At 72.3% G+C, this 53,880-nt stretch carries 57 protein-coding genes; 30 read left to right on the top strand and 27 right to left on the bottom strand.

Translation table 11 applies throughout. The features are described 5' to 3' along the window. Both ACFW2Y_RS10505 and ACFW2Y_RS10500 read right to left on the bottom strand, forming a co-directional pair. Positions 1 to 269 (bottom strand): hypothetical protein (locus tag ACFW2Y_RS10505; RefSeq protein WP_384876260.1); only part of this gene is annotated, 269 nt, incomplete at its 3' end. 11 nt (positions 270 to 280) lie between these two features. Continuing rightward, entirely contained in the window at positions 281 to 943 is a 663-nt protein-coding gene (locus ACFW2Y_RS10500) for a DUF6629 family protein (protein WP_384876258.1), read from the bottom strand. Between the two features lie 119 nt (positions 944 to 1,062). Between ACFW2Y_RS10500 and ACFW2Y_RS10495 the strand changes: the two genes are divergently transcribed. Next, complete coding sequence (locus tag ACFW2Y_RS10495) at positions 1,063 to 1,584, top strand: hypothetical protein (RefSeq protein WP_384876256.1); 522 nt, start codon at positions 1,063 to 1,065, stop codon at positions 1,582 to 1,584. A gap of 40 nt (positions 1,585 to 1,624) precedes the next feature. Here the strand turns inward: ACFW2Y_RS10495 and ACFW2Y_RS10490 are convergent, their stop codons facing one another. The 3 genes from ACFW2Y_RS10490 to ACFW2Y_RS10480 form a co-directional block, all read right to left on the bottom strand. Continuing rightward, entirely contained in the window at positions 1,625 to 2,128 is a 504-nt protein-coding gene (locus ACFW2Y_RS10490) for an NUDIX domain-containing protein (protein WP_384876254.1), read from the bottom strand. A gap of 182 nt (positions 2,129 to 2,310) precedes the next feature. Then, positions 2,311 to 3,180, bottom strand: coding sequence for a YhjD/YihY/BrkB family envelope integrity protein (locus ACFW2Y_RS10485; RefSeq protein ID WP_384876252.1), 870 nt, complete (start codon positions 3,178 to 3,180; stop codon positions 2,311 to 2,313). A gap of 85 nt (positions 3,181 to 3,265) precedes the next feature. Then, entirely contained in the window at positions 3,266 to 3,742 is a 477-nt protein-coding gene (locus ACFW2Y_RS10480; RefSeq protein ID WP_384876250.1) for a winged helix-turn-helix transcriptional regulator, read from the bottom strand. Positions 3,743 to 3,840: 98 nt separating this feature from the next. On the opposite strand from ACFW2Y_RS10480, the gene ACFW2Y_RS10475 reads away from it, so the two are divergent. Then, entirely contained in the window at positions 3,841 to 4,332 is a 492-nt protein-coding gene (locus ACFW2Y_RS10475) for a PaaI family thioesterase (protein WP_384876248.1), read from the top strand. A gap of 49 nt (positions 4,333 to 4,381) precedes the next feature. On the opposite strand, the gene ACFW2Y_RS10470 is transcribed toward ACFW2Y_RS10475, so the two are convergent. Both ACFW2Y_RS10470 and ACFW2Y_RS10465 read right to left on the bottom strand, forming a co-directional pair. Further along, complete coding sequence (locus ACFW2Y_RS10470; protein WP_384876246.1) at positions 4,382 to 4,747, bottom strand: luciferase family protein; 366 nt, start codon at positions 4,745 to 4,747, stop codon at positions 4,382 to 4,384. 136 nt (positions 4,748 to 4,883) lie between these two features. Continuing rightward, the gene (locus tag ACFW2Y_RS10465; RefSeq protein WP_384876244.1) at positions 4,884 to 6,053 is read right to left on the bottom strand and encodes a PP2C family protein-serine/threonine phosphatase; all 1,170 of its coding nucleotides are present in this window, start codon (positions 6,051 to 6,053) and stop codon (positions 4,884 to 4,886) included. A 175-nt stretch (positions 6,054 to 6,228) separates the two neighbouring features. Here ACFW2Y_RS10465 and ACFW2Y_RS10460 point away from each other — a divergent pair, with 175 nt between their 5' ends. The 3 genes from ACFW2Y_RS10460 to ACFW2Y_RS10450 all read left to right on the top strand — a co-directional run bounded on the left by ACFW2Y_RS10460 (position 6,229) and on the right by ACFW2Y_RS10450 (position 9,232). Then, on the top strand, positions 6,229 to 7,116 hold the full coding sequence (locus ACFW2Y_RS10460) for an AAA family ATPase (protein ID WP_384876242.1): 888 nt from the start codon (positions 6,229 to 6,231) through the stop codon (positions 7,114 to 7,116). Between the two features lie 80 nt (positions 7,117 to 7,196). Next, positions 7,197 to 8,546: a VWA domain-containing protein gene (locus ACFW2Y_RS10455; protein WP_384876240.1), complete on the top strand. Its 1,350-nt coding sequence runs from the start codon at positions 7,197 to 7,199 to the stop codon at positions 8,544 to 8,546. A gap of 101 nt (positions 8,547 to 8,647) precedes the next feature. Beyond that, positions 8,648 to 9,232 (top strand): nucleosidase, encoded by a 585-nt coding sequence (locus ACFW2Y_RS10450; protein ID WP_384876238.1) that lies wholly within the window; start codon positions 8,648 to 8,650, stop codon positions 9,230 to 9,232. 191 nt (positions 9,233 to 9,423) lie between these two features. On the opposite strand, the gene ACFW2Y_RS10445 is transcribed toward ACFW2Y_RS10450, so the two are convergent. The 4 genes from ACFW2Y_RS10445 to ACFW2Y_RS10430 all read right to left on the bottom strand — a co-directional run bounded on the left by ACFW2Y_RS10445 (position 9,424) and on the right by ACFW2Y_RS10430 (position 13,999). Continuing rightward, positions 9,424 to 11,322, bottom strand: coding sequence for an alpha/beta fold hydrolase (locus ACFW2Y_RS10445; protein ID WP_384876236.1), 1,899 nt, complete (start codon positions 11,320 to 11,322; stop codon positions 9,424 to 9,426). Between the two features lie 234 nt (positions 11,323 to 11,556). Then, on the bottom strand, positions 11,557 to 12,693 hold the full coding sequence (locus ACFW2Y_RS10440; RefSeq protein WP_384876234.1) for a PP2C family protein-serine/threonine phosphatase: 1,137 nt from the start codon (positions 12,691 to 12,693) through the stop codon (positions 11,557 to 11,559). A gap of 413 nt (positions 12,694 to 13,106) precedes the next feature. Next, positions 13,107 to 13,388 carry a hypothetical protein gene (locus ACFW2Y_RS10435; protein ID WP_384876232.1) on the bottom strand — a complete coding sequence of 94 codons (282 nt, stop codon included), beginning with the start codon at positions 13,386 to 13,388 and terminating at the stop codon, positions 13,107 to 13,109. Further along, the gene (locus ACFW2Y_RS10430) at positions 13,385 to 13,999 is read right to left on the bottom strand and encodes a TetR/AcrR family transcriptional regulator (protein ID WP_384876230.1); all 615 of its coding nucleotides are present in this window, start codon (positions 13,997 to 13,999) and stop codon (positions 13,385 to 13,387) included. The genes ACFW2Y_RS10435 and ACFW2Y_RS10430 overlap by 4 nt, the downstream gene beginning before the upstream one ends. A gap of 296 nt (positions 14,000 to 14,295) precedes the next feature. On the opposite strand from ACFW2Y_RS10430, the gene ACFW2Y_RS10425 reads away from it, so the two are divergent. The 4 genes from ACFW2Y_RS10425 (at position 14,296) to ACFW2Y_RS10410 (ending at position 18,702) form a co-directional block, all read left to right on the top strand. Continuing rightward, entirely contained in the window at positions 14,296 to 14,880 is a 585-nt protein-coding gene (locus ACFW2Y_RS10425) for a TMEM165/GDT1 family protein (protein ID WP_384876228.1), read from the top strand. Positions 14,881 to 15,037: 157 nt separating this feature from the next. Further along, a complete protein-coding gene (locus ACFW2Y_RS10420) occupies positions 15,038 to 15,655 on the top strand; it encodes a TetR/AcrR family transcriptional regulator (RefSeq protein WP_384876227.1) in 618 nt (205 codons plus the stop codon). After that, positions 15,639 to 17,294, top strand: a complete 1,656-nt coding sequence (locus ACFW2Y_RS10415; protein ID WP_384876225.1) for an acyl-CoA dehydrogenase family protein — start codon at positions 15,639 to 15,641, stop codon at positions 17,292 to 17,294. The genes ACFW2Y_RS10420 and ACFW2Y_RS10415 overlap by 17 nt, the downstream gene beginning before the upstream one ends. 112 nt (positions 17,295 to 17,406) lie before the next feature. Then, positions 17,407 to 18,702, top strand: a complete 1,296-nt coding sequence (locus ACFW2Y_RS10410) for an amidohydrolase (protein ID WP_384876223.1) — start codon at positions 17,407 to 17,409, stop codon at positions 18,700 to 18,702. A gap of 19 nt (positions 18,703 to 18,721) precedes the next feature. Here ACFW2Y_RS10410 and ACFW2Y_RS10405 read toward each other — a convergent pair whose 3' ends face one another. Beyond that, entirely contained in the window at positions 18,722 to 19,678 is a 957-nt protein-coding gene (locus tag ACFW2Y_RS10405; RefSeq protein ID WP_384876221.1) for a LysR family transcriptional regulator, read from the bottom strand. A gap of 72 nt (positions 19,679 to 19,750) precedes the next feature. On the opposite strand from ACFW2Y_RS10405, the gene ACFW2Y_RS10400 reads away from it, so the two are divergent. The 3 genes from ACFW2Y_RS10400 (at position 19,751) to ACFW2Y_RS10390 (ending at position 22,020) form a co-directional block, all read left to right on the top strand. Next, positions 19,751 to 21,007: an MFS transporter gene (locus ACFW2Y_RS10400; protein ID WP_384876219.1), complete on the top strand. Its 1,257-nt coding sequence runs from the start codon at positions 19,751 to 19,753 to the stop codon at positions 21,005 to 21,007. Beyond that, entirely contained in the window at positions 21,007 to 21,324 is a 318-nt protein-coding gene (locus tag ACFW2Y_RS10395; RefSeq protein ID WP_384876262.1) for a cupin, read from the top strand. The genes ACFW2Y_RS10400 and ACFW2Y_RS10395 overlap by 1 nt, the downstream gene beginning before the upstream one ends. Positions 21,325 to 21,396: 72 nt before the next feature. Continuing rightward, positions 21,397 to 22,020: a TOPRIM nucleotidyl transferase/hydrolase domain-containing protein gene (locus tag ACFW2Y_RS10390; protein ID WP_384876217.1), complete on the top strand. Its 624-nt coding sequence runs from the start codon at positions 21,397 to 21,399 to the stop codon at positions 22,018 to 22,020. 51 nt (positions 22,021 to 22,071) lie between these two features. On the opposite strand, the gene ACFW2Y_RS10385 is transcribed toward ACFW2Y_RS10390, so the two are convergent. From ACFW2Y_RS10385 to ACFW2Y_RS10375, 3 genes are all read right to left on the bottom strand, one after another. Further along, a complete protein-coding gene (locus ACFW2Y_RS10385; protein WP_384876215.1) occupies positions 22,072 to 23,472 on the bottom strand; it encodes a VanZ family protein in 1,401 nt (466 codons plus the stop codon). Between the two features lie 152 nt (positions 23,473 to 23,624). Continuing rightward, a complete protein-coding gene (locus tag ACFW2Y_RS10380) occupies positions 23,625 to 24,449 on the bottom strand; it encodes a cache domain-containing protein (protein WP_384876213.1) in 825 nt (274 codons plus the stop codon). After that, complete coding sequence (locus ACFW2Y_RS10375; RefSeq protein ID WP_384876211.1) at positions 24,412 to 25,251, bottom strand: FadR/GntR family transcriptional regulator; 840 nt, start codon at positions 25,249 to 25,251, stop codon at positions 24,412 to 24,414. The genes ACFW2Y_RS10380 and ACFW2Y_RS10375 overlap by 38 nt, the downstream gene beginning before the upstream one ends. A 131-nt stretch (positions 25,252 to 25,382) precedes the next feature. Here ACFW2Y_RS10375 and ACFW2Y_RS10370 point away from each other — a divergent pair, with 131 nt between their 5' ends. The 5 genes from ACFW2Y_RS10370 to ACFW2Y_RS10350 all read left to right on the top strand — a co-directional run bounded on the left by ACFW2Y_RS10370 (position 25,383) and on the right by ACFW2Y_RS10350 (position 29,620). Beyond that, positions 25,383 to 26,420 (top strand): ABC transporter ATP-binding protein, encoded by a 1,038-nt coding sequence (locus ACFW2Y_RS10370; RefSeq protein WP_384876209.1) that lies wholly within the window; start codon positions 25,383 to 25,385, stop codon positions 26,418 to 26,420. Positions 26,421 to 26,482: 62 nt separating this feature from the next. Continuing rightward, positions 26,483 to 27,682, top strand: coding sequence for an ABC transporter substrate-binding protein (locus ACFW2Y_RS10365; RefSeq protein ID WP_384876207.1), 1,200 nt, complete (start codon positions 26,483 to 26,485; stop codon positions 27,680 to 27,682). A gap of 10 nt (positions 27,683 to 27,692) precedes the next feature. Then, positions 27,693 to 28,616, top strand: a complete 924-nt coding sequence (locus ACFW2Y_RS10360; protein WP_384876205.1) for an ABC transporter permease — start codon at positions 27,693 to 27,695, stop codon at positions 28,614 to 28,616. Positions 28,617 to 28,638: 22 nt separating this feature from the next. After that, a complete protein-coding gene (locus tag ACFW2Y_RS10355; protein ID WP_384876203.1) occupies positions 28,639 to 29,454 on the top strand; it encodes an ABC transporter permease in 816 nt (271 codons plus the stop codon). A gap of 13 nt (positions 29,455 to 29,467) precedes the next feature. Further along, positions 29,468 to 29,620 (top strand): hypothetical protein, encoded by a 153-nt coding sequence (locus ACFW2Y_RS10350; protein WP_384876201.1) that lies wholly within the window; start codon positions 29,468 to 29,470, stop codon positions 29,618 to 29,620. Positions 29,621 to 29,688: 68 nt separating this feature from the next. Here the strand turns inward: ACFW2Y_RS10350 and ACFW2Y_RS10345 are convergent, their stop codons facing one another. Further along, on the bottom strand, positions 29,689 to 31,032 hold the full coding sequence (locus ACFW2Y_RS10345; RefSeq protein WP_384876199.1) for an Ig-like domain-containing protein: 1,344 nt from the start codon (positions 31,030 to 31,032) through the stop codon (positions 29,689 to 29,691). 246 nt (positions 31,033 to 31,278) lie between these two features. Then, positions 31,279 to 31,764 carry an SRPBCC family protein gene (locus tag ACFW2Y_RS10340; RefSeq protein ID WP_384876198.1) on the bottom strand — a complete coding sequence of 162 codons (486 nt, stop codon included), beginning with the start codon at positions 31,762 to 31,764 and terminating at the stop codon, positions 31,279 to 31,281. Between the two features lie 156 nt (positions 31,765 to 31,920). On the opposite strand from ACFW2Y_RS10340, the gene ACFW2Y_RS10335 reads away from it, so the two are divergent. The 6 genes from ACFW2Y_RS10335 to ACFW2Y_RS10310 all read left to right on the top strand — a co-directional run bounded on the left by ACFW2Y_RS10335 (position 31,921) and on the right by ACFW2Y_RS10310 (position 36,337). Beyond that, a complete protein-coding gene (locus ACFW2Y_RS10335) occupies positions 31,921 to 32,511 on the top strand; it encodes a PadR family transcriptional regulator (RefSeq protein WP_384876196.1) in 591 nt (196 codons plus the stop codon). Between the two features lie 104 nt (positions 32,512 to 32,615). Next, positions 32,616 to 33,065 (top strand): peroxiredoxin, encoded by a 450-nt coding sequence (locus ACFW2Y_RS10330; RefSeq protein WP_384876195.1) that lies wholly within the window; start codon positions 32,616 to 32,618, stop codon positions 33,063 to 33,065. A gap of 152 nt (positions 33,066 to 33,217) precedes the next feature. Beyond that, entirely contained in the window at positions 33,218 to 33,610 is a 393-nt protein-coding gene (locus ACFW2Y_RS10325) for an SHOCT domain-containing protein (RefSeq protein WP_384876193.1), read from the top strand. Positions 33,611 to 34,026: 416 nt separating this feature from the next. Continuing rightward, the gene (locus ACFW2Y_RS10320) at positions 34,027 to 34,584 is read left to right on the top strand and encodes a hypothetical protein (protein WP_384876191.1); all 558 of its coding nucleotides are present in this window, start codon (positions 34,027 to 34,029) and stop codon (positions 34,582 to 34,584) included. Positions 34,585 to 34,620: 36 nt separating this feature from the next. Beyond that, positions 34,621 to 35,082, top strand: a complete 462-nt coding sequence (locus tag ACFW2Y_RS10315; RefSeq protein WP_384876189.1) for an RrF2 family transcriptional regulator — start codon at positions 34,621 to 34,623, stop codon at positions 35,080 to 35,082. Positions 35,083 to 35,149: 67 nt separating this feature from the next. After that, positions 35,150 to 36,337 (top strand): globin domain-containing protein, encoded by a 1,188-nt coding sequence (locus ACFW2Y_RS10310; RefSeq protein ID WP_384876187.1) that lies wholly within the window; start codon positions 35,150 to 35,152, stop codon positions 36,335 to 36,337. Between the two features lie 416 nt (positions 36,338 to 36,753). On the opposite strand, the gene ACFW2Y_RS10305 is transcribed toward ACFW2Y_RS10310, so the two are convergent. The 3 genes from ACFW2Y_RS10305 to ACFW2Y_RS10295 all read right to left on the bottom strand — a co-directional run bounded on the left by ACFW2Y_RS10305 (position 36,754) and on the right by ACFW2Y_RS10295 (position 38,988). After that, positions 36,754 to 37,539 (bottom strand): polysaccharide deacetylase family protein, encoded by a 786-nt coding sequence (locus ACFW2Y_RS10305; RefSeq protein ID WP_384876185.1) that lies wholly within the window; start codon positions 37,537 to 37,539, stop codon positions 36,754 to 36,756. Between the two features lie 189 nt (positions 37,540 to 37,728). Then, entirely contained in the window at positions 37,729 to 38,106 is a 378-nt protein-coding gene (locus ACFW2Y_RS10300; protein ID WP_384876183.1) for a hypothetical protein, read from the bottom strand. A gap of 468 nt (positions 38,107 to 38,574) precedes the next feature. Continuing rightward, positions 38,575 to 38,988, bottom strand: a complete 414-nt coding sequence (locus ACFW2Y_RS10295; RefSeq protein ID WP_384876181.1) for a roadblock/LC7 domain-containing protein — start codon at positions 38,986 to 38,988, stop codon at positions 38,575 to 38,577. Between the two features lie 164 nt (positions 38,989 to 39,152). Here ACFW2Y_RS10295 and ACFW2Y_RS10290 point away from each other — a divergent pair, with 164 nt between their 5' ends. Beyond that, positions 39,153 to 39,578: a PPOX class F420-dependent oxidoreductase gene (locus ACFW2Y_RS10290; RefSeq protein ID WP_384876179.1), complete on the top strand. Its 426-nt coding sequence runs from the start codon at positions 39,153 to 39,155 to the stop codon at positions 39,576 to 39,578. Between the two features lie 37 nt (positions 39,579 to 39,615). Here the strand turns inward: ACFW2Y_RS10290 and ACFW2Y_RS10285 are convergent, their stop codons facing one another. The 5 genes from ACFW2Y_RS10285 to ACFW2Y_RS10265 form a co-directional block, all read right to left on the bottom strand. Continuing rightward, positions 39,616 to 40,230, bottom strand: a complete 615-nt coding sequence (locus tag ACFW2Y_RS10285; protein ID WP_384876177.1) for an ATP/GTP-binding protein — start codon at positions 40,228 to 40,230, stop codon at positions 39,616 to 39,618. Next, complete coding sequence (locus ACFW2Y_RS10280) at positions 40,211 to 40,627, bottom strand: DUF742 domain-containing protein (protein ID WP_384876175.1); 417 nt, start codon at positions 40,625 to 40,627, stop codon at positions 40,211 to 40,213. The genes ACFW2Y_RS10285 and ACFW2Y_RS10280 overlap by 20 nt, the downstream gene beginning before the upstream one ends. Positions 40,628 to 40,643: 16 nt before the next feature. Further along, positions 40,644 to 41,078: a roadblock/LC7 domain-containing protein gene (locus ACFW2Y_RS10275; protein ID WP_384876173.1), complete on the bottom strand. Its 435-nt coding sequence runs from the start codon at positions 41,076 to 41,078 to the stop codon at positions 40,644 to 40,646. Then, a complete protein-coding gene (locus ACFW2Y_RS10270; protein WP_384876171.1) occupies positions 41,075 to 44,020 on the bottom strand; it encodes a nitrate- and nitrite sensing domain-containing protein in 2,946 nt (981 codons plus the stop codon). Before ACFW2Y_RS10270 ends, ACFW2Y_RS10275 begins: the two co-directional genes overlap by 4 nt. A 162-nt stretch (positions 44,021 to 44,182) precedes the next feature. Beyond that, positions 44,183 to 45,013 (bottom strand): MHYT domain-containing protein, encoded by an 831-nt coding sequence (locus ACFW2Y_RS10265; protein ID WP_384876170.1) that lies wholly within the window; start codon positions 45,011 to 45,013, stop codon positions 44,183 to 44,185. A 150-nt stretch (positions 45,014 to 45,163) separates the two neighbouring features. Here ACFW2Y_RS10265 and ACFW2Y_RS10260 point away from each other — a divergent pair, with 150 nt between their 5' ends. The 3 genes from ACFW2Y_RS10260 (at position 45,164) to ACFW2Y_RS10250 (ending at position 47,269) form a co-directional block, all read left to right on the top strand. Next, a complete protein-coding gene (locus tag ACFW2Y_RS10260) occupies positions 45,164 to 45,769 on the top strand; it encodes a class I SAM-dependent methyltransferase (protein ID WP_384876168.1) in 606 nt (201 codons plus the stop codon). Between the two features lie 132 nt (positions 45,770 to 45,901). Beyond that, a complete protein-coding gene (locus tag ACFW2Y_RS10255) occupies positions 45,902 to 46,237 on the top strand; it encodes a hypothetical protein (protein WP_384876167.1) in 336 nt (111 codons plus the stop codon). Positions 46,238 to 46,336: 99 nt separating this feature from the next. Next, on the top strand, positions 46,337 to 47,269 hold the full coding sequence (locus ACFW2Y_RS10250) for a hypothetical protein (protein ID WP_384876165.1): 933 nt from the start codon (positions 46,337 to 46,339) through the stop codon (positions 47,267 to 47,269). A 191-nt stretch (positions 47,270 to 47,460) separates the two neighbouring features. Here ACFW2Y_RS10250 and ACFW2Y_RS10245 read toward each other — a convergent pair whose 3' ends face one another. Beyond that, on the bottom strand, positions 47,461 to 48,567 hold the full coding sequence (locus ACFW2Y_RS10245) for an acyl-CoA desaturase (RefSeq protein WP_384876163.1): 1,107 nt from the start codon (positions 48,565 to 48,567) through the stop codon (positions 47,461 to 47,463). Between the two features lie 352 nt (positions 48,568 to 48,919). Between ACFW2Y_RS10245 and ACFW2Y_RS10240 the strand changes: the two genes are divergently transcribed. From ACFW2Y_RS10240 to ACFW2Y_RS10230, 3 genes are read left to right on the top strand one after another with little or no spacing between them, the layout of a single operon-like run. Continuing rightward, a complete protein-coding gene (locus tag ACFW2Y_RS10240) occupies positions 48,920 to 50,251 on the top strand; it encodes an SNF2 helicase-associated domain-containing protein (protein ID WP_384876161.1) in 1,332 nt (443 codons plus the stop codon). A 39-nt stretch (positions 50,252 to 50,290) separates the two neighbouring features. Next, positions 50,291 to 51,862, top strand: a complete 1,572-nt coding sequence (locus tag ACFW2Y_RS10235) for a DEAD/DEAH box helicase (protein WP_384876159.1) — start codon at positions 50,291 to 50,293, stop codon at positions 51,860 to 51,862. Next, entirely contained in the window at positions 51,859 to 53,199 is a 1,341-nt protein-coding gene (locus ACFW2Y_RS10230; protein ID WP_384876157.1) for an SWF or SNF family helicase, read from the top strand. The genes ACFW2Y_RS10235 and ACFW2Y_RS10230 overlap by 4 nt, the downstream gene beginning before the upstream one ends. Here the strand turns inward: ACFW2Y_RS10230 and ACFW2Y_RS10225 are convergent. After that, positions 53,180 to 53,500, bottom strand: coding sequence for a hypothetical protein (locus ACFW2Y_RS10225; protein WP_384876155.1), 321 nt, complete (start codon positions 53,498 to 53,500; stop codon positions 53,180 to 53,182). The genes ACFW2Y_RS10230 and ACFW2Y_RS10225 overlap by 20 nt on opposite strands. Between the last annotated feature and the right edge of the window lie 380 nt (positions 53,501 to 53,880).

Raw genomic sequence — 53,880 nt, 5'->3', positions numbered from 1 at the left:
TCCCGGTCCGCGGCGATCACCCGGGCGCCGGCGGTGGCGAAGGCGAGCGCGGTGGCCCGCCCGATTCCGCCGGCCTGCTGGTTCTGGAGGGCGTCCTCGGCTCCCTGGACGGCGTCGTGGAGGACGTTCGCGGCCTGATCGTCCTGGAGCAGGCCGGTGGCGCCGCCCAACGGGCTCTCAGCAGCGTTGGCCTGGGGCGGAGGCGTGACGATGGCGGTGACAACGCCTGCGGCGAGGGAGGCGATGGCGAGCATGCTGCGCTTCTTCATGCCCTGGTCAACTACTGAAAGGCCGAGGGGTTACGGTCGGTCCCGAATCCGTCCGGAGTCGTCACCGGCCTTCGTCGCCGGACCCATGCCAGGAGGAGCACCGAAGCGGTGGCCGCGAGGGCGCACCAGGTGGAGACGAACGCGGTGCGCCACAGCAGGACGCAGACGGCCGCTCCGGCTCCGGTGAGCAGGCCGAGGGCGCGCAGCAGGCGGTCGCGGGCGAGCAACAGGGCACCGACGGTGGACAGCAGGTACCCGGCGAGGACCAGCGGTGCCTGCGGTGGGTCGATGGCGTAACGGAGGGTGTGGCCGTGGATCTCGGCGGTCACCGGACGGGTGGCGAGCAGATGGGCGAGGAGCACGGCGATCGCGAGACCGACGGCGAGCGGCGCGAGCAGGCGTGGCCGGTCGGCCGGTCGGGCCGCGGTCAGGACGCCGAGCGGTACCCAGACGGGCAGCAGGGGGAGGGCGATCACGGCCCAGGCGAGAACAGCGGGCCCGGTGCCCCCGCCGGCGTGCCAGACGGCCGCTTCCACGAGCTGGTGGACGCCCAGGAGCAGGGGCAGGGACGCCAGCAGCGCGTCGCCGGGGCGGCGCACGGAGACGAGGGACACCACGCCGACGGCGCTGATCCCGAGGCCCGCCCAGAGGTCCGCGGTCGCGCTCCAGCACATGGGGAATCCTTACCCCCGGGCCTTCCGGATTCCCCGCGTCCCGGAAAACCGTATGGTGGTGAGTGGTGTCTTTGTAGATGAGGCCCGTGTCCCCGGAGCGCGAGAAACAGGGGGACGTCATGCATCACCGTCATGTCCTCGCGGTGGCGGTCACCGGCGTCTTGCTGATCGCCGGAACCGGTGCCACGGCCCCGGCAGGTGCCGCCGGGACACCGGTGGCGCGCGGCTCGCCCTCGGTCACGGCCCTTGTCGTCAACGCCCGCTGGGGCGGCCACGCCGCCTTCGACCGGCTGGTCATCGACGTCCGGGGCGCGATGCCCCCGGTCACCGTCCGCCCGACGCGCACACTGCGCTACGACGGATCGGGCATCGATGTCCCGCTGGCGGGAAGGCACTTCCTGGAGGTCGTCCTCTCCCCCGCTGCCGCCCATGACGACACCGGGCGGCCGGTCTATCGGGGCCCCCGGTTGCTGTCGGTCTCCTTGCCCGCGCTGAAGGGGGTCGCGCTCACCGGTGACTTCGAGGGTGTGGTCACCATCGCGGCTGCCTTCGACACCGCACCCGTGTACAAGACCTTCCGCTTGCACTCCCCGGAGCGGTTCGTCGTCGACATCGCCCATCCGGCGTCCTGCCAGGACTGACCGCCGGCAGGACGCCGGGGCGGCCCCTGCTCCGTATCGCTCAGACCGCGGTGGGACCGGCCTCCACGTACACGGTCGTCCCGGACCTTCGCGCCCGGTCGATCTCCGCAAGGCGGAGGAAGTCACGCGGGGACATCTCCCGCTGCCATTCCTCCAGGGTCCGCAGGCGGTACTCGCTGTGCTCCTCCGGGTCGAGGACGATCCCGGCGACCTGCTCGTCCGTCAGTTCGCCGCCGTCGAAGATGAAGCCGATGTGGTTGGCCGGCCAGTCCTCTCCCCGGTCCGTGACGAAGTGGGTGCCGAGCAGGCGCGGCTGGCCGGCGAAGACGATTCCGGTCTCCTCGTGGCACTCGCGCACGGCGGTTTCCCAAGGGGTCTCCCCCGGGTCCATGTTGCCGCCGGGCCACTGCCACGACTCCTCCGTGTAGGTCGCCTTGAGTTGGAAGGGACGACCGGCGGTGTCGGTGAAGTACAGACAGGCGTAGGCCGTCGCCCTCGGCAGCGTGTCGACGTACTGGGCGGGCGGCAGCCAGGTGTTCGCCATGGGCGACTCCCTTTCGACGGGCCTGATGGGGTACCCCCCATCCAAGCGGTCCGGGGCGGGTCGGCCGGTGACTCCCGGGCGGATCACCGGATCGTGTGAGCGCCGCCGGGGTCCGTCGTCCGGCCACTGGTCACGCGGAGGACCTCGTGCTCGGGGTACGACACGGGGAGCGGTGAGGGCCGCTATGCGGCGGCGGCGCCCTCGCGACGCAGACGGCGACGGACGAGGGCCTCGTGGACCAGGCGCCCGGCCAGCGCGCCCCCGTACACGACGAAGCCGACTCCGACGAGCCAGGACTGGAGGACGAGCACGGTGCCGAACTGGCCGTAGGTCACGGCGTTGGAGGCGATCAACGGGGAGAAGACGAGTTGCGAGAAGATCCGCAGTCCGAGGAGGCCGAACGCGGTGAGCACCGCGCCCGGGAGCAGGGCGCGCCAGCGGATGCGACCGCAGAGCAGGAAGCGCTGTGACCACCAGAAGAAGAGGAAGGTGCCGAGGACGTCACCGAGGGCGACGAGGGCGGTGGTGCCCGCCGGGGCGTTCTCGGGCGCCGGGTAGGCGACGAAGAGCAGCAGGGAGGCGATGAGGACGGCGAGCCAGACGACGTGCCGCCACATGGTGTGCCAGCGGGCCGTGGGGAGGTCCCAGGCCCGCTCGTAACCGGTCTGCACCGCGGATCCGAAGGTGACGCCGAAGGCGGCGAGGGCCGCGAGGCCGAAGGCCGTGGTGCGTTGGAGGGCCTGTCCCGGCTGGCCGAAGAGCTGCTCGACCTCTTCCTGCGAGACCTCGGAGACCCCGAGGCCCTGGATGAGCCAGCGCGCGAAGCCCTGGCCACTGGCGAGGTCGGCTGCGGCGACGACGATGAGCAGCGGTACGAGGGTGAGCAGGCTGAGCGCGGCGAAGCCCATGGCGCGGTGCATGAGTTCCATGGCCCGGCCGCGGCTCCAGGCCAAACCGACGGAGGAGGCGAGGACCCGGGCGTGGAGTCGTGCGAACCAGTGGCCGTGTTCGGCGGGGGTACCGTCGGGCGGCGGACCGGGTGTGGAGGGCATGCATCGTCAGGTACCCGGCCGGACGGCCGGACACCGCAGGGGTGCGGCCGAACGGGTGGGCGGAGGCGGCGGAACCGGTGCGGGGTCAGTCGGTGCGGCGCGGGCGGGCGGCGGGTCCGGGGCGGACGGTGACGTCGCGGGGGGTGAGGACGGCCTGCTCGTCGCCCTCGCACTGGACGACGACCCGCACGGGCGATGCGCACGCGTGGTGCCGGACGTCGAGGACGGGCCCGTCGGGGTCGCCGGCGTAGGCGTCGCCCCATTGTTTGAGGGCGAGGAGGACGGGCCAGAGGTCGACGCCCTTGCGGGTGAGCCGGTACTCGTGGCGGGTGCGCGCTCCGGGTTCGCGGTAGGGCTCGCTGCGCAGGAGGCCGGCGGCGACGAGCTTGCGGAGGCGGTCGGCGAGGACGGCTTCGGAGAGGCCGAGGTGGCTGCGGAACTCGTCGTACCGTCGGACGCCGTTGAATGCCTCGCGAAGGATCAGAAGGTTCCACTTCTCGCCCACGACGTCCAGGGCACGGCGGACCGGGCAGTTCTCCGTATCCGTCTCCAGCCAGTTCATGCGCCCACTGTAGCCACCTGGCTCTGTCGTTGACAGTCAGCAAGCCGGAGGGCTAGCTTCGCCATACAGAGTCAGCAGGTGAGCGGAGTGGAGCGGTGATGGCGCGGTCACGTACGGTCGAATGGGAAGACGCCGGAGCCACCGCGCGGGCCGCGATGTCGATGGCCGGCATCGACTTCCTGCGGGAGATGGTGGCGGGCCGGCTGCCGGGGCCGCCGATCGCGGCCCTCCTCGGCTTCACCCTGGAGGAGGTCGAACCAGGACGTGCGGTGTTCGTCCTGGAACCCGGCGAGGAGCACTACAACCCGATCGGGAGCGTGCACGGCGGGGTGTACGCGACGCTCCTCGACTCGGCCGCCGGCTGCGCGGTGCATTCGACGCTGGCACGGGGCACGGCCTACACCTCGCTCGACCTGTCGACCCGCTTCCTCCGCCCGATCACGATGGACACGGGAAAGGTCCGCGCCGTCGGCAGCGTGCTCTCCCAGGGACGCCGCACGGCGCTGGCCGAGGCGGGCCTGTACGACGCGGAGGACCGCCTCCTCGCCCACGCGACCAGTACGTGCATGCTGTTCCCCGTGCCGTCCTGAGGACCGCGCCGGCGCCACACGTCACCGGGAGCCGGTGACGCAGCGGAAATCAGCAACGGCCGGTGACCGGGCGGGTGCGGGTGCAGCCGTCCGGGACCGTGTCGGGGACGCCGCTCGCCTGGAGGGCCGCGCTCACGAGCGTGGCGAGCAGGTCGATGTCCGAGCCCATGTCCAGGCGGACCGTCACCCAGCCCGATCCTGCCCTCAGGCGAACGGCGCTCGATCCGAGGAGGGCCGGACGCAGCTTCGCGATCATGGCCCGGGTGAGATGGACGTCCGCCTCGTGTTCACCGTGGAAATGAACGATCTCTTGCGTCGCGGTGCCCAGTCCGAGCTCGGCGCCGCAATGGGCGCGGCCGGGGGTCAGCGAGGGCCAGCTCATCAGACGTTCACTGGCATGCCTGGCCGTGTTCATACGAGGAGCGTGCCGGGCACCGGGGCCGTGCACAAGCGTCGTGCCGGAAGAATCGTGCCAAGACGCGAAACAGGTCCTCTTCGGGGGCGTCATGACCCTCCGTCACGGCAAGGCGTGGGGCGCGGGTGACGCTCTGTCATGGCGTGGGACGGGGGCGGAGGCGGGCCGCGAGGAGGGCCACGTCGTCCTCCGCGCGGTGCGCATTGAGGCGGCGGAGCACCTCTTCGACGACCTGCTCGGGTCCGGAACCAGCAGGAAGCCGCAGGGAGGCCAGACGGGCCAGCGAAGCGTCGATGTCCTCGCTCCGGCGTTCGACGAGGCCGTCGGTGAAGATCAAGAGGGTTTCACCGGCCCCGAGGGGGCGTGTGGCTGGTTCGTAGCCCCCCACCCCGGTGCCCAGGGGCGGGCCGACCGGAAGGTCCACGATCTCCGCGGAGCCGTCGGCGCCGAAGACCGCGGGCGGCAGGTGGCCGGCGCTGGCGAAGGTCGCCGTACCGCGCGCCGGGTCCACCCGGACGAGCAGGCAGGTGGCGGGACGGCGGGCGTCGTCCTCGGCGACGACGGCATCGAGGTGGCGCAGGACCCGGTGCGGTGGCAGATCGGTCGCGGCGACGTCGCGGAGCACCGTGCGGTAGGCGTTCATGTCCACGGCCGCGTCGAGCCCGTGGCCCATCACGTCGCCGACGACCAGGAGGCTGCGCCCGAAGTGGAGCCGTACGGTCTCGAACCAGTCGCCGCCCACGAGCGCGCGGGGACCCGCTGGACGATAACCGCCCGCGACCTCCAGGTTGGGGTGCGGCCGACCGGGTTCGGCGACCAGGGCCCGTTGGAGGTGGAGCGCGGTGTCCTCCGTGGCGGCGAGGCGGCGGGCGTGGCCGAGGTGCCGGGCGGCGAGTCGGGTCGCGTGCCAAAGGACCGCGACCTCATCGGCGGAGAAGTCGGCGCCGCCCCGACGGGCGGCGGTCACCTGTCCGAGGGGGTCCTCCCCGCCGGCGGCCAGGGGGACGGCGAGTTCCGGTGTGCGGTCCGGGGAAGTCGGGGCGGCAGCAGGGGCGGGAGGAGCGGCTCCCGTGCCCGTGTCGATCGGTCCCCCGCCGGAACCGGACGGGCCCGCCGATGCGACGCGTCGGACCGGGACGCCCGGTTCGGCGCGCAGGTCGACCGCGACCGTGCCGCGCAGGTGGTGGGCGAGGAAGGCGGCGAGTTCTCGGCACGTCGTCCCCTCGTCGAGCGTCGTACCGATCTCGCCGATGGCCCGTTCCAGCGCCCGCACCCTGATCAGGAGGGCCTCGTCCCGTTCCGACACGACACCTCCACCCCGCGCGAACCTCCGGGCGGCGCACCCGGTCCCTCCATTGCACCAGCGCCCGTGCCCTCTCGCGCGGCACGGACCCGCGCACGACGGTTGTGCGGGGGCGCCCGATCTGATCGAGTACAGCCGAGGCTACTGATCAGTACGACACTTCGATCCCGGGGGACAGATGACGACCGAGCCAGCCGTGACGACCGGGTTCTTCACCTCAGTCGACGAGGTGTCCGAGCGGCTCGCCGCCACCGGCTACCTGGCGTCGCCGGCCGTGGCCACCACCGTCTTCCTCGCCGACCGCCTGGGCAAGCCGCTGCTCGTCGAAGGTCCGGCCGGCGTCGGGAAGACGGAACTCGCCAAGGCCGTCACCGCGGTCACCGGCGCCCGTCTGGTCCGACTCCAGTGCTACGAGGGGGTCGACGAGTCCCGCGCGCTGTACGAGTGGAACCACGCCAAACAGCTGCTACGGATCACGGCCGGGCGGGGCGAGTCCTGGGACGAGGCGCGCACGGACATCTTCGGCGAGGAGTTCCTGCTCCCGCGACCGCTGCTCACCGCCATCCGGTCCGAAGAACCCACGGTGTTGTTGATCGACGAGACCGACAAGGCCGACGTCGAGGTGGAGGGCCTGCTCCTGGAGGTCCTCGGCGACTTCCAGGTGACCGTCCCCGAACTCGGCACGATCAGGGCCGCCCGGCGGCCCTTCACGGTGCTCACCTCGAACGCGAGCCGCGAACTGTCCGAGGCGCTGCGCCGGCGTTGCCTCTTCCTGCACATCGGTTTCCCCGAGGAAGAGCTGGAGCGCCGGATCGTCGCGCTCAAGGTACCCGGCCTCGACGCGACGCTCGTGGCGTCCGCCGTGCGGGTGGTGAGCGCGCTGCGGGCGATGGACCTGCGGAAGGTGCCGTCCGTCGCGGAGACGATCGACTGGGCCCGCACCCTGCTCGCGCTGGGTGCGGACCGGCTGGACGAGCAGGTCGTGCGGGAGACCCTCGGCGTCCTCCTGAAGCACCGGGAAGACCTCGTGAAGGCAGCGGCCGAGCTCGCCCTGGACGCGGTGTGAGTCCGGGAGGCACGGCAGGTCGCGCGGCCCCGTCCGCAAGGACGCCCGTTGGCGGTGCGGCGGGCGGCGCCGGGGCCTCGGTGCGGCTCACCGCACTCGTGGCGGCATTGCGGACCCACGGATTCGGCATCGGGACGGGCGAGACCGTGGACGCGGCGCGGGCCCTCGAAGCGGTCGGCTTCACCGACCGGGCGCAGGTCAGGGAGGCGCTGGCGGCGACTCTGCTGCACGGGGAAGCCCAGCGCAGGGTCTTCGACCAGGTGTTCGACCTGTACTTTCCGCTCGACGCGGGGATGGTGGGGGCGTACGAGAACACCGCGGGAGACCTCCCTTCACTGCGGGAACGGCTGGCCGAGGCCCTCGTGACCGGTGATGCCGCCGCACTCGACCGACTGGCCGCCGAGGCGGTGGCGGGCTTCGGAGGCTACGGTTCCGGTCCGGAGTCGGACGGCTGGTCCTCTCACCAGACGTTGTCCCGGCTGCGGCCCGAAACCCTGCTCGCCAGGGTCCGCGACCGGCTGCGGGCGGCACCCTCGGACCAAGATCCCGAGTTCACCGAACGACTGCTCGACGATGAGATACGGCGGCGGATCGAGGCCTTCCGCGAGCGGGTGCGCACCGAGGCCCGCCGGCGCGTCGCCGAGCGGCGGGGGCGGGAGGCGGTCGCACGCCGGGCGGTCGCGGCGACGCCCGACCGCGTGGACTTCCTGCTGGCCGGGCGGACCCAGCTGGACGAGTTGCGCCGCACGGTTCGGCCACTGGCGCGGAAACTGGCCACCCGACTCGCGGCCCGGCGGAGACGGGCGGCACGCGGCACGATCGATCTGCGACGCACGCTGCGCGGCTCGCTGTCGACCGGGGGCGTCCCGGTGCGCCCGGCGCTGCGCCGACGCCGACCGCGGCGTCCCGAACTGGTCCTGCTCTGCGACGTCTCGGGGTCGGTGGCGGGCTTCGCCCAGTTCACGATGTTGCTCGTACAGGCCCTGCACGAGCAGTTCGGTCGGGTGCGGGTCTTCGCCTTCGTCAACCGGGTCGACGAGGTGACGGACCTGGTCTCGCGGAGCGCGGCCGATCCCGCGGGTCTCGGTGACCTCGTCCTCACGGAGGCACGGCTGACCGGCTGGCACGGACAGAGCGACTACGGCGCGGCGCTCGGGGAGTTCGCCGAGCGGTACGCGAAGGCGGTCGGCCCGCGCACCGTGGTCTTCGTCCTCGGAGACGCCCGCACCAACGGTTCCGACCCGAACCCCGCGGCGCTCCGGAGCATCGCAAACCGTGCCCGCCGGGTCCACTGGCTCAACCCGGAGCAGCCTTCGCTCTGGGGCACCGGCGACTCGGCGGCCCCGGTCTATGCCGCGCTCGTGGAGATGCGTGCTTGTCGCAACGCCCGGCAGTTGGAGGCGCTGATCGGCCGGCTGCTGCCGGTGTGACGGAAGCCCACAGGGACGACAGCCCGGGATGAGGGCGCGACGACCAGGACCGAGCCCGCCCGGTTGTACGACGGGAGGGTCCTCGAACTAGCGTGGCCCCCATGGAACTCTTGGGAGAGATCACGGCCGGCCGTCCACTGCTCGTCCTCGCCGTCAAGGAGGAGGCGCAGTTCCTCGACACGGACCTGCCCGTGCTGTTGACCGGCATGGGCAAGGTGAACGCCGCGACCGCGCTCGCGACCGCGCTCAGCAGGGGGCCGCGACCGTCCGGAGTCGTGAACCTGGGAACGGCGGGGGCGCTCCGGTCGGGCTGGACCGGGACGCACGTCGTCGGCACGGTCGTGCAGCACGACCTGGACGGCGAGCTGCTCGCCACCTTGACCGGTGAGACGTACGGCGCCCCCCTGGTGCTGCCGGACGGCGGCGACGTGGTCCTGGCCACCGGGGACGCCTTCATCTCCGACGAAGCGGCGCGGGCGCGGCTCGCCGAGCGGGCACCGCTGGTCGACATGGAGGGGTACGCGCTGGCGACCGCAGCCGAGCTGGCCGGGGTTCCGCTGCGGATCGTGAAGCACGTCAGCGACGAGGCCGGCGACGGTGCCGCACGCACCTGGCGCGAATCGGTCGCGGAGTGCGCACGGGCCCTGGCGGACTGGGCGGAGGCGAACACCCCCTACCGCTCCTGAACCGTCCGGATCCGTCTCGGCGGGACGGACCAGGAGGCCGGGCGGCCGGCGGGGCCGTCGAGAGCCGGGAGCGGGTCGTGCGGCCCCTGCCGGAGGGGCCGGGTCCGGGTCGGGTCGGCCCACGGGCACGCGTCCTCGCGGTGACGACGAGGACGCACCGGGAGGCCCGGCCCCGTGCGGTCGCACGGCCGTCAGCCCAGCGGTAGTTCCAGGAAGGCCGGTCCGTCCGCCGGAGAGCTGATGACGGTCTGGGTCCAGGTCACGGAGGCGTCCCCGTACAAGGGGTCCTTGCTGTCGACGACCAGCATCAGACGGTGCCCGGCGGCGAGGTCGTACGCAGCGGCCTGGAGCCGCCAGGTCACGGTGCGGTCCTGATCGGGCATCAGTCCGTACGCGTTGAGCGGCTCGTGGGTGATGATCCGGGCGGTGTCGTCTTCGGCGACGTCCAGGAGGTAGGCGTAGAGGCTGGCGGAGGCGGCCGTGGAGCGGACCGTGAGGCGCAGCCGCGGGACGCCCCGGATGCGGCGGCCGGCGCTTCCCCCGTAGGGCGGGGCGGAGAGCGGAGTGGTGGTCCAGACGACGGCGTGCCGGCGGTCGATCTTGCGGGTGTCGTAGGTCTTGGGGTTGCCGGCCCACTCCGCCCGCCCGGTCCGCATCAGCGCGTCCATGGCGGTGGCCTCGGTGTCCACCCCGGCGAGGAACCCGCGACGCCAGCCGATGACCTCCGAGGGGCCGGTCGCCTCTCCTGCGGGGAGGAGCAGGCCGTCGATGCCGTTCGTGCCGTCACCGGTGAGGCCGAGGACCTCGACGCCGGTGGTGACCCGGTTCCAGACCGCCCGGCGCTCGCGGACCGCTTGCTCGACGATCCGGTGCTCGCCGGTCGGCTCCCCCGTGCCGGGGTCGAGGACGGGTTGGGTGACGTAGGTGAACATCACCTGGTTGCAGACCTGCTCCCAGTCCTCCACCCCGTTGTGCTCGCCCTTGAGGTGGTGGTCGAGCCAGGCGTACGCCTCGGACAGCGGGAGGTTGACGCCTCCGGGCTCGGTGCCGATGAGCCCCGGCCCCTCGGGGGCGGCGTGGTCGCCGATCCACAGGTTGAGCCGCTTGGGCACGTCCAGGCCGTTGAAGGTGTCGAGGAGCTGGTTGACCGCGAAGAGCCCTTCGTGCCAGGTGTTGGAGAAGAAGGTGGGCGTCTCGTTCTCGTTGGTGAGGTGGAGGTACGACTCTGGGGCGCGCAGCAGCCCCCACTCGACGACCTTCTGCGGGTTCCGGTCGGCCAGGAAGTCGGCCAGGACCTCCTGGTCGGCGGGGGCGAACTTGGTCTCCACGGGTCCGCCGGTGAGGGCGAGGAGTGCCTTGACGGCCATGAGGTGACGGGTGTCGTGGTCGTAGAGGCTGGTGGCGAGGTTGCCCCAGGTGCTGAGGGCGACGACGGCGGCGACCCGGTCGTCATGGGCGGCGACGAGCTGGCTGATGCCGGACCCGTAGGACTCACCGAGGAATCCTATGGATCCGGGGGCGAGGTATTCCTGGGCGAAGTCGATGACGGCGGAGCCGTCGGCCCAGTCGTGGGGGCCCGCAACGTCGACGAAGCCCTCGGAGGTGGACGGCAGTCCGGGGATCCCGAGGCCGCGGGGCGTGTAGGCCAGGACGTGGTAGCCCCGGCGGGCGAGGTCGAGGTACGCCCAGAGGAACAGGGGCCAGCCGAAGGGGGTCCAGCCGGCCGGCACGACGACCAGTGGGTGCGGGCCGGGGGAGGTCTGTCGGAGGCTGAGGGCGGAGAGCCGGATGCCGTCCGGGGCCTCGATCCGGTGGTACGCGGGCAGGGCCAGCCCACGGACCTCTTCGACGTGCGCGGCGAGTTCGGCGGGGAGCAGGGATTCGGGGTCGGCGCCGCCGTTTCCGTTGAGCAGGGCGGTGGTGAGGGTCTGGCCGAGCCTGACGACGTCGGGGTCGACGGCCCCGTCGGCCGCCCAGAGGCCGCGACCTGCGATGCGTGCGACCTCGACGGCGGTGAGCCCCGCCGTGACCCCCGGGAAGCCGGGGAATTCTTCGGACGTTCCATTGGCGAAGGGGTGGTCCTGGAGCACGTGCACCCGTTCCTCTCGACTGGGTTGCTGACCGTCCGCACGGCGGACGGTCGCAAGCCTCACGTACCGGGAACGGAGTGACTAGAGCGCACGAACGGCGCACGGGACGCGCAACCGGGTGGCAACGGCACAAGCCGGCCCCGGCACATTGGGTGACCGGCCACTCGGCCGGCACGGAGGGGGCACGTACGGGGGCGGCTCCGACCGTTGCCGACCCGCCGTAGCCCGGGCGTGTCATCCCGCTCCACCGCGCCCCGGCCGGGAGGGTTCGGGCGGGCGCACCACGACGAGGGCGGCGACGTCGTCGTCGAGGCCGTCCGCCCCGTAGGCGGCGAGGTCACGGTGGAGGAGCGCGGGCAGTTCCGCCGCGGGTGCACCGGCCCAGCCGCGCAGGCGGAGCTCCAGCGGGTAGAAGGTGCCGGTCTTGTCGCGGGTCTCGCTGACGCCGTCGGTGTAGAGGAGCAGGCGGTCCCCCGGCCCGAAGGGGAGTTCCTCGACCCGGTGGTGGCTCTCGGCGAGGCCCGCGAGGTTCACGGGCAGCGACGGGTCGGCGAAGCGCACGGGCTCGACCCCGGTCGGGCGCTGGAGCAGTGGGGCCGGGTGACCGCAGCTGAGGAGTCGTACGACGTCCTGGCCGTCGGGGAGTTCCACCAGGACGACGGTGGCGAAGCGTTCGGCGGCGTCGGAGTCGGGGTCCCAGGCGCTGTAACGGGCGAGGCCCTCGTCGAGCCGGTCCGCGAGGGCGGGGAGGTCGGACGCGTCGTTGACGGCGGCGCGGAAGGATCCGAGCAGGACGGAGGCGGTCTCGACGGCGCCGAGGCCCTTGCCCTGGACGTCTCCGAGCATGACCCGTACGGAGCCGGGGACCTTCACCGCCTCGTAGAAGTCCCCGCCGATCCTCGCCTTGGCCGCGGCGGCGACGTACAGCAGGTGCAGTTCGAAGCGGCCGAGGCGTTCGGGCAGCGGGCGCAGGACGACCCGCTGGACGACCTCGGCGACGGCGGTGACCTCGCGCAGGTCCTGCTCATAGCGGGTCCTGGCCCGACTGACCCAGGCCGAGGCGACGGTCACCGCAGCGATGACCGCCTCGTTGGCGAGGAGTTCATAGACGAGGTCCTGGTCCCGGTCGAGGCCGAGGAGGACGCGGGCGCCCATGGCCACCAGTCCGATGCCGATGGTCCCCCGCACGCTCCAGGTGACGGCGGCGAGTGCGGGCGCGGCAACGAGAAGGCGGTCGAACCTCTCTCGGTCGGGAGTCACCAGGTCGGCGACGACCGTCAGGACCAGGACCAGGAAGGGCAGCGCACGACCGAGGTTGAGCTGGGTGCGGGCCGCCGTGCCGGGAGGGCGGCGTTGACCGGCTGCGGGCATCTCATGATCGTACGCAGGGCCGCCGGCCGGTCCCGGGTGTCGTCGGCTCCGGGCGTGTCCCCTCTCGGTCCGTGCCGTGGGGCAGGAGGAGTGCGGCAGGGAGGGCGAGCACGGCAATCACCCCGAGGGCGGGGAGGGCCATGCCCCGGACCGGCACGAAGCCGCCGTCCGGCGCGAGGGCGAGGAGGAGCGTCGCGAGGGCGACGCCGAGCCGCCGGTCCGACGTTCATCGCGGTCTGTTGGAGACCGCCGGCGGCACCCGGACGGGCCTCGGGGGCGTGGTGCACGACGGCGGAGGTCGCGGTGACCATGAGCGTGGCGAATCCGGCTCCGAGAAGCGCGAACGACCACCGACCGCGGCCGTGCGGGTCGGAGGAGCGCCCCGTACCCGCCCTGGAGCACGCGCCATGCGATCACGGCACCGACGTCGGGAGCCAGGGCGATGCCGGTGGAGGTGACGGCGAGGCGGAAGGCTCCGGGGGCGCAGACCCGCTCGTGGCCGTGACCGTCGCCGAGGCGGCCCGCGAAGACCAGGAGGCCGCAACGGCGACGAGGCATCCGGTGCTGGTCCACTGCACCTGTCCGACGTGGGCGTGCAGGTCCCGCTGGAGCGCCGGTTCGGCGACGGTGAGGACGGTCCCGTCGAGCGCCACGACCGCGGTGTCCACGACGCTGCAGACGAGGGTGCGGTTCACGCGGCGGCCTCCGGGGGGCCGAGGTGGGCGTCGAGCACGGCCGCCAGGAGGGCGTCGGGGTCGTCCCCGGTCGTGAGGCGGAGGCTGCTCCAGTGCCGGAGCTGGACCAGGCCGTGCAGGTTGGCCCAGAGCGCACCGGCGAGGACGACGGGGTCGTCCTCCGGGCGCACCCGGGCGACGAGCCCGACGAGGCGGGAGAAGAGGGTCATGCAGGCTTCCCGCAGCCCGAGCCGACCGCTCTCCAGGAGGTCGGGTCGGAACATCAGCTCGTACATGCCGCGCCGGGTGCCGGCGAAGTCGACGTAGACGCGGGCGAGCCCTTCGATCCGCTCGCGCGCCGGGGTGGTCTCGGGATCCTCCTCGGCCATGCGCGCGGCCAGTTCGTCGAAGCCCTTCCGGGCGAGGGCGGACAGCAGGTCCAGGTGGGTCGGGAAGTACCGGCGGGGTGCTCCGTGGGAGACGCCGGCCCGGCGGGCGATCTCGCGCAGCGAGAGGGTGTGGGCCCCCTCGTCGTTGACCAGCTCGACTCCCGCACGGACCAACCGGGAGCGGAGTCCGCCCTCGGGATCTGCTGTCCGAGGGGCCCGGGGTGTTCCTCCTGCATCATGCACGGAGACTCCCTACCAAGACGGGATAGACACTGTCTACTCCGCCTTGCGCCCCTTCCGCTACACTGGGCGACAGCGAAGGGGAGTAGCCCCGCAAACCGGTCGTCGACACACTGGAGCCCTCGGGTTCCCGGTGACCGGGTCCGCGCGTGACGCGGACGGGCGAGACCTTCGGCCAGGCAACGCCGTGCCCGCATGCCCGCGGGCGCGTTCCGTCATGCCGGGCCGAGTGGTCCTCCCGTCGCCCACCGAGGTGCCGAGCGGAGCCGCGGGGCCCGGACCGAGCAGAGAGCCCCGGTATGCACCTCGACCCCTTGGCGATCCTCACCGCCTTCGGGCTGATCTTCCTCGCCGAACTTCCCGACAAGACGATGTTCGCGTCCCTCGCCATGGGCACGCGCATGCGTCCGCTGCACGTGTGGATCGGCACGTCCACCGCCTTCCTCGCCCACGTCGCCATCGCGGTGGGCGCCGGAAGCCTGCTCGGGTTGCTCCCCGGCTGGACCGTCAAACTCGTCTCGGCCCTCCTGTTCGGCTTCGGCGCGTTCGTACTGCTGCGCGGCGGGGGCGACGACGACACGGCGGACGAGGGCGGACGGACCGTCACCGGCTTCTGGCCCGTCTTCTCCACCGCTTTCACCGCCGTCTTCATCAGCGAGTGGGGGGACCTGACACAGATCACCACCGCGAACCTCGCCGCCACCAACGGCACCTGGTCAACGGCCCTCGGCTCCTTCGCCGCACTGACGACGGTCTCCGCCCTGGCCCTGGTCGCGGGCCGTTTCATCGCCAAGCGGGTCCCGCTCAAGACCGTGCAGCGCATCGGCGGCACTTGCATGGCCGGTCTGGCGATCTGGTCCCTGGTCGAGGTCTTCACCGGCTGACGGGCTCCCGGCCGCAGCATGACCGCCCTCCGGGGTGGCCATGCTGCGACGGGTCGGCCGGACCACCGGTGCACGAGGGGGAGGCACTCGACCTCCGGGGGCGAGCGCCTCCGTCCGACTTCTTGATGAAGCAGTGAATCACTGCTTCACTTCTTCCATGCCGTACCGACGCACCCCCGCCGTCCAGGCCCGGCTCGACGCCCAACGCGCCTCGGTCGTCGACGCGGCCCTCGCCCTGCTCGCCGAACAGGGGTACGCGGGCTGCACCATGGCCGCCGTCGCCGCGCGCGCCGACATGGCCACGGGCAGCGTGTACCGGCACTTCCCGAGCAAGGCCGAGCTCGCCGTCGAACTGTTCAGGACCGTGGTGGGGCGGGAAGTCGAGGCCGTCTCCGCGGCAGCCGGACACCCCGGGCACGGCACGGCGGCCGAACGGGTGGTCGCGGTGGTGGAGACCTTCGCCCAACGCGCACTGAAGTCGCCCCGCCTGGCCTACGCCCTGCTCGCCGAACCGGTCGACCCCGCCGTGGACACGGAACGGCTCGTCTTCCGGCGCACGTTCCGCAACGTCTTCGCCGCGCAGGTCGAGGAAGGCGTGCGCTCCGGCGAGCTGCCGCCCCAGGACCCGGTCCTGACCGCCTCGGCGTTGGTCGGGGCGGGGGCCGAAGCGCTGGTCGGGCCACTGGCGGAGGGGGCCGTCGGCCCCGAGACCGTACCCGCACTCGTCACCTTCACCCTCCGAGCACTGGGAGTTCCGGATGCCGCCCACGCATGAGGTCACCAATCAGGCACCACCGCTGACCGGTTACGACGTCTCCGCCGACCCCGCACTGTTGGAGGCACTGCGCCGGGAGGGCGCAGGCTGGGCCGAGGCCGAGGTCCGGGAGCTCGGCGTGCGGGCGGGGGGCGAGGAGGCCCAGGAATGGGGGCGGCTCGCCGAGCGCCACTCCCCCGTGTTGCACACCCACGACCGGTACGGGCACCGGATCGACGAAGTCGAGTTCCATCCGCACTGGCACGCGTTGATGGACGTGGCCGTGCGGCACGGGCTGCACGCAGCTCCGTGGCGCGACGACCGACCGGGCGCACACGTGGCGCGCGCGGCCAAGGTGTTCGTGTGGGGCCAGGCGGACGCAGGACACCTGTGCCCGATCTCCATGACGTACGCGGCGGTGCCCGCGCTGCGGGTCCAACCCGAGTTGGCCGAGGCGTACGAGCCGCTGCTCTCCTCTTCGTCGTACGACTTCGGACTGCGGGTGCCGACGGAGAAGCGCGGACTCATCGCCGGCATGTCGATGACGGAGAAGCAGGGCGGTTCGGACGTCCGGGCGAACACCACCCGGGCGGTCCCGACCGGCGAGCCCGGTCTGTACGCGCTGACCGGCCACAAGTGGTTCACCTCGGCACCCATGTCGGACGTCTTCCTCACCCTGGCGCAGGCCCCCGGGGGCCTGTCCTGCTTCCTGGTGCCCCGGGTGCTCCCCGACGGCAGTCGCAACCCGATCCGCCTCCAACGCCTCAAGGACAAGTTGGGCAACCGGTCGAACGCCTCCTCCGAGATCGAGTACGAGGGCGCTCTCGGCCGGTTGGTCGGAGAAGAGGGGCGCGGGGTGGCCACCATCATCCGGATGGTCAACATGACGCGCCTCGACTGCGCCATCAGTTCGGCGTCCGGGATGCGCCTCGGGCTGGTGCAAGCGGTGCACCACGCGACCCACCGCGAGGCCTTCGGTGCGCGGCTGGTGGAGCAGCCGCTGATGCGCAACGTCCTCGCGGACCTGGCGGTGGAGTCGGAGGCCGCCACCGTCGCGGCGCTACGACTGGCCGGAGCGGTGGACCAGGCGGCCCGCGGCGACGCGGAGGAGGAGCAACTGCGGCGGCTCGGGCTGGCGGTCACCAAGTACTGGGTGTGCAAGCGGGCCCCGGCCCACGCCGCGGAAGCCCTGGAATGCCTGGGCGGCAACGGCTACGTGGAGGACTCGGGGCTCCCTCGGCTGTACCGGGAGTCCCCGCTGCCCTCCGTCTGGGAGGGCTCGGGAAACGTCGCCGCGCTCGACGTGCTGCGGGCGATGGCCCGTCAGCCGCAGGCCGTGGAGGCGTACTTCGCCGAGGTCGACCGGTCCGCGGGGGCCGACCGGCGCCTGGACGCGGCGGTCGCGGACCTGCGCAAGGACCTCGCAGGACTCGGTGATCCGGATGCGGCGGCATACGGCGCGCGGCGGTTGGTGGAACGGCTCGCCCTGGTCTTCCAAGGGTCGCTGCTGGTACGGCACGGGCACCCGGCGATAGCCGACGCCTTCTGCGCCTCCCGCCTCGACGGCGACCGGGGCCTCGCCTTCGGCACGCTCCCCGCGGGCGTGGACACCGCAGCCGTCATCGCGAGGAGCGGCCCGGACGGGGTCGACCCGGGGTAACCGGAACGGCCCCAAAGCCGAGTGTCCCGCCCGTGGACACGGACACGGGCGGGCCCCGGGTGGGAAGCTGCGTGGCGGTCCGATCGAGAGTCCGAGGGAGAAGGAGACCCCGTTGGGCAGGGACGCGATCCACGACGAGCTGGACGACCGGGCGGCGAAGGAGGCGGACCGGGTGGTGGCCTGGCGACGCCATCTGCACCGGCACCCGGAACTGTCCAACCGGGAGGTGAAAACGGCACGCCTGGTCGCCAACCACCTGCGCGCGCTGGGTGTGGACGAGGTCCGCACGGACATCGCGGGTCACGGGGTCGTGGGCGTCCTGCGCGGCGGGCTGCCGGGTGACCGGGTCGTCGCGCTGCGGGCGGACACGGACGCGCTTCCGGTGCGGGACCTCTGCGGGACGGACTTCGCCTCCGAAGCGGTCGACGCCGACTACCCGGGCGGCCCGTTCCCCGTCTCGCACGCCTGCGGGCACGACTGCCACACGGCGATGCTGATGGGCGCGGCCACGGTGCTGGCGGGGGTCCGCGACCGACTCCCCGGCACGGTCCTCTTCGTCTTCCAGCCCGCCGAGGAGGGGCCGCCGGTGACGGAGGCGGGGGGCGCCCGGGCCATGGTCGAGGCGGGCGCCTTCGCCGACCCGGTTCCGACGATGGCCTTCGGGATGCACGTCACGCCGTACCCGAAGGGGTACCTGGGGTACCGAATCGGCAACCAGTACGGCGCGTCCAGCCTGATCCGCATCGTCGTGTCGGGCCGGCAGGTGCACGGCTCGACGCCCTGGGAGGGCATCGACCCGATGCCGGCGGTCGGTGCGGTCCTCACCGGCATCGGCCAGCTGTACCGGCAGGTCTCGGCCTTCGACCCGGTCACAGTGACGATCGGTCACATCGAGGACGTGGGACGCTTCAACATCATCGGCGAGACGGTGACGCTGTGGGGCACGATCCGGTGTGACGTGGAGTCCGACATGGCCGAGGTCCAGCACCGTCTGACGACGCTGGTCGAACATTCCGCGGCGGCGTACGGTGCGACGGCCTCGGTGGAGTACCTGCAGTCCGTGCCGCCGGTGCACAACAGCGGGCCGTGGGTGGAAGCCGGCCTGCCGACCTTCCGCCGGGTGGTCGGCGAGGAACGCGTGGTGGAGACGGGCGCGACGCTCGGATACGACGACGTCTCGGAACTGGTGGGCCGTTTCGGCGGCCTGTACGTGATGCTCGGGGTCCAGGACGCCGCCCTGGACCCTTCGGGCCGGCCGGTGCCCGTCGAGGGCGGACGCGGACTGGCCCCCAACCACAACCCGCACTTCTACGCGGACGACGACACCCTCGTCACGGGCGTCCGGCTCCACGCGCACGTGGCCCACGACCACCTGGCGGGCTCCCTGCTGCCTCGGAGCACGAAGTAGCCGGTCACCGCCGGGGAGATCACCTCCCGCTCGTCCGCGCCGCATCGCCGACCGCTGCCACGAATTCCGCGAGCAGGGCGGAATCGGCCGTCTCGGGCCAGACCAGGCCGTACTCGAGCGGTGGAGCGTCGTGCAGCGGAACGTAGGCGATGCCCGGGCGCGGGTGGTAGCGGGCTCCGCGGGCCGCCCCGGGGGATGCACCGCGGCCGGCAGTCACATGGGACAGGACCTCCTGCCAGGTGCCGGCGGCGGGCCCCCGCCCGATCGCGGCTCCGGCCGGGGTGCGGCGGGGATAGTGGTGGTCGACCCAATGGCGCGGCACGGAACCGCCGGGGGCGATGAGGTCGAGGCCCGCGAGGTCTTCCGGAGCGAGCGAGGTGCGTCCCGCCAAGGGGTGGCCGGCGGGCAGGAGGAGGACCCGCTCGTCGGTGAGGACGACGGGACCGGCGACGAGTTCCGGCTCCCGGACGGGGAAGGCCGCGTACTGGACGTCCAGAGTTCCGTTCCGGAGGGCGGCGAATCCACCGTCGAGGGGAACCTCGCGGATGGTGACCTCACAGCCGGGGTGCCGTGCGACCAGGGCGTCCGCGGCAGCGGTGAGCAGTTCTCCGCCCCAGGGGGTGGCGAATCCGGCGCGCACGGTGCCGTGGACGCCGCGTCCGGCGGCGACGGCGCGTTCGAGTGCTGCGCACAGGGCCCGATGGGCCGGCAGGAGGTCCTCGTAGAGGGCGCGACCGACGGGGGTGAGACGGACGCTGCGGCTGGTGCGCGCGAAGAGCGGGGTGCCGACGCGTCGCTCCAGCTTCTTGACGGTCTGGCTGATCCGGCCGGTGGAGACGCCGAGGCGCTCCGCGGTCCGGCCGAAGTGGAGTTCTTCGGCAAGAGTGAGGAAGGCTTCCAGCTCGTAACGCTCCAGCACCGGTTCGCCCCCCTTGATGACCCTTGATCGTTGAGCACGACTCAACGCTGGTTTCATGATGTCAGCTTGATCCGTGCAGGTCACGGCAAGGAGCCTGGAGGCGCCCCCTCCCCCTGTGGAAAGGCCTCCGTGGTCCCCCGTCCCCCTGCCCACGCCCGCGCCCGGTCCGTGAACGTCCTGCTGTTCGCCGTCGCGGGCGCCGTCACCGTCGCCAACATCTACTTCCCGCAGCCGCTGCTCGCCGCCGTGGCACGCGGCATCGACGTTTCGGAGCGGACGGCAGGGCTGATCGCCTCGACCGCACAGCTCGGCTACGCACTCGGCATCCTGCTGCTCGTACCGCTCGCCGATGCCGCACGGCTGCGCCGCCTCGCTTCGGTGCTGCTCGCCCTGACCAGCACGGCCCTGCTCGTCGCCGCCGCGGCGCCCGACGTGGTCACGCTCACGCTCGCCACGCTCGCGCTCTCGACCACGACGGTGCTGCCCCAGATCCTCACCCCGGTGGCGGCAGTGCTCGCGGGCCCTGAACGGCGGGGCCGGGTCGTCGGTCTGGTGGGACTGGGCCTGACCCTGGGATCGACCCTCTCCCGCACGGTTTCGGGCACCGTGGCCGATGCGAGCGGCAGTTGGCGGAGTGCCTACGGGGTGGCGGCCGTGGCGACGGCAGCGCTGCTCCTCGTCCTGCCCCGGCGGCTGCCGGAGCGACTGGGAGCACGACGGCAGTCCTCGTACGCCGGGTTGCTGGCGGGGCTGCCCCGACTCCTCGCGGTCCACCGCGAGTTGCGGATCTCGGCAGTGCTCGGGGCGTGCGCGTTCGCCGCGTACAGCGTCTTCTGGGCCGTGCTGGCCTTCCACCTGGCGGCGCCTCCGCTCGGCTACGGCCCGGGGGCCACGGGCCTCTTCGGGGTGCTGACGCTGCCCGCGGCGCTGCTCTCGGCCGCGGCGGGACCGCTCTCCGACCGGTTCGGACCTTCCGTGGTGAACTCCGGGGGCCTGGTGTGCGCAGGGCTCGGCCTCGTGGTGGCGGGGCTCGTACCGCACTCCCCCGCTGCCTTGGTGGCCGCCGCGAACTTGCTGGTGGTGGGGGTCAGCTCGTCCCAGATCGCCGGCCAAGCTCGGATCTTCGGGATCGGCCGGGAGGTGGCGGCCCGGGTCAACACGGTCTTCATGCTCACCACCTTCGGCGGCGGGGCGCTCGGCTCCCTCGTCGGCACCTGGGCGTACGCAGTGCACGGCTGGACGGCCGCGCTGCTCGCCGCAGGGGCCTGCATCGCCGTCGGCCTCATGATGGTGACGGCCGCGCGGCCGACGGTCCCGAGTTGCGTCCGGCACGTCACGGGCGAGGCTGGGGGTATCCGCCCGCGCACACCGCAGGGAGAGCCATGATGCTGGACCTCACCGCCCTCGCCGACGAGCACCTGACCACGGCCCGTACGGCGCCGCACGGACGCAGCGCCCATCTGGTGGTGCACGACGGGGTGCTGCGGCAGACCGTCATCGCCCTGGCCTCGGGCACGTCCCTGGACGAGCACAACGCGCCCCCGGCCGCGAGCCTCCAGGTGTTGCGGGGGCGGGTGAACCTGACGGCGGCCGGGTGGGCGGAGGAGTTGCGGGCGGGCACCTTGCGGATGCTCCCGAAGGAGCGGCACGGACTCACTGCCCTGGAGGACGCGGTGGTGCTCCTGACCGCGGTGAACGACTGAACCGGGCCCGGGGCCGGCCGCACCGGCGAATATGCGGTGCGGCAACGGAGCCCGGACGTGCAGACTCGCTCCATGACGGTGGAGACGAAGGCGTTCCGTGACGAGTTGGGCCGTTGGGCGGCCGGTGGTTCCGACGGCGAGACGGTGGGGGAACTGGCCTCGGGGCTGGGCCTCCGGACGGCGGTGCTCCTGGAAGGACCGAGTGACGTCGCGGCCGTCGAGACGCTGGCGGCGCGGCAGGGACGGGACCTCGTCGCGGACGGCGTGTGCCTGGTGTCGATGAACGGGGCGATGAACGTCGCCCGCTACGCCGCCCTGCTCGGACCGCCCGGCCTCGGCCTCCGCACCACCGGACTGTGCGACGCCCGCGAGCAGCCCTTCTACGAGCGCGGTCTTCGACGGGCCGGAGTGCTGCGGCAGGAGTTCTTCGTCTGCGTGGCGGACCTGGAGGACGAACTCATCCGCTCATTGGGTCCCGAGCGGGTCGAGGAGGTCATCCGGGCGGAGGGGGACCTGCGCGCCTGGCGGACCTTCCTGAACCAGCCCGCCCAGCACGGACGCGCCTCCGACCAGCAGATGAGGCGCTTCCTCGGCACGAAGAAGGGACGCAAGATCCGCTACGGCACCTTGCTGGTGGAGGCACTCGGCACGGATGGGGCGCCGGCACCGCTCGACGGGCTCCTGGCGAGCCTCTGAGCGGCCCGGTGCTCCCACCCGGCCGGGAACCGGTCGCCGCCGCGGCTCCCGTCAGCGGCTCCCAGCCGTACCGAAGAAGCTCCTATGCACCCGTCCGGACACGGAGTCCACCCACAGCAGGTCCGCATCGTTCGGAGCGGGGGGAGCGGCCCGCTCCTCCCCACCGTCGACGGAGACGTCCACGAGCCACTCCGCACGCCACTCGCCGTCCCTCTGCACGGCCTGGAGGGCGAACGCCCTGAGCGGCTGGTCCTCCGGAACGCCCCTCCCTCCGAAGTGTTCCTCGAACAGCTTCCGTACGGCCCGCTCGGCCCCCGCCGCGCCGATCTCCCCCTTGCGCAGTTCGAGCCGCGCGGGACCGAGGTCCACGTCGACCTGGAAGAGCCTCCCCGCAGCGTCGACGCGCACGTCGAGCCTCCTGGGCATCTGGACCCCTCCGTGCGTCCAGGACCAGCGGGTCATCCAACCCGACTCCGCAGCCCCTCCCAGGGGGTACGTCTCATGGGCCGTGGCCTCCCGTGCCCAGGGGTAGTGGACGCCCATGTACGACCGGGCGACCTCGTAGGCCGCCTTCCCGCTCACGGGCGCCTTCGCTCCGGGGAGCGGGACGGTCTCGGCGACGGCGGGGTTTCCGTCATGGAGTTCGATCCTGAGGCGCTTCCGGTCCGGCCAGGAGAGGACCCCGGTGCCGAAGGCGTCCGGCCGGGCCCCGTCCTTGTCCGCGAGGTGGAAGATGACGTTCCCGCACGACACCTCCATGCACGGCTGCTCGTACGCCTTCCCCAGGACGTAGCCATCGCCGAGTGCCTCCCGCACCGCGTCCTCGACCGCCTCGCGCTGCGCGGTGTCGGCGGGCGAGGGCCCCGTGCCGTCCAGGTGGGTGAAGGACAGCGCCGAACGCGCCGCCCCCACACCGAGCAGCAGGAGCACCGCCGACGCGATCAGCGCCCCCTTCGCCCCGGCGCGCCAGTCGAGGCGCCCTCGGGCGGTGAGGACCAGGCCGGCGAGGACGGCGCCCGCGAATCCTCCGAGGACGTTCATCTCGACGTCCGCGCTGTCGCACACCCTCCCCAGTCCGTCCACGGTTCCCTGGGTGAGCTCGATGGCCAGCGGCAGCGACACGATCACGACGAGGGCGGGCAGGGGACGTCGTAAGGCCAGCAGGGCGAAGAGGCCGAGGGGCACCGTCAAGGCGAGGTTCCACAGGCCCTGGGTGGTGCGGAACGGTTCGGCGAGGTCGTGGTTGACGACGCACTGACCGTTGGCGGCGGCGCTCCCCATGAAGGTGACGCCCAAGAGGGCGGTGAGGGCGGCGGCGAGTCCCGCCCACCACCTCGCATGGGGGTTTCCGATGCGTCGGGCCGCCCACCAGGCCGCCGCCGCAAGAGCCAGGGCGACGAGGGCGCAGACGGCCAGGTAGTCGTAGTGGTGTTGAAAGATCGCGGTGAACATGGATCCGTTCTTCGTGGGCCTCGGGAAACGAAAGAGGCCAAAGGGCCCCGTCACAGAGACGGGACCTCCCTGCCGAACGGTTTCAGCACCTGCCCCCGTCCTCCGCTCCGTTCCCTCCGGGTCCGTGCGGTGGAGCGGGGGCACTGCCGGGTTCAGTCATCGCTGGTGACGAGGACCAGTGGCGTACCGCCGCACGGCAGCAGGCGTAGGCCGTCGGCACGGCGTTCGACCGGCGGACCGACCAGGACGGAAGCGACGTCGGGGCCCTTGGTGAGGGATCCGGCGAGGTGCGACGGATCGGTGGAGGCGGCGACCCGTCCCCGCGCGTTGACGAGCCGGGCGGGGACGGGCAGCCGCTGGAGCACGGGCAGCACGGCCGCCTCGAAGTGGCGCAGGTAGACGTCGGCTGCGGCCACGCCCACGAACCGGCCGGCGCGGGTGACCGGCGCGGAGAGGGTGAGGCTGTACTCGTCGGAGCAGAGGTAGTCCACGTACGGGCCGGCGACGGCCCGGCATCCGGTCTCGCGGGGCAGGGTGTACCACTCCCAGTGCGTGTAGTCGGAATAGGCGGAGTGCTCCGGGTCGAGATCGAGGAGGAGCGGCCGTACGGCTCCGCCGGGATCGCGCTGCCACCACTCCAGCCAGCCCGGGGCGTCGGCGAGCAGGTCGGGCGCCGCGACGAAGCCCACGCCCGACACGAGCGGGTGGTCCGCGAGGCGGGCGTGCAGACCGGGGCGCAGGGCCTCCAGGTCCGCGACGGCGGGCTCCCGGTCCGCCCCGAACGCCTCGGACAGCAGGGCGTCGGTGTCGGCGACGGTCTCGGCGACGGCGGTGAACACCTCCTCCAGGGCGTCCCGGACGCGGGCGATCACCGCGTCGACCGGGTCCGGCGTCCCGCCCGGCGTCCGGTGTGCCGGCGTCCCGTCCGCGCGCCCGGCGTCAGCGGCGACCCCCGCGAGCCCGGTGCTCCTGCCCATGTGTGTCCTCCTCGGGACGAGGCTCGGTCGTGCGGTCGGGAGCCCCGAGGCGCAGCGCGATCAGCCGCCCCACTGACTCCCGTACGCACGTCTCGGCGAGCGTTCTGGCTCGCTCGTCGGCCTCATCCTGCACGGCCGAGATCACGGCGCGATGACGATCCGCCACGTCGTCGAGATGGTCGGGCTCGTCGAGGACGAGGCAGAGGAGCGAGCCCAGGTCCGTCTGGAGGGCGACCTCCTCGCGGGTAAGGCGGGCGGACTGGGCGGCGGCGGCCAGTTCGACGTGGAAGCGGCCGTAGAGCCGACTGCGGGTCGCGGGGTCGCCGGCGGCGGCGAGCGCGTCGACCGTGCGGGCGAGGGGGCGCAGGTCTCCGGGCTGGGTGCGGCGGGCGGCGAGCAGGGCGGCGGCGCCGGAGACGGCGGCCCAGTGGTCGCCGAGGTCGCGCAGTTCCTCGGTGGACCAGTCCGCGAGGCGGGCGCGCAGTCGCTCCTCCGGGGGAGCGTCGGGCAGGGTGACGAAGCTGCCACCGCCACGGCCCCTACGGGTGGTGACGAGGCCCTGTTGCCGAAGGGCCATCAGGGCTTCGCGCAGGGTGACGGTGGAGACCCCGAGTTGCCCGGCGAGTTCGGTCTCGCCGGGCAACTGCTCCCCGTCGGCGAGGAGTCCGAGCTCGATCGCGTCGCCGATGCGTCGGACGACCGCGTCCACCCGGGCCCGGGTGTCGACGGGTGCGAACACGGCCCGGCGGGCCGCACCCGCCCCGGCACCGTCGCGGTCGTCCGACCTGCCGTTCGGTCTCACGGTTAACCACCTCGCGCGTCGAGCGTTGACTCAGGCTTTACCTTAAGGGGGTCTTGAGATTTGAACTATGACTTCATATGTTTGCGCTCACGCCCGAGCAACGCTCCACCACACCAGAAAGGTTCCCGCTCATGGAGGGAATGGCGATCCGGCTGACGGGACTGCGCAAGGCCTACGGCGCGACCGAGGCCGTGGCCGGGGTGGACCTGGAGATCGCGGACGGCGAGTTCTTCTCGATGCTCGGCCCCTCCGGCTCCGGCAAGACGACCGTGTTGCGGATGATCGCCGGCTTCGAGGCGCCCAGTGCCGGCACCGTCGAACTGGCCGGCCAGGACGTCACCCGGCTCGCCCCCTTCGAGCGGGACGTCCACACCGTCTTCCAGGACTACGCGCTCTTCCCCCACATGACCGTCGAGCAGAACGTCGCCTATGGCCTCAAGGTGCGCAGGGTGCCCCGCGCCGAACGGCTCGTACGGGCCCGGGCAGCGCTCGCACGGGTCGGCCTCGACGGCCTCGGCCGGCGCCGCCCCGCCGAACTCTCCGGCGGGCAGCGCCAGCGGGTCGCCCTGGCCCGCGCTCTCGTGGGGCGCCCCCGCGTCCTGCTGCTCGACGAACCCCTCGGGGCGCTCGACCTCAAGCTCCGCGAGCGGATGCAGGTCGAACTCAAGGAGATCCAGCGGGAAGTCGGCATCACCTTCGTGTTCGTCACGCACGACCAGGAGGAGGCCCTCACCATGAGCGACCGCATCGCCGTCTTCCACCGGGGACGGATCGAGCAGGTCGCCACCCCCGCCGAGATCTACGAGCGCCCCGCGACCCCCTTCGTCGCCGGCTTCGTCGGCACCTCCAACCTCCTGAGCGGGGACGCCGCCCGGCGGGTGGTCGGAGCGCCGGGCACGTACAGCATCCGGCCGGAGAAGATCCGGATCCTCACCGACCACGACGCCCCGGGCACCCCGGGACACGCCTCCGCCACCGGAACGGTCGCGGAGGTCATCTACCTCGGCGACTCCACGCGCTTCCTGGTGGACCTCGACGGGGGCGGCCGGCTCACCGCCCTCCAACAGAACCTGGAGACCTCCTCCGCCGACCTCGCCTCCTTCCGCGGCGCCCGGATCGGTCTCCAGTGGCATCCCAGCCACGCCGTGTCCGTCCCGGACGCCCCGTGACGGACACGGTCCGTCCCCGCACTCCCCTTCAGGCCCCGTCCCCTCACGCAACGGAGAACCACGTGCACCCGCACCGCCCCCTCCTGACCGCAGCCGCCGTCGCCGGGTTGCTCCTCGTCACCGCCTGCGGCTCGACCACTCCGGCCGGTTCCGGCAAGCCGGGCGGCCTGAACCCGCCGGCGCTGAAGGCACCGACCGCCCTCGGCGAGGCGGAGGGCGAGGTCAATCTGATCGCCTGGGCCGGATACGTCGAGGACGGCTCCAACGACCCGGAGGTCGACTGGGTGAGCGCCTTCGAGGAGCAGACCGGCTGTCGGGTCAACGCGAAGACCGCCGCGACCTCCGACGAGATGGTGGCGTTGATGAAGACCGGTGCCTACGACGCCGTTTCCGCCTCAGGCGACGCGTCCTTGCGCCTGATCGCCTCCGGTGACGCCGCTCCCGTGAACACCTCCCTGGTGCCGAACTACGCCGACGTCTTCGCGGGCCTCAAGAACAAGGAGTGGAACTCCGTCAACGGCGTCGCCTACGGCATCCCGCACGGCCGCGGCGCCAACCTCCTCATGTACGACACGGAAAAGGTGAAGCCGGCTCCCGACTCCTGGTCCGCCGTCTTCGAGGGGGCTTCGGCGCACGACGGCAAGGTCACCGCCTACGACTCGCCCATCTACCTCGCGGACGCCGCCCTGTACCTCAAGGCGACCAAGCCGGAGCTCGGCATCGAGAACCCGTACGCGCTCGACCAGAAGCAGTTCGACGCCTCCGTCACCCTGCTGAAGGAGCAGAACGCACACATCGGCGAGTACTGGAGCGACTACCTCAAGGAGATCTCCGCCTTCAAGAGCGGCGACTCGGTCGTCGGCACCAGCTGGCAGGTCATCGCCAACCTGGCGAAGGCCGAGGGCGCCAAGGTGGAAGCGGTGCTGCCGAAGGAGGGGGCCACCGGCTGGTCCGACACCTGGATGGTGTCGGCGAAGGCCAAGCACCCCACCTGTGCCTACAAGTGGCTCGACTGGATCGTCTCGCCGAAGACCAATGCCCAGGTGGCCGAGTACTTCGGCGAAGCCCCGGCCAACGCGAAGTCCTGCGCGGAGACGGCTGACCAGGCGCACTGCACCACCTTCCACGCCACCGACGAGGAGTACTGGAGGCAGGTGCATTTCTGGACCACCCCCATCGAGCAGTGCCTGGACGGCCGGACGGACGCACGCTGCGTGCCGTACGCCAAGTGGGTCCAGGCCTGGACCGAGATCAAGGGCTGACCCCGGCGCCATGACAGCACTTTCCCCCGGGCTCTCCCCCGAGCCCGCCGGGCGAGCCGCCGTACGGGGCCCCGGTCCCGCACGGCGGCTCGCCGGGGCCCTGCACCGACGGCCCCGCCTGCGGCTCGCGGCCCTCCTCACCGCTCCCCTGCTCTGGCTGGTCATCGCCTACCTCGGCTCGCTCGCCGCCCTGTTCCTGTCCGCCTTCTGGTCGACCGACGCCTTCACCTCGGAGGTCGTGCGGATCTGGACCTCGCAGAACTTCGAGGAACTGATCGGTTCACCGGTCTACCGGACGGTCGCCCTGCGCACGATCGGCGTCGCCCTCGCGGTGACCGTGCTCTGCGCCCTCATCGCCTTCCCCCTGGCCTTCTACACGGCACGCGTGGCGCCCCCGCGCCGCCGGCCGTTCTTCGTGGTGGCGATGCTCATGCCGCTGTGGGCCGGTTACCTCGTGAAGGTGTACGCATGGCGGCTGATCCTCTCCGAGGGCGGCCCGCTGGATTGGGCGCTGCGACCGCTCGGTCTGAGCGGGCCGGGGTACGGGCTCACCGCAACGGTGCTCGTCCTCACGTACCTCTGGCTGCCGTACATGGCGCTGCCGATCCACACCGCGCTCGCGCAACTCCCGGACAGCCTGCTGCACGCCTCGGCGGACCTCGGGGCGCGCGGCGGGCGGACCTTCGTCTCCGTGGTGCTTCCGCTGGTGTGGCCGGCGGTGGCCGCAGGGTCGGTCTTCACCTTCTCCCTGAGCCTCGGCGACTACATCACGGTGCAGATCGTCGGCGGCAAGACCCAACTGATCGGCAATCTCATCTACTCCCACGTCACCCTGAACCTGCCGCTCGCCGCCGCGCTCGGCACCGTGCCGGTCGCCGTCATCGTGGTGTACCTGCTCGCGGTGCGGCGTTCCGGCGCGCTGCGCAGCCTGTGACCGGCCGGAAGGACCGCGACCGATGAACCTCTCCCGTCCCACGCGGATCGCACTGCGCACAGCCGCCGGCCTGGGCTTCGCAGTGATCTACCTACCGCTGCTGCTCGTCCTGCTGGGCTCGCTCAATCCGGACCGCTCGGCAAGCTGGCCGCCGCCCGGTCTGACGCTCGACTGGTGGGTGGCCGCCTGGGACAACGAAGGCGCCCGGGCGGCGCTGTCGACCTCGGTCCGGGCCGGCCTCGCGGCGACTGCCGTCGCCCTGGTGCTCGGCACGCTGATCGCCTTCGCCGTGCAGCGGCACTCCTTCTTCGGCCGGGAGGCCGTGTCCTTCGCGGTGGTGTTGCCCATCGCGCTGCCGGGCATCGTCACGGGCATCGCCCTCAACTCGGCCTTCGGCACGGTCCTGCAGCCCCTCGGGGTGGGACTCGGAATGTTCACGGTGGTCGTGGGTCACGCCACCTTCTGCATCGTCGTCGTCTTCAACAACGTCGTGGCGCGGCTGCGCCGTCTGCCCGGCTCGTACGAGGAAGCCGCGATGGACCTGGGAGCGCACACGTTCCGGGTCTTCTGGGACGTCACCTTCCCCTTGCTGCGCTCGGCGCTGCTCGCGGGCGGACTGCTCGCCTTCGCGCTCTCCTTCGACGAGATCGTGGTGACGACGTTCACGGCGGGTCCGGGGGTGCAGACCCTGCCCGTGTGGATCTTCAACAACATGACCCGTCCTCAGCAGGCCCCGGTGGTCAGCGTGGTGGCGGCGACCCTCGTCCTGCTCTCGGTGGTGCCGATCTACGCGGCACAGCGGCTGTCCTCGGACGCTCCGGGCGGCGGGCGGACGTGAGGAACGCCGGGGAGTGATCGCACGGGGCGAGGCCGCCTTCCCCCTGCCGGTGGTCCCAGCGACCCTGCTCACGGCTGTCTCGCTGCGCCGGGCGGGGCCGCTGCTCCACGACCGGCGGACTTCTCCGCCCGCGCAGGCGGCACCGGCGGCCGACGGCGGGGCGTGAAGCCGCGCGGGACCGGACCGCACGGGGGCCCGTCCCCACACCGCCTCCGCACCGTCCCGAGGCGCCCCTCAGAGCGTCGGGGCCAGGGCGCCCTCGGCGGGGCCGGCCGGAAGCACCGCGGGGTCCGCGGCCAGGGCGCTGCCGCGGAGCCACTCCGGCCAACTGAGGTTCCAGTCGCCGAAGCCGTTGCCGAACGGCGCCATGGGCCGTCCGTACCCGTTGACCACCCGCACGAGGTCGCCCTCGCGCACGGTGTGGAAGAGCCAAGCGGCGTCTTCGGTGCTCATGCCCGTGCAACCGTGGCTGACATCCACGCTGCCCTGGGCGTCGAGCGACCACGGTGCGGCATGGAGGTACTCCCCGCTCCAGGTCACCCGAGTGGCCCAACGGACCTTGAGGTCGTAGTAGTCCTTGCTGCCCCGGGCGATCCCGATGGAGTCGCCGCGCATCCGGACGAGGGGTTCCTTGCCGAGGACCACCTTGATGCCGCCCCGCGTGCGGTAGCCGGCCTTGCCGGTGGTGACCCGGATGGTGCGCAGGACCCTTCCGTCCCGGCGGACGGTCATCTCGTGCGCGGCGACGTCGGTGACGGCTTCGATCCGTGCTCCGGTGGTGAAGACGAGGGGGCGCGAGGGTCCGCCGTAGAGGCCGTCGCCGATGCGCACTCCGTCGAGGCCGCTGTGCACCCGGACCGTGGCACGGGCGGGCCAGTAGGTGCGGGGGCGGTAGTGGAGGGTGGTGGGACCGACCCAGTGCCAGGCGCCCTCGACCCGGGGCGAGGTCCGCACCACCAGGGCGCGCTCCACGGCGCGGCGCGCGTCCGGGTCGTCCGCTGGTACGGGCCGACTGAGCTCGGCCGTGACGGGACGGCCCACGCCGTACGTGCCGCCGCTCTCGGGTCCGAAGGAGACGGTGAGCCGCTCCCCGCCCGGCAGCGGTTCGGTGCGGAAGTCCAGACGGGCCCGCTGGGGGCCGTTCGCCCCCTCGATCACCAGCCGGGCGGCGTACCGTCCGCCCGCCGGCAGCGGGGCCGCACTCGTCCACCGGACGCCGTCCGCACTGCGGGTTCCGGCGATCCGGCGCCCCCGCTGGTCCATGACGCTGACGTCGCCGAGCACGCCCGGTGTGCGGAGCGCGAGTTCCACGGGCCCCGAGGCCTTCGGGCCGAGCGCGAACGGCCGCCCGCTGAACACCCGTCCGCCGGCGAGCACGACGGAGCGGGGCGGCGCGGTGCACAGGGTGTCGCCGGCGGCGCACCCGTACACCGTGACGACGGCACGGGAGTCCCCACGGGCGGCAACCGCCTCCCGCACGGATTCGGGACCTGGTGACTGGGCGGCCGTGCTGGCCAGGACCGCCCCGACGGCGAGGGAGAGCATCCCGCCCCGCTTCGCGTATCGGCGTGACGACACGTCGGACTCCCTCTCCGTGTCTGCGGTGGCGCCGGCGGATGCGGCCGACCAGAGCATCAAAGCGGACAAGAAGAGAAAAAGATGATCAAGGGGCTGGCGTGGCGCTCGGGAGGGCGGGCGATACGACTCGAATGGATCAGCGGACAAGGAGCCCTCGTCCACCACTGGCCGACGGTCGGGCCCGACCGATCGGGGCCGGTGGACGGGATCGGCCCCGCCCGGCCCCGGGCGAACAGGGGCCTCGGCTCAGCGGGCCGGCTCCGGAAGCTCCTCGCCGGTCTCCAAGAGGGACTTCAAGCTGGAGATCAACGCAGGCCACCCCTCTCCGATCAGCTCCCTGATGACGCCGTCGGAGCCCAGGTCACCATGGGTCACCGTCAACTTGACCATGTCACCGGACGGCTCGATCACGAAGGTCACCCGGGACCGTCGCTGTCGGGCGAGGTGCTCGTACACATCGCCGTCGAGGCGGACGGCCTCCGCCCATTCGGGGGTGAAGGTGTGCCAGGTGTACGAGAGCAGACGGCCGGGGCGGGCCTCCAGCACGACCTGCTCGGGATCGGCGGTCCTTCGACCGCCCTCGTCCCAGACCATGGACGCGCCCGGAACCCACGTCGTCTCGAACGCCACGCCCCAGTAGCGGCGGGTGAGCTCCGGTTCGGTGAGCGCCTGCCAGAGTTCGTCGGGGGTGGTCCGGATGTAGCTGGTGTAGACGAACGCGTCGCTGTCCATCGCACTGCCCCTCGCATTTGCTGCCCCCGCGACCTGCCCCTCCAGCCTAGGCGGGGGCCGGACCGACGTGCCAGCGAAGGCCCCGTCCACCCACGGGTGCCCTGTGGGTTGAATAGGTGCGAGAGAAACTATTCAACGTGCTGCTAGCGTGTCCCAATGTCCCTCAAGCACGCCGTCCTCGCAGCTCTCCTGGAGGGCGAGGCCTCCGGATACGACTTGGCCAAGATCTTCGACGTGTCCGTCGCCAACTTCTGGGCCGCCACTCCGCAGCAGCTCTACCGCGAACTGGAGCGGCTCGCCGAGGCCGGCCTGATCACGGCCCGCGTGGTGGAACAGGAACGGCGCCCCAACAAACGCGTGTTCAGCATCACCGAGTCGGGCAGACGGGACCTCGCCGCCTACACCGCGACGCCACCGCGCCCGAGCGCCGTCCGCGACGAGTTGATGGTCCAGGTGCAGGCGTGCGACGAGGGCGACACCGGTGCCGTCCGCGCCTTCGTGGCCCAGCGGATGGAGACGGCACGGGCGAAGCTGGCCCGCTACGACCGGATGCGGGAGCGGATGCTCGATGGTCGGGACGAGGAGACCTACCTCGCTGAGGCGGAACGGGTGGGACCGTACCTCACCCTGATGCGCGGGCGGTTCTTCGAGGAGGAGAACCTACGGTGGGGTGAGCAGACCCTCGCCGTGCTCGACCTGCGCTGCACCGCGGGGAACCCGACCGTGGAGGCCACGCACCAACCGTGACCGGCAGCCGGGGGGGTGACGGTGACCCTACTCTGCGGTAACGTCACCGGTCGGCCGCCGCGGGCGGCGACGGCTCCACGGCGACGGACGAAGGACGGCCCCAGATGAACGTCGGCGACCTCGTCGAGGACTTCACCCTCCCTGACGAGACGGGCACTCCTCGTTCGCTGAGCGGTCTACTCGCGGAAGGCCCGGTCGTCCTCTTCTTCTATCCTGCGGCCCTCACTCCGGGCTGCACGGCCGAGGCATGCCACTTCCGTGACCTCGCGACCGAGTTCCGGGCCGTCGGGGCCCTACCCGTCGGCATCAGCTCCGACGGCGTCGAGCGACAGCAGGCCTTCGCCGAGCGGCACTCGCTCGGCTATCCCTTGCTGTCCGACACGGACGGGGCCGTACGCGAGCGGTTCGGCGTCACACGCGGTTTCTCGCTCGCCCCGACGAAGCGGGTCACCTTCGTGATCGGCCGAGACCGACGCATCCGGGAAGTGGTCCGCAGCGAGCTGCGGATGAGCGCCCACGCGGATCGGGCACTGGCCTCGCTGCACCGCGCCTGATTCCGGCGCGGTGGGGACCGAAGCTCCATCCGAACACGGAGGCGCCCGCTCCGCGCCCAGAGGCGTCACGACGTGCGGAAGCACGGAGGCTGGGTGAGACTCGCTGCAACGCCAGGCCCCTCCCGGTCTGCACAGGAACGGAGCGTGCAGGAATGGACGACTACCCCCTCCTCAACCTCTTCTGGACCATGTTGTGGTTCTTCATCTGGATCATGTGGTTGTTCCTGCTGTTCAAGGTGATCACCGACATCTTCCGGGACGACTCGCTCAGCGGCTGGGGCAAGGCCGGTTGGCTGATCTTCTGCATCGTGCTCCCGTACCTCGGGGTGCTGGTCTACGTCATCGCCCGCGGCAAGAGCATGGGTCAGCGGGACGCCAAGCGCGCCAAGGAGAGCGAGGCCGCGTTCCAGGAGTACATCCGCAAGGCCGCAGCACCACAGGGCGGCAGCGCCACCGATGAACTGGCCCGCCTGGCCGACCTCAAGGAGAAGGGCGCCATCACGGCCGAGGAGTTCGAGAAGGCCAAGGCGAAGGTCCTCTCCTGAGGCTCCGGAAGCAACGGGCGGCAGCGGCTGCCCGCACCAAGGGGGACGAGCCGGGTTCGGAACTCACGGGATCACTGCTGAGGGAGGTCACGGCAGCCCCCGAGAGGCTCCCCGAAGCGCTCGCCTCCTTCGCCCTGCGGCACTTCAGTCCCCGGGCCGGAGCAGCCGTCGAACGCCTCCGCGCCGCTCACCCCGGGGCCGACGCGGCAACCCTCCGGGCGCTCGTCCTCAAGCACGGACGCCGGCGGGTCGCCACGGAAGGCGCCTTCGTCGGCGGCCCCTACCTGCTGCTCATCCCCTTCGCCTTCTGCGGTGCCCTGCTCTCCCAGGCACGGACGGTCCTCGAACTCGCCGCCGTCGAGGGACGGGACGCCACTCGACCCGAGCGGGCAGCCGAACTCCTCGTCCTCCAAGGGGTGTACGAAGACACCACGACGGCCCTGGCCGCCCTCGACACCGCTCCGCACGAGCCCCGGGAGCAGCGCGAGCGGGGGCGCGCCGCGGCGCTCCGGGACCTGGTGATGCGCATGGCGCGACTGCTCGGACTGATCACCCCCTCCGAAGAACGCGTCGGCCCCTGGACCCGGATCGGCCAGTGGGCACTCGTCACCGCCGTCTTCCTGATCGGCCTGGTGGCCCCGCTCGTCTGGCTGCCCTACATGGCCGTCTCGTACGACCGCGCCACGAACCAGCTGATCGACCGGGCCACCCTCTTCTACGTCGGCACGCGCGACCTGCGCTCCCCGCGCAGCGTCCGGGTCGACCCCGCCATGACCCTGGCCGCCCTGCGGGCGCTCGGGTCGCTCCTGCTGCCGGCGATCGCCCTGCTCGTGATCGTCCTCACGGACACCCGGATCGCCGGCGGACGCTGGCCCGTGGCCGGGATCGTACTGACCACGAGTTGTCTGTGCACGGGTGGCTGGTGGCTGTGGCGTCGTCGGGCACGAACGCCGCACGGAGAAGCGCCCCCCTAATACGAACTTGAGATACCTCTTTGATACGGTCAGACCGTGAGGCTGACGAAGTTCACCGACCTGGCGCTCCGTGCCGTGATGCGCCTGGCGGTCACCGCGCCGGAGGAATCCGTCACCACCCGAGAGGTGGCGGAGTCGATGGACGTGCCCTACGCCCACATGGCGAAGGTGGTCACCCGGCTCCAGCACCTCGGCGTGGTGGAGGCGCGCCGCGGACGCGGCGGCGGACTGACCCTCACGGAACTGGGGCGACGCTCTTCGGTGGGCTGGCTCACCAGGACCCTGGAGGGCGAGGAGGAGGTCGTCGCCTGCGAGGGCGATCCACCATGTCCACTCCGCAGTGCGTGCCGGCTGCGCGGAGCGCTGCGCGAGGCGCAGGAAGCCTTCTACCGCGCGCTCGACCCGCTGACCGTGGCGGAACTCGTCGCCTCGCCGACCGGACCACTACTCCTCACCCTCAGCCCACGGCCCTCCACATCAACAGAACCGCCTTCCTGACCCCCTCCCCCGAGGGGGCACACCCCTACCTTTTAATACGTAGATCATCTACCAAATTGGAGTCCCCATGCTGTCCGACCGTTCCGTGCCGATCGTCCGCGCCACGCTGCCCGCCGTCGGCGGCGCCCTCGACGAGATCACCGAGCGCTTCTACGGACGCCTCTTCGCCGCCCACCCCGAGCTCCTGCGCGACTTGTTCAACCGGGGCAACCAGGCCAACGGCGAGCAGCGGAAGGCGCTCGCCGGCTCCATAGCCGCCTTCGCCGTCGCGCTGCTGGAGAACCCGGACGGCCGCCCCGACGCCATGCTGTCCCGGATCGCGCACAAGCACGCCTCGCTCGGCGTCACCTCCGAGCAGTACAAGACCGTGCACGAGCACCTCTTCGCCGCGATCGTGGAGGTCCTCGGCGAGGCGGTGACCCCGGAGGTCGCACGCGCCTGGGACGAGGTGTACTGGTTGATGGCCAACGCCCTCATCGCCGTCGAAGCCCGGCTCTACCGGGAGGCGGGGGTCGCGGAGGGACAGGTCTGGCAGGCCATGGAGATCGCCGAGCGCCGGGACGAGACGGCCGACACGGCCTCCTTCGTCCTGCGGCACGCCGACGGGACGCCCACGGTTCCGTTCCGACCGGGCCAGTACGTGAGCGTCCGGGTCACGCTGCCGGACGGCGCCCGACAGATCCGCCAGTACAGCCTGTCCTCCGCTCCCGAGCACCCGCAGTGGCGGATCACGGTCAAGCGGGTCGACGGCGACCCGGCGGGCGAGGTCTCCTCGTGGCTGCACTCCCACGCACGCGTCGGGGACGCGGTGGAGGTCTCGGCCCCGTTCGGCGACCTGGTCCTGCCCGAGGACGAGAAGCCCCTGCTGCTCGCCTCCGCCGGAATCGGCAGCACCCCGATGCTGTCCATGCTCAACCACCTCGCCGCCGCCGGGTCGACCCGGCGGGTCGTCGTCGTTCACGCCGACCGCTCCCCCGCCTCGCACGCACACGCCGAGGAGCTGCGACGCCTCGTGGACGCGCTGCCGCAGGCAACGCTGCACCTCTGGTACGAGGAGCCGGGTGACTCCGGTGCCCGTCCGGGACGCGCCGACATCACGCTCATCGACCTGCCGGCCGACACGACCGCGTACCTGTGCGGGCCGCTCCCCTTCCTGAGGGCGGTGCGCAGCGACCTCCTCGACCGGGGCACCGCAGCAGCAGACATCCACTACGAGGTGTTCGGCCCGGACCTGTGGCTGGGCGCCGAGGACTGAACAGCCCTCGCCCCCTCTCCGTCCGGCGTCGCCCCGCGGCCGTTCGCATGACGACGGGGCGGTGCCGGAGCACCCGACGGCGACGCCTCGCTCGCCGATCGGGGAGAAGCACGGACTTCGGCCGCAACGCGAAAAGGGTCGTAGTCAGAGCACGGCCCGCAGCAACAGCGCTTCGTGTCCTCGGGAGGCCCCCCGAGGACACCGGGAAGCGCCGGAACGACAGAGCCCCGGTTGGACGGGGGATTCCAACCGGGGCCGATCGCCGTGACGAGAGAAGGGCGGTCGCCGCTGGGGGGGGACCTTGGGGACCGGACCCCTTCACCGTCACATACGTAGAACGGTAAACCTTTCTCGAATGTTCCGAGAAGTCCCTACCGGGCGGTGTGAGTCACCTCACCCGATTTCTACCGATCCCGTCAGTCCTTCTCGGGTCGATAGACAGCGCCGGGCCGCGCCTCTCCCGGGGCGAGGAGTTCCGGCACCGTCACGAAGGTGAAGCCCCTCCGCTTGAGCTCATCGATGATCGGGGGCACGGCCGGCACGGTCCCGTCGTAGATGTCGTGGAGCAGGATGATCGCGTCCCGGTGCGCGCCGTCGAGGACGCGCTGCCTGATGAGCTCGGAGTCGGTGGTGGAGTAGTCCTTCGCCGTGACGCTCCACAGGACCTGGGCCAGCCCCAGCTCTCGACTCACCTTCGACACCTTGTCGTCGGTACGCCCCTGCGGCGGGCGCATGAGCGTGGGCTTGCGACCGGTGATCCCCTCTATGGCCTCTTGCGTCCGCACCAGCTGGTCACGGATCTCCGGCTCGTCAAGGTCGGTCAGGATCTCGTGCGTCCACGTGTGGTTGGCGATCTCGTGCCCCTCGCCGGCCATCCGCTTGACGACCTCCGGGTAGCGGTCGACGTGTTTCCGACCGAGCAGGAAGAAGGTGGCCGGAACCTGCTTCTCCTTGAGGACGTCGAGGAGCCGAGGGGTGTCCTTGCCGGGGCCCGCGTCGAAGGTCAGGGCTATGCACTTGACCTCGGCGCAGTCGACACGGCGAGGCTCAGCCCCCCTCTTGCCGTCCGTCCCGGCTTCCCCCCGGGCGTCCTGAGGTGTGACCGTATGGACTCCGCAGGCCCCCAAAGTCAACATCAGCGATGCCGTGGCCAGCAGGGCCGTGGTCGCGGCCCTGCGTCGGCCAAGCCTGAATCGGAACATGGTGGACCCGCTTTCCCCGTGACGTCTTCGAAGTGGTCGTTGCCGCTGGTCAGGACGGCAGACATGATCGAAAGAACTCTACACATGGTGTATAGCGGGGTCCTCGGCGGGGTGGTCCGACGGTCCGCGGACACAGGAGAACCCCGGGCGACGCCCGTCCGCGTCACCCGGAGCGTCCTCGCGTTCCCCTCAGCGGGAGGCCAGCAACAGCCGGGCCTCCGTCTCCTGGTCACCGGAAACGGCCTGTAGGGACCGGATGTCGAAGCCCGCGGCCAGCACCTTCTCGACCTCGTCGACAGCACGGTAGCCACCGGTGAGGGTTGCCCCCACCATGTCGGACAAGGAGGTGGGGCCCACCTCTTCGCGCCGTCCGGCAGCGGTGTCGAACGTGGCGGTCCAGACGGTGGTCGCCGGTCCCACGACGACCTGCGGGCTCGGTGTTTCCACGTCCTCCAACTGATAGACGCGGTCAAGAAGCTCGAACACGGCCTGGGCGTCCTCCTGGCAGCAGTCGCTGAGCTGCACGGTGACGTCGGTGTCGATGTGCAAGTCGTACACGTCGCTCATCTCCTCGCGGCCTGCCGATCACTCGTGGCGCCACGCGCCCCTCGCACCGGGCCCTCGTCGCACCACGACTCCAGCATCCCTCCGGAGAAGCCGCACCGCGAGGCCCGCCGGCCGTGTTCGGCGACCTTCGGCGACCCCCCACCGCGCCGGACCCCGAGGCCGCCCGTCCGGACAAGGCCCCAGGAGCCGGGGGAAGCCGAGCGTGACGCCCCCTCGGGGGCCTCGTCCGGCCCTCACCGAGCCGGAACGGCAACCGGGGAACCCGCCCTCCGGTTCCGCTCCTGCACGGCCCGCTGGAGTGGCACCGCGGCCGGGCCCCGGGCGCCCTCGTGTCGACCGCTGCCTCCTGCGTTCCCGTTGCTCCGGCCTCACGAATCGTTCGAACCCCCGGAGGGCGACGCCCCGGGCGTGATCAACCGCCGACCGTGTGCGGGCCATCGCTCGTGAGCGACCGGACGCGGCGTGCCGTCAGAGGGCGCCGCCCTCCGGGAAACCGGGCTGCCGCGCCGCAACACCGAGGTGCTCACCGACCCGGTTGACCAGCAGCGTCATCTCGTACGCCACCTGCCCGATGTCCGCCTCCGCCGCGGTCAGCACGCACAGGCAACTGCCTTCGCCCGCCGCCGTCACGAAGAGCAGGGCGTCGTCGAACTCCACCATCGTCTGCCGCGCCCGGCCCGCCCGGAAGTGCCGGCCGGAGCCCCGGGCCAGGCTGTGCAGGCCGGAGGAGACCGCCGCCAGGTGTTCGGCGTCCTCCCGCACGAGCCCGCTGCTCGCGCCCGTCACCAAACCGTCGTTCGACAGCACCAGCGCGTGCCGTATGTACCCGACCCGCTGGGTCAGGTCGTCCAGGAGCCAGTCCAGTCCCTTGTCCAACGCCATCAGTGTTCTCCCCCCTAGTCGGAACGACCCCGTGGGCGGACCAGAGTGGTCCGCAAGGCCCCGTGGTCCGTACCGTCGTGGTCCGCATATCGCCGCAAGCCTTACGCACTGTCGTGAGCAGGGCAAGCACTGCGCCACACCCGCGCGTGCCGCACCATGGGGACATGACGAGGATGACAGAGGACCAGTGGCGGACCTTCGTGTCCGAGGGGACCCGTACGGGCAAGCTGGCGACCGTCCGGGAGGACGGCAGTCCGCACGTCGTGCCGATCTGGTTCCTGCTCGACGGCGACGACTTCGTGTTCAACACGGGCAGGGGCACGGTCAAGGGCCGCAACCTCGCGCGTGACGGCCGGGTGTCCCTGTGCGTGGACGACGACACTCCGCCGTTCGCCTTCGCGTCACTCAGCGGTCGCGCCGAACTCAGCCGGGAAATGGATGAGTTGCGCTACTGGGCGACCCGCATCGGCGGTCGGTACATGGGACGGGACCGGGCGGAGGAGTTCGGGGAGCGCAATGCGGTCCCGGGCGAACTGCTCGTTCGGGTGAGGATCGAGAAGGTGGTCGCCGAGGCCGGCGTGTCCGACTGAACCCTCGTCACCCCACCCGCCTCCGTGCCCCGCCTCCTCAGCCGACCGTGTCCAAGAGCCTGGCGGTGTGCATCCGCCCCGCGTACTCGACCAGGCGGATCAGCACCTCCTTCCCCGAGTCGCGGTCCCGCGCGTCGCACAGCACCACGGGCGTGCCGCGGTCCAGGTCAAGCGCCCGGGAAACGTCGTGCGCCCCGTAGGTGCGCGCGCCCGCGAAACAGTTGACCGCGACCACGAACGGGATCTTGCGGTGCTCGAAGTAGTCGACCGCCGGAAAGCAGTCCTCCAATCGCCGGGTGTCGGCGAGGACGACCGCCCCCAGTGCGCCCTGGGACAGCTCGTCCCAGAGGAACCAGAACCGGTCCTGTCCCGGCGTGCCGAAGAGGTACAGGGAGAGCCCGGAGCGGATCGTGATGCGGCCGAAGTCCATAGCCACGGTCGTGGTGGTCTTCTGATCGACGCCTCCGGTGTCGTCGACCCGCTCGCCGGCCCTGCTGAGCCGTTCCTCGGTGCGCAGGGGCCTGATCTCGCTGACGGCGCCGACGAGGGTGGTCTTGCCGACGCCGAATCCGCCGGCGACCAGGATCTTCAGGGCGAGGGCGGCATCTGCGCCGTCGCCGGAGCCGGTGTTCTCAAAGCGCTCGTAGGCCATCGATTACTTCCCTCAGGATTCTTTCGTCAGGGAGCTGTGCGGGCGGTACGGGCCGACTGACGCGCACGAAGCCCGATGTGAGGAGGTCGCCGAGGAGGACCCGGACGACTCCGACGGGCAGGTCGGTGTCGGCGGCGAGTTCGGCCACCGACGCGGTCTCCGCCCGGCACAGGGAGAGCAGGGACCGGTGCTCGGGACCGAGGAGCTCCTCCTCGGCCGGCCCCGGCGGGTCGTCGTCCACGACGACCAACGCGATCAGGTCGAACCGGACCGTGTCGGGTCCCGGTCTGGTTCGGCCTCCGGTCATCGCGTACGGACGGACGAGCGGTCCGGCGTCGGCGTCGTACCAGTGGCTTCCCGGTGCCGTCCGGCCGTTGCCCGCACGATCGTCGTTCATGGTGGCCCCTCCCGGTTCAGCCGGCGGCCGACGGGGGAACCGCGAGCCGCGGCGGAGTGTGCAGGTGCTCGCCGACGCGCTTGACGAGGCGGGCCATCTCGTAGGCGATGAGCCCGATGTCGGCGCTCGCGGCGCTGAGGACGGCGAGGCAGGAGCCGTCTCCGGCAGCCGCGACGAAGAGGAAGCCGTCGTCCATCTCGACCATCGTCTGATGGACCCCACCGGTGCCGAACTGCCGGCCGGCCCCCTTGGCGAGGCTGTGGAAGCCGGAGGCGATGGCGGCCAAGTGCTCGGCGTCCTCACGACTGAGTCCGCTGGAGGCTCCGACGGCGAGTCCGTCGTTCGAGAGCACCACGGTGTGGCGGACCTCCCCGACCCGCTGGGCGAGGTCGTCGAGGAGCCAGTCAAGCTCTCCGGACCGGTGGTGCGGGATCCGCTCGTGGTCGATCATGTGTCGTCTCCTTCGGAGCGAGGGTCGGGGAGGGCGTTGCCGGGTCCGGTGTCATGGCCCGTGCCGAGGGGACGTCGGGGGGCCGTGGTGACGCCACCGCCCCGCTGCCAGCCGTCCCGATAGGCCGCCATGCGGTCCCTGACCCGTTCCGGAGTGCGCACATCGGTGCCGGCCGGTGCCGGGGCTGCTGCCGGGGGCAGGACCTCGCGGAGCTGGGGGACGAGGCTCGCCTGTCGTACGCGCCGGGGTAGTTCGCCGTCCGGGGCGTCCTGTCCGGCAGGTTCGGGGCGCCCTGCGGAGCCTCCGCCCGTGGGCGCGGCGGGCGTCCGTTCCGACGGGAGCGGCGGCACGGGGGGTGGTCCGTGCCGGTGCAGTTCGGTGACCCCGATCGGGGGCCGGGTGCCCCCGGGATCCGTACCGGATTCCGGTCGCGCGCCCGGTGGGGGGAGCGCGGTCGGGCGCGTAGGGGGCTGTGGCCGGGTTCCGTCCGCCTGTTGGGGCAGGCGGACGGACGGGCTTCCCGTCGGTGGCGGGGTGGCGGCCCCGCGGCCGGCCCCGGCGGGTGGTGTCGGCCCGCCGGGGAGCCGGGGCGGCGGGCCGCCCCGGTGGGAGGGGTACGGGCCCGGGGGCCGCCCGAAGCGGCGGGCCTCGGCGCGGTGCGCCTCTTCTCGCCCACGCGCGGCGGGTGCGTCCCCGGGGGGACGGTTGCCGATGCGTCCCTCGCCGTCGTTCGCTCGCCCAGTGGCGCGGGCACCGGTGCGCCCTGGGGACGGGGGCCCGGCACGGAGGTTTTCGGGGCCGTTCGCCGGTGTGCCGCGCCCCTGTGCCGCGGTGGCCTGGAGCAGGTCGGTCGGCAGCAGCACGACGGCCGTCGTGCCGCCGTAGGGAGAGGTCCTCAGGTGGACCTTGATGTCGTGGCGGGAGGCGAGGCGGTTGACCACGAAGAGGCCGAGGCGATCGCTGTCGAAGAGATCGAGGGCTTCCGACCGGGCGATGCGGGCGTTCGCCTCGGCGAGCGTCTCCTTGCCCATGCCGAGCCCCCTGTCTTCGATCTCCAGGGCGTAGCCGTTGCCGACGGGTTCCCCCACGACCCGCACCTTGGTGTGGGGCGGCGAGAACTGGGCCGCGTTCTCGATGAGTTCGGCGAGGAGGTGGGTGAGGTCGGCAACGGCTCCGCCGGTGACGGCCGTCTCGGGGAGTCGCCGGACCTCCACGCGCGCGTAGTCCTCGATCTCGGAGACGGCGGCGCGGACCACGTTGCTGAGCGGGACGGGCATGCGCCAGGCGCGGCCCGGGGCGGCGCCGGAGAGGATGATCAGGCTCTCGGCGTGGCGTCGCATGCGGGTCGTGAGGTGATCGAGCCGGAAGAGGTCACCGAGCTCACCGGGGTCGTCGGCGCGCCGCTCCATGTTGTCCAGCAGGTTGAGCTGGCGGTGGACGAGGACCTGGCTGCGTCGGGCGAGGTTGACGAAGACCCCGGAGATGCCGCTGGCGAGCTCGGCGCGCTCGGCGGCAGCGGAGAGGGCGGCTCGATGGACGATGGCGAGGGCCTCGCCGACCTGGCCGATCTCGTCCTGGGAGGAGTGTTCGGGTGGGGCTTCGGCCCGGACGTCGATCTCTTCGCCGGCGCGGAGCCGCCGCATGGCTTCGGGGAGTTTCCGGCGCGCGATGCCCAGGGCGGTGTTGCGCAGGCTGACGAGCTCGACGACGAGGCCACGGCCGATCCGCACGGAGATGACGAGGGAGGCGGCGACGGCCACGAGTCCGAGGACGACCGCTACGCCCCCCGGGGTGAGGGCTCCGCCGTGGAAGGGGTCGGCGCGGTCTGCCGCTGCGGCGCGTGCATCCGCCTCGAATGCGGCGAGGTCGCCGCGCACGGAGGAGACGGTGTCGTCCCAGTCGGCGGAGGGGACGGCCTGGGCGGCGGGACGGCCGGGGGACGCGGCGCTGATCCGGTCTTCGGCGCGGGCGAGTCGGATGTGGTCGGTGCCGGTGGAGAGCCGTTCCCATGCGCCGCGCTCGACGGCGGGCAGGTCGTCAGTGGACGAAGCCGTGAGGACGCGGCGGGTCTGGGCGGCTCCGGAGAAGGCGCGGAGCCGCTCCTCGGTGAACCGACCGGTCAGATGGGCGGAAGTGAGCAGCACGTCCTCGCGGGACAGCATTTCGCCCGCCCGACCGAATTCGAGGAGTGCGCGTGCGTCGGGTGCCTGCTCACCTCCTTGGGCGCGGGTGAGCGCACCGCTGACGGCGAAGGCAGCGGTGACGGCCTCCGTGTACGCGCCGTACGCCCGGTCCCAGTCGGCGCGCCCGTCGAGCGCGGCGGTGCGGAGCCCGGCGAGGCCCTCCGCGGTGCGGACGAAGGTGTTCACCCTGGCGGCGACGTCTCCGGGGAGGCCTCCGGCGTCCCCGACGGTGTGGGTGGGGTCCAGGCGGAGCCGGCCGACGGCCGCATCCGTCCGGCGGATGCGTTCCCTGAGCTCGGTGGCCCGGGTGGCTCCGGGTGCCGCAACCTGTCGGGCGGCGGCTCGCCGTTCGTCCTGGAGGGCGTTGAGGGCCGCCAGCACGGGTTGGTGGACCTCCTCGTCGACACGTTGGGCGTGGCGGAGTGCGACGACGCCCTGGGCGGTGGTCACGGTGGCGAAGCCCCAGAGCGCGAGGAGCGAGACGACCGGGACCATCAGGAGCGAGACGATCTTGGCCCGGACCGTACGCGGGCGCAGCCTCCAGGGGCGGTGGTGGACGCGGTGCCCGGCGGGACGGGCGCTGGAGCGAGCGGTGGCGGCGCGTGCCGGCTCGCTCGGCTCCGCGGGTGCTTGGTGTTCGGGGGGTGGGGAACCTTCGGGGTCCGGTTCGACGGCGGGCTGCCCCGCATGCGCGCGCCGCCCCCGCGCGGCCACCGGTGGTGACGCCTCGGCGTCCTTGTTCTTGCGGGGAGTTCGCATGGCCTCCTCGTTCCGGCTGTGTCTGCTGTGGTGCGGCGTGGCGTGCGTCGGGTGGACGGGGCGGGGCGGGTGCCCGACGGCCCGGGGCCGATCTGCTCCAGTGGCCCGCGGGAAGGGAGTGCCCGGTCGTCCGGGGACGTCGGGCTCGGCCGGCGGCGGGGGTCAGGGCATCGAGGTGCGGGCCGCCGCGGCGGGGAGGCCGGGCGGGGCGGCGTCCACCGCGCCCTCGTACGGTTCGGCGGGGTGTCCGGCGGAGGCGTAGGCGACCCGTTCCGTGGCCGTCGGTGACAGGGCGACGAAGGCGGAGGTGATGAAGAGGTAGGAGCCGAGGCCGACGGCGAGCGGGAAGACGAACTGCATGGCCGTGGCTCCGGGAAGGGGCGCCCCGGAGGGGAGGACCTCGACCCGTACCGCGAACATGCCGGTGTAGTGCATGCTGCTGACCGCCGCCCCCATGACGAGGGAGGCGACGGCCACCGCTGCCGGGGCCCGGATGTGGAGCGCAGCCCAGAGCGCAGCCGTGGCGGCGAGGACGGCGATCAGTACCGAGAGGCTGACGAGCAGCGGGTCGTACCGCACGCGGCCGTGGAGTCGGAGGGCTGCCATGCCCGTGTAGTGCATGCTCGCCACGCCGAGGCCCGTGGTGAGTCCGCCGACCAGGAGCGAGCGGCCCCGGTCGCGCCCGTGGCCGACGGCGAAGACCCCGACGCCGACGACGGTCATCGCGATGACGAGGCTGAGGAGGGTGAGCAGGACGTCGTAGTGGATGTCGGTTCCCGTCACGCCGAATCCGAGCATGGCCACGAAGTGCATCGTCCAGATGCCGGTGCCGATCGCGGAAGCGGCCGTGAGCAGCCAGTTGCGCCGCGATCGCCCGGTTGCGGCGAGCGCCCGTACGGTGCAGCGCAGTCCGAGGGCGGCACCGGTGCAGGCCATCGCGTACGAGAGTGCGGGTGTCAGCCAGCCGAAAGCGGCGTGGTCCAGGTGTCCCATGGCCCAGGGACGGTAGTGCGCATGGAGGGGCGCACTGGGGGCGCATTTCGAAAGCTGGTGGAATGTGACAGGAGGCGACCCCGCACGACCGCGCAGGGCTCGAACGGATGCACAGAAAGTTCACCCCTCCGGGTGCGGGATGATGAGCACATGAGCGATGACCCCCTGCGCGTACGAGAATTCTTCGCTGCCCGCGCCGCTGGCTGGGACCGCAGGTTCCCCGAGGACGGTCCCGCGTACGCCGCCGCGGTGGACGGTCTCGGCCTGCGCCCGGGCGACGCCGTTCTGGACGCCGGCTGTGGGACCGGACGCGCACTCCTGCCGCTCCGGGCTGCCGTCGGCCCCACCGGCACGGTGCTCGGGGTCGACCTCACCCCCGAGATGATCGAGCGGGCCGTCGATGCCGGACGCAGCGGCGAGGACGGCGGAGCCCTCCTGCTCGCCGACGTCGGCAGGCTGCCGCTGCGCGACGGCGTGCTGGACGCCGTCTTCGGGGCGGGTCTCGTCTCCCACCTCCCGGAGCCCGTCGCCGCCCTGCGGGAGCTCGCCCGGACCGTACGCCCCGGTGGCCGGCTCGCGCTGTTCCATCCGATCGGACGGGCGGCCCTCGCCGCACGTCACGGCCGGAAGGTCTCCTCGGACGACCTGCGCGCCGAGCCCCGTCTGCGCGTCCTGCTCGCCGAGGCCGGCTGGCAGCTCGTCGACTACGTCGATGAGGACGCCCGCTATCTGGCCCTGGCCGTCCGCGAAGGCTGAGCCGCCGGCGCGTCGAACCTTCGCACGCGTTCCCACATCCTCATCACGGATGCCAACGCGCCCTTCTTCAACAGCACTTCACTGTCTACCGTGGAGCTGCCGGGCAGTCGTGCCCGGGAAAGGCGGCGAGCCGTGGCACGAGTGACGGAAAGACTGCGCAGACTCCTCCCCTCCGGCCGGAAGGCGCCCGAAGCCCTCGCGCCGGCGTCATCGCGCCCCCGTCAGGGGCACAACCTCTTCGAAGCCGCGGCCGACTACGTGGCCGCCTGCGCCGAAGGCGATCCGGCCCGGGCCGAGGAAGCGGCGGGCCGGGTCTCCCCCGACATGCTCTCCTTCGGCATCAACGAACTGGCCTGTCGGGCCCTGCTCACCCTCGCCAGGGAACGGAACCAACCCCCGGGCGCCATGGCCCGCTCCTTGCTCGGTCTGCGGGAGGTGCCGGCGCCCCGGCACGCGGAGGACACATGACGCACGCGCCCCGAGAACCCGAGGTTTCCCGACGGAGACCCTCGACGAGCGGGTTACCCGCTCGTTAAGGTGCGCCGACGACCAGATGGGGAGGCTGCCGTGGCCGATGCGGACCCGATCGCCGATGCCGATGCCGATGAGCTGTTCGTGCTCACTGCGGCGCTGCTGACGCCCGCACGCTTCCCCAGCGTGCTCGGGGACGACTATCCGGCGGCCTGCGCCGCGCTCGGCCTGTCTCCGTACGCCGAGGGTTACGGACTCGTGTTCGGCCAGGACGGCCTGGGGGCGCGTTGGACGGTGGTGGTCGACGACGTGTCGCTCGTCGCCGTGGCCATCTCCTCCTGGGACTGCGGCATGGCCTACGACCTCTCCCCCGACGAGCGCTCGGTGGTGGCCGGGCTGCCGGGCTGGCCGCTCCCCGTGGCGACCGCGGCCCCGGGCGTCCCGGCTCCGCACGACCCTCCTCCGGAAGAAGGCGCACCGGCTCCGCTGACCCCTCCCTCGGGCGAACGCTGGGGCCCCGCCCAACGACGGCTCGGCGCCGACGAAGTGGCGCTCCAGTGGGCCTCCTGGCGGACCCGGGCGAGCGACGAGGGGACCGACCCGGCCCCGGCGACCGGCCACGGCGGTCCCGTGACGGGAACCAACGGGCCTCTGGCGGGGTCCGGCGAAAACCGCTCGGGAGTCGGCCTTGCCGCTCCGGTGGGCGGTTCCGGCGAGCCGGCTTCCGGTGGGGCGGCTTCCGGTGGGGCGGCTCGGGCTGCATTTCCCGACGATCCCTACAGCGGGGTCAGGAAGGCCTTGGCCGAGCTGCACGGCTATCTGGAGGACCCGCCGCCCGTGGGTCGGGTTCGTTCGTCGGCCGGAGTGCTCCGCGCGGACGGCCCCGGCTGGTCGCTCGTGGCCAAGGCCGACGACATGGCGTTCGTCCTCCTCGACGAGCTGCCGCGCGCGGTGCTGCCCGTGGGGCGCGGGCCCCAGCTTCCGGCCCTCCTCGCTGCGCTGGACGCCATGGCCGTACGCCCCTCCTGAGGCCTTCGCAGACAGTGGGCACCTGCTCGAACCGACCCGTCCCAAGGGGCGGTGCGGCCCCCCCGGCGCTTCGACCCCGACCGGGCCACCGGGCCGCACCCCACCGCAGGTGAGCACGGCGCCCATGGCACTGACCTGCGCACGACCTCGCCGTCGGCACCCGCGTCGCGCCGGACGGCTGTTCCCCTCGCTCATGGCCGCCTCCGACCCGACTCGGCCTCCCCCTCGCGGAGCCCTGCGCCCACCCGGTGCAGATGGCCGAGGGCCTGGCGGTACGAGTCCACGAAACCGGTCTCCGTGTAGGGGACGCCCAGTGCGGCGCAGTGGGCGCGTACGGCGGGCCGGGCCAGGCGGAGGTTCGGGCGGGGCATGCTCGGAAAGAGGTGGTGCTCGACCTGGTAGTTGAGCCCGCCGAGGAACCAGTCGGTCAGGGCACCGCCCCGGATGTTGCGCGAGGTGAGCACCTGCCTGCGCAGATGGCCCCAGTTCTCGCCGTCCGGATGTGCGTCGGGGCGCTCCATGCCCTTGTGGTTGGGGGCGAAGGCCAGGCCCAGGTGAACGCCGAGCGCCATCTGGTGGAGGAGGGCGAACGCCAGCGCCTGGGCGGGGGTCAAGAAGGCGAGCAGGAGCGCCGCACCGCCGGCGAAGTGGGCCAGGATCAGGGCGGCTTCGACGAGCCGCTCGCTCCGGCTCCGGCAGGGGCCGTCCTCCGCGAGAAGGGCCCGGATCCCGTAGGCCTTGAGGGCCATGCCTTCCAGAGTGGTCAGCGGGAAGAACAACCGGGCTTGGTGGCGGGTGAGGAAGCCGCGCAGGCCCCGGCGGCCGAGCGTCTGGTGCTCGGCGAAGACGAGTACGTCGGCGGCGACGTCGGGATCCTTGTCGAGGTGGTTGGGGTGGGCGTGGTGTCGGTTGTGCTTGTCGTTCCACCACTCCCGGCTCATCCCGAGGAAGAGGTTGGCGTGCACGAGCTGGAGGATCCGGCCCGTCGTGCGGTTCGCGGTGATCTGCGCGTGTCCCGCGTCGTGGCCGACGAAGGCGGCGCGCGCGGAGAACAGCGCGAGGGGAAGGGCGAGCGGCAAAGCCCACCAGGAGGGGCCGAGCAGGGCGAGCCCGGCGACCACGGCGGCGGCACCGAGGAGGTTGACGGCAATGCTGCGGGCGTACCAGCCGGGGCGGTGTTCAAGGAGCCCCTGCTCCCTGATCGTGCGCAGGAGCGGGGTGAACTCGCTGCCGTTCCGGGAACGGGCGGACGGCGGGACAGGGGCGGCGGCCGGGGGTACGACGGTTGCCTGGGACATGGTGGGCTCCGAATTCCGTCGGTCGGTGAACGCGGTGCGCCATCGACGGGGGCAGTGGGCGATCGCTGTGCGCCCATGGAGAACGTACGGACCGGCGATCGTCCGGGACCATGGCGCCACCACCCATCCGGGGCAGGGGGGACGTCGGGGGGCGCGGTGGGGCGACCCCCACCCCCAGCGGGAGGGGAAGCACGAGGTCGGCGCACGGGGCACGGGATCCGTGCCGACACCGAGAAGTGACGCGCCTCACCCACGAAGGGGACGCGGGCAGCCCGTCCGTCCCGTACCATCGGCAACTCGGTCTTTCGGTAGTCAAATTTGAGGAATGCGTTGACGCTCTCGTACGGACCCGATGCCCCGACCCACGCCGCCGCTCTGCCCCCCCTCCCCCGCCCTCCCCCGTGAACTCGCCCGGCGCGCCACCGTCTTCCTTCCCGCCGAACCGCCCCGCGCCGGCCGGATCGCCTTCTGGGACCCGGCCGGCGAACCGGCCTTTGCATCCGTGGACCTCTCGCCGGGCACCTGCGTGCTCACCGTCGTGGAAGAGGACGGCATCAGCACCACGACCGTCCCCGTTCACACCCTGTCGGTCCGGGACGCCCTTCCACTGCTCGCCCGAGCCCGCCTCTCGAACACCGGCTCCCCCTCGACCGCCTTCTGGGGAGCCGCCTCCCTGTTGGCCCTGGAACTGGTCGCACGCGGCCTGCTGCTGCCGGGCCTCACCCCGGGCGACCACGACACATGGCGGGCAGGCCCTCTCGGCCCCGGCGAATGGGACGAACTGCGCACCCTCGCCGCGTCGATGCCACCCACCGCCCACACCGTGCCCCTGTCGGACGAGGGGCCGCTCCTCCTCCCCGAACCCGAGGCGCTGCTGCACGCCTTCGTCGACGCCGTGGCCGACACGCTTCCCCGCACACCGGCCGCCCCGCTCGCGGCCGGTGGACCGGCCTTTGCGGCCGACGCCCCGCAGACCGTCCCCGAACAGCGTGCGTGGACGGCCGACTTGGCTGCGGTGCACGACGCAGGCGTTCGACTCTCGCTCCGGCTCGAACTCCCGCACTTCGCCGCGGAGGCCCGGGTGCCCCCCGGTTTCCGGGCCGTGCTCCAACTGCACTCGGTCGCCGACCCGAGCCTGGTCGCGGACGCCGCAGAGGTGTGGTCGGGCGCCCAACGCGTGGGGCCCTCCTTCGGCCCACGGGCCCCGATGGACGCACTCCTCGCCCTTCGGCGTGCAGCACGCGCCTGGCCCCCGCTGTCCCCGCTCCTGTCGGAAGCCGTCCCCGACGCGCTCGAACTCACCGACGAGGAGGTCACGGAACTCCTGGGTCCGGCGACCGGGGCCCTCGAAGCGGCAGGCGTCCAGATCTACTGGCCGCGCGAGCTCACCGACCGGCTGACCGCACGTGCGGTGATCGGTCCGGAGACGTCCGGTGGCAACGCCGACGGGAACCCGACCCTCGGGACCGACATCGCGACCGACATCGACCACCCCGGCGGTGCACGCTCCTCCGGACCGCTCCCGTTACTCGGCGCGGACTCCCTGCTGGCCTTCAACTGGCGCTTCTCGATCGGGGAACAGGAACTCAGCCGAGCCGAACTCGACCGGATCGCCGAAGCCGGCCGCCCCCTCGTCCGCCTGCGGGACCGTTGGGTCCTCGTCGATCCGGCCGAGGCGCGCTGAGCCCGTACCCGGGCCGACCGGGACGGCGGGGTCACGCCGGTGGATGCCCTTGCGGCGGTGCTCACCGGCACGACCGACCTCGACGGGCGCTCCGTCGAGGTGTCGGCGACCGGTTGGCTGGAACGGCTGCGCGAACGACTCGCGGACCCCGCCCGCGGTGGGAGCGAGGTCCCCCAACCCCCGGCGCTCGCCGCGACCCTGCGCGACTACCAGTTGCGCGGACTGAACTGGCTCCACCAGATGACGTCCCTCGGGCTCGGCGGCTGCCTCGCCGACGACATGGGGCTCGGCAAGACCATCACGGTCATCGCCCTGCATCTGCACCGGCAGACCGACCCCACGTCCGCGGGACCGACCCTGGTCGTCTGCCCGACCTCGCTCATGGGCAACTGGCAGCGTGAAATCGAGAGGTTCGCGCCCGGCACACCGGTGCGCCGCTTCCACGGCGCCGCCCGTGACCTGGAGGAACTCCCCGACGGCGGCTTCGTCCTCACCACATACGGCACCATGCGGCTGGACACCGAGCGACTGGCCGCGCAGGACTGGGGCCTCGTCGTCGCGGACGAGGCCCAGCACGTCAAGAACCCGCACTCGGCAACCGCACGCCGCCTGCGGACCATCGGGGCACGCGCACGCGTGGCGCTCTCGGGCACCCCGGTGGAGAACAACCTCTCCGAACTCTGGGCCGTCCTCGACTGGACCACGCCCGGGCTGCTCGGCAGCCTCGGTGCTTTCAGGAACCGCTTCGCCACCGCCGTCGAGGGCGGCCGTGACCCTGCTGCCGCTGCGCGGCTCGCCGCGCTGGTCCGCCCCTTCCTGCTGCGCCGCCGCAAGTCCGACCCCGGCATCGCCCCCGAACTGCCACCCAAGACCGAAACCGACCGGACCGTCTCCCTGACGCCCGAGCAGACCGGCCTCTACGAGGCGGTCGTGCGGGAGACGCTGGCGGCGATCGCGGAGGCCGACGGCATGGAGCGTCGCGGCCTCGTGGTGAAACTCCTCACCGGTCTCAAACAGATCTGCAACCATCCGGCCCAGTACCTGAAGGAGGAAGACCCGAAGATCCGAGGGCGCTCGGGCAAGCTGGAACTGCTCGACGAGCTCCTCGACACCATCCTCGCCGAGGGCGCCTGCACCCTGGTCTTCACCCAGTACGTGGGGATGGCCCGGATCCTGGAAGCGCACCTCGCCGCGCGGGGGGTGCGCACGCAGTTCCTGCACGGAGGCACCCCGGTGGTCGAACGGGAGGCGATGGTGGCCCGCTTCCAGAGCGGCGAGGTACCGGTCTTCCTCCTCTCCCTGAAGGCCGCCGGCACGGGGCTCAACCTGACCCGCGCCGAGCACATCGTGCACTACGACCGCTGGTGGAACCCCGCAGTGGAGGCACAGGCCACCGACCGCGCCTACCGGATCGGGCAGGACCGGCCGGTGCAGGTCCACCGGTTGATCGCCGAGGGAACGATCGAGGACCGGATCTCGGCGATGCTCGACCGCAAGAAGGAGCTCGCGGACACCGTCCTCGGAACGGACGGAGAGGCTTCGCGGGGGCTGACCGAACTCACCGACGCGGAGCTGGCGGAACTGGTACGGCTGCGGGGGGACGGACGATGAGCGGCTACGAGCAGTCACGGGAAGACCACGAGCGGACCTTCGCGGCACTGCCGCCGGCCCGGGGCGGCGGGTTCGCACGGACCTGGTGGGGCCGGGCGTGGACGAAGGCCCTGGAAAACAGCGCGCTCGACGGCCTGCAGCTGAAGGCAGGGCGCCGCTATGCGCGCGCGGGAGCGGTGGGGGCCGTGTCCGTGCGCCCCGGCAGGATCACGGCAGTGGTCAAGGACGAGGACGGCACGGCGTACCGCAGCGACGTGCTGGTGCAGGAGCTCTCCGAGGAGCAGTGGGAACGGCTGCTCGACCTGGTCGTCGACAGTGCCGGACACATCGCGGCGCTCCTGGAGCGGGAGATGCCGCCCCACCTGGTGGAGGACGCGACGGCGACCGGAATCGACCTGCTTCCGGGCGTCGGTGACCTGGAACCGGAGTGCGACTGCGGCGCTTGGGACCACTGTCCGCACACGGCGGCGCTCTGCTACCACGTCGCGCGGCTCCTCGACGAAGACCCGTTCCTCCTCCTGCTGGTGCGAGGGCGTGGCGAACGCGCCCTCGTGGACCAGCTGCGGACGCGCAGCGCCTCGCGTGCCGCCGCACCGCCCGCCCGCACCGCGGGCAAGCCGGGTACCGGGACCACGGAGGGCAGTGGAATGCCCGGCGTGTCCGCCGAAGAGGCGTACGCCGCGGCGTTCCTCCTCCCCCCGCTGCCCGCGCCTCCGGGCGCGCCGCCCGTGCCGGGGCAGCCCCCTTCCCTGGACACGGAGACCCCGCCCGGTCCCGGCGTCGACCCGACGGCCCTTGAGTTCCTCGCGGCGGACGCGGCCACCCGCGCCCACCGGCTCCTGCTCGACCTCGTGGGCCCCGGGGGCGGCCCCGGTGGCACCACGGATCCGACCGAGACGGGTCTGACCGTCGCCCAGGACGCGGCTCGGCTCGCGGCGTGCGGCCCCGTCCCCTGGATCGCGAGGCGACTCGCCTCCGGTTCGGGCAGGTCGAAGGCGGAGCTGGAGCTCGCCGCACGCGCGTGGCGGTTCGGTGGTGCCGCCGCCCTGACCGTACTGGACGAGGAGTGGACACCGGGCCCCGGGGCGCTGGCCCGCGCCGGGGACCGGCTCGCCGAAGCCTGGGCGGACGGCGAACGGCCGGCCCTGCATCGGACGGCCGGCGCCCGCTGGACGGTCACGGGCACCCGCGCACAACTGCGCCTCGACGAGGACGACCGCTGGTGGCCCTACCTGAGATCGGGGTCCCACTGGTCCCCGGCCGGCCCGCCGGACCGCGATCCGGCCACGACGCTGGCGACGGCGTTCGCCGCGGACGCTACTGAAGCGGGCGGCTGAGCGTGCCACTGGTGGCGACGAGGCTGCAGGCCGCCCGGTCCGAGCCGAGGAGGTAGCTCGTCAGGTACGGGTACTGGACGAAGGTGGTCCACCGCGTGCCGACGGGTTGCCGCGCGGCTTTGCTGCGGAGCGGTTCGCCGCAGAGCTCCGTGGCCGCCTCGCGCACCATCTGGTCGGTGGCGTGGGCAACGACGATGCGGGGCCGTGCCACCAGTTCCGCCTGGTGCGGCGCGTCACAGGAACGACGGAAGGCGGTGCCCGGCGCGTCGCGATCGAGGTCGAAGCAGTCCCCGACGCGCATGTCCTCGAAGGAGACGGGACGGCCGGAGGGCCTGCTGCTCGACGGACGCACCGAGGGCGTTGCGGCCTTCGAAGGGGTGTCGCTGCCGGACCGGGACGGCCTCGGAGAGCTCGTGTCCCGAGACCGCCCGGTGCGGTCCGCGAGACCCGTGCCGGTGGGCTCGCCGCCGGGGGCCGAGGGGACCCGGGGCGTTCCGGTGCTCGACGTGTCGGCCGTCCCCGCGCCGATCGGGGCAGGACCGTGCGGTTTCGCTTCGCCGGACGGAACGGGGGACGGCACGCCGACGAGCAGACCCTGCGCACCCTGGCCGGTGCCTACGCCGACCAGCTCGCCCGCAGCCCCGCCGAGGAGATCGGCGACTTCACCCGCACCGCCAACAC

The organism is Streptomyces sp. NPDC058877 (genome assembly GCF_042742855.1).
GTDB lineage: Bacteria > Actinomycetota > Actinomycetes > Streptomycetales > Streptomycetaceae > Streptomyces.
Note: the sequence above shows the minus strand (reverse complement) of the source record. Positions and strands in the feature narration are given on the sequence as shown.

What these genes read in the sequence shown, in the direction of transcription:
- ACFW2Y_RS10500 (WP_384876258.1), bottom strand. Translation starts at nt 943, where the DNA reads ATGTGCTGGAGCGCGACCGCGGACCTCTGGGCGGGCCTCGGGATCAGC.
- ACFW2Y_RS10495 (WP_384876256.1), top strand. Translation starts at nt 1,063, where the DNA reads ATGCATCACCGTCATGTCCTCGCGGTGGCGGTCACCGGCGTCTTGCTG.
- ACFW2Y_RS10490 (WP_384876254.1), bottom strand. Translation starts at nt 2,128, where the DNA reads ATGGCGAACACCTGGCTGCCGCCCGCCCAGTACGTCGACACGCTGCCG.
- ACFW2Y_RS10485 (WP_384876252.1), bottom strand. Translation starts at nt 3,180, where the DNA reads ATGCCCTCCACACCCGGTCCGCCGCCCGACGGTACCCCCGCCGAACAC.
- ACFW2Y_RS10480 (WP_384876250.1), bottom strand. Translation starts at nt 3,742, where the DNA reads ATGAACTGGCTGGAGACGGATACGGAGAACTGCCCGGTCCGCCGTGCC.
- ACFW2Y_RS10475 (WP_384876248.1), top strand. Translation starts at nt 3,841, where the DNA reads ATGGCGCGGTCACGTACGGTCGAATGGGAAGACGCCGGAGCCACCGCG.
- ACFW2Y_RS10470 (WP_384876246.1), bottom strand. Translation starts at nt 4,747, where the DNA reads ATGAACACGGCCAGGCATGCCAGTGAACGTCTGATGAGCTGGCCCTCG.
- ACFW2Y_RS10460 (WP_384876242.1), top strand. Translation starts at nt 6,229, where the DNA reads ATGACGACCGAGCCAGCCGTGACGACCGGGTTCTTCACCTCAGTCGAC.
- ACFW2Y_RS10450 (WP_384876238.1), top strand. Translation starts at nt 8,648, where the DNA reads ATGGAACTCTTGGGAGAGATCACGGCCGGCCGTCCACTGCTCGTCCTC.
- ACFW2Y_RS10440 (WP_384876234.1), bottom strand. Translation starts at nt 12,693, where the DNA reads ATGCCCGCAGCCGGTCAACGCCGCCCTCCCGGCACGGCGGCCCGCACC.
- ACFW2Y_RS10425 (WP_384876228.1), top strand. Translation starts at nt 14,296, where the DNA reads ATGCACCTCGACCCCTTGGCGATCCTCACCGCCTTCGGGCTGATCTTC.
- ACFW2Y_RS10420 (WP_384876227.1), top strand. Translation starts at nt 15,038, where the DNA reads ATGCCGTACCGACGCACCCCCGCCGTCCAGGCCCGGCTCGACGCCCAA.
- ACFW2Y_RS10415 (WP_384876225.1), top strand. Translation starts at nt 15,639, where the DNA reads ATGCCGCCCACGCATGAGGTCACCAATCAGGCACCACCGCTGACCGGT.
- ACFW2Y_RS10405 (WP_384876221.1), bottom strand. Translation starts at nt 19,678, where the DNA reads ATGAAACCAGCGTTGAGTCGTGCTCAACGATCAAGGGTCATCAAGGGG.
- ACFW2Y_RS10395 (WP_384876262.1), top strand. Translation starts at nt 21,007, where the DNA reads ATGCTGGACCTCACCGCCCTCGCCGACGAGCACCTGACCACGGCCCGT.
- ACFW2Y_RS10390 (WP_384876217.1), top strand. Translation starts at nt 21,397, where the DNA reads ATGACGGTGGAGACGAAGGCGTTCCGTGACGAGTTGGGCCGTTGGGCG.
- ACFW2Y_RS10385 (WP_384876215.1), bottom strand. Translation starts at nt 23,472, where the DNA reads ATGTTCACCGCGATCTTTCAACACCACTACGACTACCTGGCCGTCTGC.
- ACFW2Y_RS10380 (WP_384876213.1), bottom strand. Translation starts at nt 24,449, where the DNA reads ATGGGCAGGAGCACCGGGCTCGCGGGGGTCGCCGCTGACGCCGGGCGC.
- ACFW2Y_RS10370 (WP_384876209.1), top strand. Translation starts at nt 25,383, where the DNA reads ATGGAGGGAATGGCGATCCGGCTGACGGGACTGCGCAAGGCCTACGGC.
- ACFW2Y_RS10360 (WP_384876205.1), top strand. Translation starts at nt 27,693, where the DNA reads ATGACAGCACTTTCCCCCGGGCTCTCCCCCGAGCCCGCCGGGCGAGCC.
- ACFW2Y_RS10355 (WP_384876203.1), top strand. Translation starts at nt 28,639, where the DNA reads ATGAACCTCTCCCGTCCCACGCGGATCGCACTGCGCACAGCCGCCGGC.
- ACFW2Y_RS10340 (WP_384876198.1), bottom strand. Translation starts at nt 31,764, where the DNA reads ATGGACAGCGACGCGTTCGTCTACACCAGCTACATCCGGACCACCCCC.
- ACFW2Y_RS10335 (WP_384876196.1), top strand. Translation starts at nt 31,921, where the DNA reads ATGTCCCTCAAGCACGCCGTCCTCGCAGCTCTCCTGGAGGGCGAGGCC.
- ACFW2Y_RS10330 (WP_384876195.1), top strand. Translation starts at nt 32,616, where the DNA reads ATGAACGTCGGCGACCTCGTCGAGGACTTCACCCTCCCTGACGAGACG.
- ACFW2Y_RS10325 (WP_384876193.1), top strand. Translation starts at nt 33,218, where the DNA reads ATGGACGACTACCCCCTCCTCAACCTCTTCTGGACCATGTTGTGGTTC.
- ACFW2Y_RS10310 (WP_384876187.1), top strand. Translation starts at nt 35,150, where the DNA reads ATGCTGTCCGACCGTTCCGTGCCGATCGTCCGCGCCACGCTGCCCGCC.
- ACFW2Y_RS10305 (WP_384876185.1), bottom strand. Translation starts at nt 37,539, where the DNA reads ATGTTCCGATTCAGGCTTGGCCGACGCAGGGCCGCGACCACGGCCCTG.
- ACFW2Y_RS10300 (WP_384876183.1), bottom strand. Translation starts at nt 38,106, where the DNA reads ATGAGCGACGTGTACGACTTGCACATCGACACCGACGTCACCGTGCAG.
- ACFW2Y_RS10295 (WP_384876181.1), bottom strand. Translation starts at nt 38,988, where the DNA reads ATGGCGTTGGACAAGGGACTGGACTGGCTCCTGGACGACCTGACCCAG.
- ACFW2Y_RS10290 (WP_384876179.1), top strand. Translation starts at nt 39,153, where the DNA reads ATGACGAGGATGACAGAGGACCAGTGGCGGACCTTCGTGTCCGAGGGG.
- ACFW2Y_RS10285 (WP_384876177.1), bottom strand. Translation starts at nt 40,230, where the DNA reads ATGGCCTACGAGCGCTTTGAGAACACCGGCTCCGGCGACGGCGCAGAT.
- ACFW2Y_RS10280 (WP_384876175.1), bottom strand. Translation starts at nt 40,627, where the DNA reads ATGAACGACGATCGTGCGGGCAACGGCCGGACGGCACCGGGAAGCCAC.
- ACFW2Y_RS10275 (WP_384876173.1), bottom strand. Translation starts at nt 41,078, where the DNA reads ATGATCGACCACGAGCGGATCCCGCACCACCGGTCCGGAGAGCTTGAC.
- ACFW2Y_RS10270 (WP_384876171.1), bottom strand. Translation starts at nt 44,020, where the DNA reads ATGCGAACTCCCCGCAAGAACAAGGACGCCGAGGCGTCACCACCGGTG.
- ACFW2Y_RS10265 (WP_384876170.1), bottom strand. Translation starts at nt 45,013, where the DNA reads ATGGGACACCTGGACCACGCCGCTTTCGGCTGGCTGACACCCGCACTC.
- ACFW2Y_RS10260 (WP_384876168.1), top strand. Translation starts at nt 45,164, where the DNA reads ATGAGCGATGACCCCCTGCGCGTACGAGAATTCTTCGCTGCCCGCGCC.
- ACFW2Y_RS10245 (WP_384876163.1), bottom strand. Translation starts at nt 48,567, where the DNA reads ATGTCCCAGGCAACCGTCGTACCCCCGGCCGCCGCCCCTGTCCCGCCG.
- ACFW2Y_RS10240 (WP_384876161.1), top strand. Translation starts at nt 48,920, where the DNA reads ATGCCCCGACCCACGCCGCCGCTCTGCCCCCCCTCCCCCGCCCTCCCC.
- ACFW2Y_RS10230 (WP_384876157.1), top strand. Translation starts at nt 51,859, where the DNA reads ATGAGCGGCTACGAGCAGTCACGGGAAGACCACGAGCGGACCTTCGCG.
- ACFW2Y_RS10225 (WP_384876155.1), bottom strand. Translation starts at nt 53,500, where the DNA reads ATGCGCGTCGGGGACTGCTTCGACCTCGATCGCGACGCGCCGGGCACC.